General features: G+C 64.7%; 52 protein-coding genes and 1 other RNA gene (1 of these 53 only partly in view). 30 read left to right on the top strand and 23 right to left on the bottom strand.

Annotation, left to right across the window (positions count from 1 at the left end; genetic code table 11):
* The 5 genes from ISX93_RS08625 to ISX93_RS08605 all read left to right on the top strand — a co-directional run.
* Window positions 1–1,041, top strand: the 3' portion of a protein-coding gene (locus tag ISX93_RS08625; RefSeq protein WP_195778309.1) for a heme biosynthesis HemY N-terminal domain-containing protein. The gene continues 195 nt to the left of window position 1, outside the view; only the last 1,041 of its 1,236 coding nucleotides appear in the window; its start codon lies off the left edge, out of view; it ends in the stop codon at window positions 1,039–1,041.
* Between the two features lie 120 nt (window positions 1,042–1,161).
* Window positions 1,162–1,653 carry a disulfide bond formation protein B gene (locus tag ISX93_RS08620; protein WP_195778308.1) on the top strand — a complete coding sequence of 164 codons (492 nt, stop codon included), beginning with the start codon at window positions 1,162–1,164 and terminating at the stop codon, window positions 1,651–1,653.
* A 40-nt stretch (window positions 1,654–1,693) separates the two neighbouring features.
* Entirely contained in the window at window positions 1,694–2,236 is a 543-nt protein-coding gene (locus ISX93_RS08615) for a DUF3833 domain-containing protein (RefSeq protein ID WP_195778307.1), read from the top strand.
* A gap of 182 nt (window positions 2,237–2,418) precedes the next feature.
* The gene (gene rsd, locus ISX93_RS08610; protein WP_195778306.1) at window positions 2,419–2,892 is read left to right on the top strand and encodes a sigma D regulator; all 474 of its coding nucleotides are present in this window, start codon (window positions 2,419–2,421) and stop codon (window positions 2,890–2,892) included.
* A gap of 259 nt (window positions 2,893–3,151) precedes the next feature.
* Complete coding sequence (locus tag ISX93_RS08605; protein ID WP_195778305.1) at window positions 3,152–3,901, top strand: AlgP family protein; 750 nt, start codon at window positions 3,152–3,154, stop codon at window positions 3,899–3,901.
* On the opposite strand, the gene ISX93_RS08600 is transcribed toward ISX93_RS08605, so the two are convergent.
* On the bottom strand, window positions 3,898–4,353 hold the full coding sequence (locus ISX93_RS08600; protein ID WP_195778304.1) for a TIGR02444 family protein: 456 nt from the start codon (window positions 4,351–4,353) through the stop codon (window positions 3,898–3,900). The genes ISX93_RS08605 and ISX93_RS08600 overlap by 4 nt on opposite strands.
* 139 nt (window positions 4,354–4,492) lie before the next feature.
* Between ISX93_RS08600 and ISX93_RS08595 the strand changes: the two genes are divergently transcribed.
* The 4 genes from ISX93_RS08595 to ISX93_RS08580 all read left to right on the top strand — a co-directional run bounded on the left by ISX93_RS08595 (window position 4,493) and on the right by ISX93_RS08580 (window position 8,407).
* Entirely contained in the window at window positions 4,493–6,403 is a 1,911-nt protein-coding gene (locus ISX93_RS08595; protein WP_195778303.1) for an ATP-binding cassette domain-containing protein, read from the top strand.
* A 36-nt stretch (window positions 6,404–6,439) separates the two neighbouring features.
* The gene (locus ISX93_RS08590; RefSeq protein ID WP_195778302.1) at window positions 6,440–7,192 is read left to right on the top strand and encodes a TerC family protein; all 753 of its coding nucleotides are present in this window, start codon (window positions 6,440–6,442) and stop codon (window positions 7,190–7,192) included.
* A gap of 101 nt (window positions 7,193–7,293) precedes the next feature.
* Window positions 7,294–7,770 carry a DUF4124 domain-containing protein gene (locus ISX93_RS08585; protein ID WP_195778301.1) on the top strand — a complete coding sequence of 159 codons (477 nt, stop codon included), beginning with the start codon at window positions 7,294–7,296 and terminating at the stop codon, window positions 7,768–7,770.
* Window positions 7,771–7,777: 7 nt separating this feature from the next.
* Window positions 7,778–8,407 carry a LysE family transporter gene (locus tag ISX93_RS08580; RefSeq protein WP_195778300.1) on the top strand — a complete coding sequence of 210 codons (630 nt, stop codon included), beginning with the start codon at window positions 7,778–7,780 and terminating at the stop codon, window positions 8,405–8,407.
* Here ISX93_RS08580 and ISX93_RS08575 read toward each other — a convergent pair whose 3' ends face one another.
* Entirely contained in the window at window positions 8,408–9,184 is a 777-nt protein-coding gene (locus ISX93_RS08575) for an SDR family NAD(P)-dependent oxidoreductase (RefSeq protein WP_195778299.1), read from the bottom strand.
* A 174-nt stretch (window positions 9,185–9,358) separates the two neighbouring features.
* Here ISX93_RS08575 and ISX93_RS08570 point away from each other — a divergent pair, with 174 nt between their 5' ends.
* Both ISX93_RS08570 and ISX93_RS08565 read left to right on the top strand, forming a co-directional pair.
* On the top strand, window positions 9,359–11,257 hold the full coding sequence (locus ISX93_RS08570) for a cytochrome c/FTR1 family iron permease (protein ID WP_195778298.1): 1,899 nt from the start codon (window positions 9,359–9,361) through the stop codon (window positions 11,255–11,257).
* Window positions 11,258–11,274: 17 nt separating this feature from the next.
* Window positions 11,275–11,733: a YaiI/YqxD family protein gene (locus ISX93_RS08565; protein ID WP_195778331.1), complete on the top strand. Its 459-nt coding sequence runs from the start codon at window positions 11,275–11,277 to the stop codon at window positions 11,731–11,733.
* A 153-nt stretch (window positions 11,734–11,886) separates the two neighbouring features.
* Here the strand turns inward: ISX93_RS08565 and ISX93_RS08560 are convergent, their stop codons facing one another.
* The 3 genes from ISX93_RS08560 to ISX93_RS08550 form a co-directional block, all read right to left on the bottom strand.
* A complete protein-coding gene (locus ISX93_RS08560) occupies window positions 11,887–12,357 on the bottom strand; it encodes a thioesterase family protein (RefSeq protein WP_195778297.1) in 471 nt (156 codons plus the stop codon).
* Window positions 12,358–12,456: 99 nt separating this feature from the next.
* Window positions 12,457–13,113 carry an isoprenoid biosynthesis glyoxalase ElbB gene (elbB, locus tag ISX93_RS08555; RefSeq protein ID WP_195778296.1) on the bottom strand — a complete coding sequence of 219 codons (657 nt, stop codon included), beginning with the start codon at window positions 13,111–13,113 and terminating at the stop codon, window positions 12,457–12,459.
* 13 nt (window positions 13,114–13,126) lie between these two features.
* Window positions 13,127–13,966 (bottom strand): dienelactone hydrolase family protein, encoded by an 840-nt coding sequence (locus tag ISX93_RS08550; RefSeq protein ID WP_195778295.1) that lies wholly within the window; start codon window positions 13,964–13,966, stop codon window positions 13,127–13,129.
* Between the two features lie 140 nt (window positions 13,967–14,106).
* On the opposite strand from ISX93_RS08550, the gene ISX93_RS08545 reads away from it, so the two are divergent.
* On the top strand, window positions 14,107–15,339 hold the full coding sequence (locus ISX93_RS08545) for a sterol desaturase family protein (RefSeq protein WP_195778294.1): 1,233 nt from the start codon (window positions 14,107–14,109) through the stop codon (window positions 15,337–15,339).
* Here the strand turns inward: ISX93_RS08545 and ISX93_RS08540 are convergent, their stop codons facing one another.
* Complete coding sequence (locus tag ISX93_RS08540) at window positions 15,340–15,897, bottom strand: DedA family protein (protein WP_195778293.1); 558 nt, start codon at window positions 15,895–15,897, stop codon at window positions 15,340–15,342.
* A 192-nt stretch (window positions 15,898–16,089) separates the two neighbouring features.
* On the opposite strand from ISX93_RS08540, the gene hemB reads away from it, so the two are divergent.
* Window positions 16,090–17,100 (top strand): porphobilinogen synthase, encoded by a 1,011-nt coding sequence (gene hemB / locus ISX93_RS08535; protein ID WP_195778292.1) that lies wholly within the window; start codon window positions 16,090–16,092, stop codon window positions 17,098–17,100.
* Window positions 17,101–17,119: 19 nt separating this feature from the next.
* Window positions 17,120–19,330, top strand: a complete 2,211-nt coding sequence (ppk1, locus tag ISX93_RS08530; RefSeq protein ID WP_195778291.1) for a polyphosphate kinase 1 — start codon at window positions 17,120–17,122, stop codon at window positions 19,328–19,330.
* Between the two features lie 108 nt (window positions 19,331–19,438).
* On the opposite strand, the gene ppx is transcribed toward ppk1, so the two are convergent.
* A complete protein-coding gene (ppx, locus tag ISX93_RS08525) occupies window positions 19,439–20,941 on the bottom strand; it encodes an exopolyphosphatase (RefSeq protein ID WP_195778290.1) in 1,503 nt (500 codons plus the stop codon).
* 204 nt (window positions 20,942–21,145) lie between these two features.
* Between ppx and trxA the strand changes: the two genes are divergently transcribed.
* From trxA to ISX93_RS08505, 4 genes are all read left to right on the top strand, one after another.
* Entirely contained in the window at window positions 21,146–21,472 is a 327-nt protein-coding gene (trxA, locus tag ISX93_RS08520; RefSeq protein ID WP_195778289.1) for a thioredoxin TrxA, read from the top strand.
* 228 nt (window positions 21,473–21,700) lie between these two features.
* Entirely contained in the window at window positions 21,701–22,963 is a 1,263-nt protein-coding gene (rho, locus tag ISX93_RS08515; RefSeq protein ID WP_195778288.1) for a transcription termination factor Rho, read from the top strand.
* 138 nt (window positions 22,964–23,101) lie between these two features.
* Window positions 23,102–24,568, top strand: coding sequence for a 4-hydroxy-3-polyprenylbenzoate decarboxylase (ubiD, locus tag ISX93_RS08510; RefSeq protein WP_195778287.1), 1,467 nt, complete (start codon window positions 23,102–23,104; stop codon window positions 24,566–24,568).
* Window positions 24,568–25,536, top strand: a complete 969-nt coding sequence (locus tag ISX93_RS08505) for a CDP-6-deoxy-delta-3,4-glucoseen reductase (RefSeq protein ID WP_195778286.1) — start codon at window positions 24,568–24,570, stop codon at window positions 25,534–25,536. Before ubiD ends, ISX93_RS08505 begins: the two co-directional genes overlap by 1 nt.
* Window positions 25,537–25,560: 24 nt before the next feature.
* On the opposite strand, the gene ISX93_RS08500 is transcribed toward ISX93_RS08505, so the two are convergent.
* The 5 genes from ISX93_RS08500 to ISX93_RS08480 all read right to left on the bottom strand — a co-directional run bounded on the left by ISX93_RS08500 (window position 25,561) and on the right by ISX93_RS08480 (window position 32,268).
* Window positions 25,561–26,685 carry an ABC transporter permease gene (locus ISX93_RS08500; protein WP_195778285.1) on the bottom strand — a complete coding sequence of 375 codons (1,125 nt, stop codon included), beginning with the start codon at window positions 26,683–26,685 and terminating at the stop codon, window positions 25,561–25,563.
* 1 nt (window position 26,686) lies between these two features.
* Window positions 26,687–29,422: a ribosome-associated ATPase/putative transporter RbbA gene (gene rbbA / locus ISX93_RS08495; protein ID WP_195778284.1), complete on the bottom strand. Its 2,736-nt coding sequence runs from the start codon at window positions 29,420–29,422 to the stop codon at window positions 26,687–26,689.
* Window positions 29,419–30,492, bottom strand: coding sequence for an HlyD family secretion protein (locus ISX93_RS08490; RefSeq protein WP_195778283.1), 1,074 nt, complete (start codon window positions 30,490–30,492; stop codon window positions 29,419–29,421). The genes rbbA and ISX93_RS08490 overlap by 4 nt, the downstream gene beginning before the upstream one ends.
* 222 nt (window positions 30,493–30,714) lie before the next feature.
* Window positions 30,715–31,692: an NADPH:quinone oxidoreductase family protein gene (locus tag ISX93_RS08485; RefSeq protein ID WP_195778282.1), complete on the bottom strand. Its 978-nt coding sequence runs from the start codon at window positions 31,690–31,692 to the stop codon at window positions 30,715–30,717.
* A gap of 108 nt (window positions 31,693–31,800) precedes the next feature.
* Window positions 31,801–32,268: an EVE domain-containing protein gene (locus ISX93_RS08480; RefSeq protein ID WP_195778281.1), complete on the bottom strand. Its 468-nt coding sequence runs from the start codon at window positions 32,266–32,268 to the stop codon at window positions 31,801–31,803.
* A 189-nt stretch (window positions 32,269–32,457) separates the two neighbouring features.
* On the opposite strand from ISX93_RS08480, the gene ISX93_RS17230 reads away from it, so the two are divergent.
* Window positions 32,458–32,589 (top strand): hypothetical protein, encoded by a 132-nt coding sequence (locus ISX93_RS17230; RefSeq protein ID WP_258166960.1) that lies wholly within the window; start codon window positions 32,458–32,460, stop codon window positions 32,587–32,589.
* Here the strand turns inward: ISX93_RS17230 and ISX93_RS08475 are convergent.
* From ISX93_RS08475 to ISX93_RS08460, 4 genes are all read right to left on the bottom strand, one after another.
* Window positions 32,583–33,200, bottom strand: a complete 618-nt coding sequence (locus ISX93_RS08475; protein WP_195778330.1) for a 5-formyltetrahydrofolate cyclo-ligase — start codon at window positions 33,198–33,200, stop codon at window positions 32,583–32,585. The genes ISX93_RS17230 and ISX93_RS08475 overlap by 7 nt on opposite strands.
* Before the next feature lie 6 nt (window positions 33,201–33,206).
* Window positions 33,207–33,386, bottom strand: a non-coding RNA gene (ssrS, locus tag ISX93_RS08470) — 6S RNA.
* A gap of 78 nt (window positions 33,387–33,464) precedes the next feature.
* On the bottom strand, window positions 33,465–33,794 hold the full coding sequence (locus ISX93_RS08465; RefSeq protein ID WP_195778280.1) for a cell division protein ZapA: 330 nt from the start codon (window positions 33,792–33,794) through the stop codon (window positions 33,465–33,467).
* Entirely contained in the window at window positions 33,791–34,000 is a 210-nt protein-coding gene (locus ISX93_RS08460) for a TIGR02449 family protein (protein ID WP_195778279.1), read from the bottom strand. Before ISX93_RS08460 ends, ISX93_RS08465 begins: the two co-directional genes overlap by 4 nt.
* 158 nt (window positions 34,001–34,158) lie before the next feature.
* Between ISX93_RS08460 and ISX93_RS08455 the strand changes: the two genes are divergently transcribed.
* The 5 genes from ISX93_RS08455 to ISX93_RS08435 all read left to right on the top strand — a co-directional run bounded on the left by ISX93_RS08455 (window position 34,159) and on the right by ISX93_RS08435 (window position 39,574).
* On the top strand, window positions 34,159–34,713 hold the full coding sequence (locus ISX93_RS08455; RefSeq protein ID WP_195778278.1) for a YecA/YgfB family protein: 555 nt from the start codon (window positions 34,159–34,161) through the stop codon (window positions 34,711–34,713).
* A gap of 12 nt (window positions 34,714–34,725) precedes the next feature.
* Complete coding sequence (gene pepP / locus ISX93_RS08450) at window positions 34,726–36,072, top strand: Xaa-Pro aminopeptidase (protein ID WP_195778277.1); 1,347 nt, start codon at window positions 34,726–34,728, stop codon at window positions 36,070–36,072.
* Window positions 36,069–37,253, top strand: coding sequence for a 2-octaprenyl-6-methoxyphenyl hydroxylase (ubiH, locus tag ISX93_RS08445; RefSeq protein ID WP_195778276.1), 1,185 nt, complete (start codon window positions 36,069–36,071; stop codon window positions 37,251–37,253). Before pepP ends, ubiH begins: the two co-directional genes overlap by 4 nt.
* Window positions 37,254–37,261: 8 nt before the next feature.
* Window positions 37,262–38,479, top strand: coding sequence for a 2-octaprenyl-3-methyl-6-methoxy-1,4-benzoquinol hydroxylase (locus tag ISX93_RS08440; protein WP_195778275.1), 1,218 nt, complete (start codon window positions 37,262–37,264; stop codon window positions 38,477–38,479).
* A gap of 93 nt (window positions 38,480–38,572) precedes the next feature.
* Window positions 38,573–39,574, top strand: a complete 1,002-nt coding sequence (locus ISX93_RS08435) for an extracellular solute-binding protein (protein ID WP_195778274.1) — start codon at window positions 38,573–38,575, stop codon at window positions 39,572–39,574.
* A 10-nt stretch (window positions 39,575–39,584) separates the two neighbouring features.
* On the opposite strand, the gene ISX93_RS08430 is transcribed toward ISX93_RS08435, so the two are convergent.
* Both ISX93_RS08430 and ISX93_RS08425 read right to left on the bottom strand, forming a co-directional pair.
* Window positions 39,585–40,673 (bottom strand): glutathione S-transferase family protein, encoded by a 1,089-nt coding sequence (locus ISX93_RS08430; protein ID WP_195778273.1) that lies wholly within the window; start codon window positions 40,671–40,673, stop codon window positions 39,585–39,587.
* Window positions 40,670–41,923: a hypothetical protein gene (locus tag ISX93_RS08425; protein ID WP_195778272.1), complete on the bottom strand. Its 1,254-nt coding sequence runs from the start codon at window positions 41,921–41,923 to the stop codon at window positions 40,670–40,672. The genes ISX93_RS08430 and ISX93_RS08425 overlap by 4 nt, the downstream gene beginning before the upstream one ends.
* Window positions 41,924–42,071: 148 nt before the next feature.
* On the opposite strand from ISX93_RS08425, the gene ISX93_RS08420 reads away from it, so the two are divergent.
* The 4 genes from ISX93_RS08420 to gcvP all read left to right on the top strand — a co-directional run bounded on the left by ISX93_RS08420 (window position 42,072) and on the right by gcvP (window position 48,475).
* Entirely contained in the window at window positions 42,072–43,721 is a 1,650-nt protein-coding gene (locus ISX93_RS08420) for an ABC transporter permease (protein ID WP_195778271.1), read from the top strand.
* A 124-nt stretch (window positions 43,722–43,845) separates the two neighbouring features.
* Window positions 43,846–44,928 carry a glycine cleavage system aminomethyltransferase GcvT gene (gene gcvT / locus ISX93_RS08415; protein ID WP_195778270.1) on the top strand — a complete coding sequence of 361 codons (1,083 nt, stop codon included), beginning with the start codon at window positions 43,846–43,848 and terminating at the stop codon, window positions 44,926–44,928.
* Between the two features lie 134 nt (window positions 44,929–45,062).
* On the top strand, window positions 45,063–45,446 hold the full coding sequence (gene gcvH, locus ISX93_RS08410) for a glycine cleavage system protein GcvH (RefSeq protein ID WP_195778269.1): 384 nt from the start codon (window positions 45,063–45,065) through the stop codon (window positions 45,444–45,446).
* A 155-nt stretch (window positions 45,447–45,601) separates the two neighbouring features.
* On the top strand, window positions 45,602–48,475 hold the full coding sequence (gene gcvP, locus ISX93_RS08405; RefSeq protein ID WP_195778268.1) for an aminomethyl-transferring glycine dehydrogenase: 2,874 nt from the start codon (window positions 45,602–45,604) through the stop codon (window positions 48,473–48,475).
* A gap of 286 nt (window positions 48,476–48,761) precedes the next feature.
* On the opposite strand, the gene ISX93_RS08400 is transcribed toward gcvP, so the two are convergent.
* The 5 genes from ISX93_RS08400 to ISX93_RS08385 all read right to left on the bottom strand — a co-directional run bounded on the left by ISX93_RS08400 (window position 48,762) and on the right by ISX93_RS08385 (window position 53,177).
* Entirely contained in the window at window positions 48,762–49,721 is a 960-nt protein-coding gene (locus ISX93_RS08400) for a hypothetical protein (protein ID WP_195778267.1), read from the bottom strand.
* A gap of 42 nt (window positions 49,722–49,763) precedes the next feature.
* Complete coding sequence (locus ISX93_RS08395; RefSeq protein WP_195778266.1) at window positions 49,764–50,747, bottom strand: aKG-HExxH-type peptide beta-hydroxylase; 984 nt, start codon at window positions 50,745–50,747, stop codon at window positions 49,764–49,766.
* Between the two features lie 137 nt (window positions 50,748–50,884).
* Window positions 50,885–51,013 carry a hypothetical protein gene (locus tag ISX93_RS17225; RefSeq protein WP_258166958.1) on the bottom strand — a complete coding sequence of 43 codons (129 nt, stop codon included), beginning with the start codon at window positions 51,011–51,013 and terminating at the stop codon, window positions 50,885–50,887.
* A gap of 373 nt (window positions 51,014–51,386) precedes the next feature.
* Window positions 51,387–52,133, bottom strand: a complete 747-nt coding sequence (locus tag ISX93_RS08390) for an alpha/beta hydrolase (RefSeq protein WP_195778265.1) — start codon at window positions 52,131–52,133, stop codon at window positions 51,387–51,389.
* Between the two features lie 102 nt (window positions 52,134–52,235).
* The gene (locus ISX93_RS08385) at window positions 52,236–53,177 is read right to left on the bottom strand and encodes a LysR family transcriptional regulator (RefSeq protein ID WP_195778264.1); all 942 of its coding nucleotides are present in this window, start codon (window positions 53,175–53,177) and stop codon (window positions 52,236–52,238) included.
* Window positions 53,178–53,280: 103 nt separating this feature from the next.
* Here ISX93_RS08385 and ISX93_RS08380 point away from each other — a divergent pair, with 103 nt between their 5' ends.
* Both ISX93_RS08380 and ISX93_RS08375 read left to right on the top strand, forming a co-directional pair.
* A complete protein-coding gene (locus ISX93_RS08380) occupies window positions 53,281–53,829 on the top strand; it encodes a cupin domain-containing protein (RefSeq protein WP_195778263.1) in 549 nt (182 codons plus the stop codon).
* Between the two features lie 410 nt (window positions 53,830–54,239).
* A complete protein-coding gene (locus ISX93_RS08375) occupies window positions 54,240–55,262 on the top strand; it encodes a DUF2860 family protein (protein ID WP_195778262.1) in 1,023 nt (340 codons plus the stop codon).
* Window positions 55,263–55,549 lie beyond the last annotated feature (287 nt).

The following is a 55,549-nucleotide window of genomic DNA, read 5'->3' as shown; positions in this document are numbered from 1 at the left end:
CTGCTCGGTTCGATCGGTCTGGTCAATCCATGGTCGGGGCGCAACCGGAGCCGCCGTGCCCGCTTGTCCGCCGAGCAGGGTTTCATGGACCTGCAGGAAGGCCGCTGGGTGCGCGCGCAGCGCCATCTGTTGCGGGCCGCCGAGGGTTCCGAGCAGCCGCTGATGTATTACCTCGGCGCGGCGCGGGCGGCGCAGCAGCTGGGCAAGTCCGCGGAGGCCGATGCGCTGCTGGAGCGGGCGCTCAACCGCCAGCCCAGGGCGGAGCTGGCCGTGGCCCTGGCGCATGCTGAACTGCAGGTGACGCGCGGTGATCGCGCGGCGGCCCGCGAAACCCTGCAGGCCATGCAACAGCGTTACCCGGAGCATCACCAGGTCTTGCGCGAACTGGCCTGGCTGTATCGCGACAGCCGTGATTTTTCTGCGTTGCTCGGCCTGCTGCCGCAACTGCGCAAGAGCAAGGCACTGAGTACGCAAGAGCTGTCGACGCTGGAGTTGCAGACCTGGCAGGGCCGCCTGGACGAGGTCGCGCAGGAGGGCGGCGATACGCTGCAGGCGCTCAACGCCGCCTGGCAGCAGGTATCGGCGAGCCTGCGCCAGCAGCCGGAATTGCTCCTCGGCTATGCCGGGCAGCTGCACCGGCTGGGCGCCGATGCCGAAGCCGAACAACTGCTGCGCAAGGCCATCAGACTCAACTATGACGCGCGTCTGGTGCGTCTTTACGGCCTGCTGCGCGGCAGCGATGCGTTGCAGCAGCTGCACACGGCCGAAGGCTGGCTGCCGCAGCAGCCCAAGGATCCGCTGTTGCTGCTCAGCCTGGGTCGCCTGTGTCTGAGTGCCGGCCTGTGGGGCAAGGCACGGGACTACTTCGAGGCCAGCCTGGTCTTGCAGCCGGCGGCGGAAAGCTGCACGGAACTGGCGCGCCTGCTCGGTCGCCTGGGCGAGGTCGAACGCAGCCATCAGCTGTACCAGCAGGGCCTGGAGCTGCTCGGCCAGGCATTGCCGGCGCTGCCGTTGCCGCCGCTCGGCAAGCTGGCGGGCTGAACCGCTTGCGGCCTTTGATCGGCTGCCTGGCCGGTTTGATCCGCCGGCCGGTCCTTCAGCCTTGAAAGCCTGGCGGGCTTTCCTTACCGTAGCGGTCTTCCTGCCCTTTCCGGAGCCACCATGCCCTTTGTCAGTTCGCGTGCCCTGTTTCTGCTGGCCTTCATCGGCTGCCTGCTGGTCATGCTCGGTGCGCTCTACCTCGAGCATGTGGTCGGCCTGGAGCCCTGTCCGCTGTGCGTGGTGCAGCGCATCTGCGTGATCCTGTTCGGCCTGGTGTGCCTGCTGGCCGCCCTGCAGGGTCCGGGCCTGCTCGGCCAGCGCCTGTACGCCCTGCTGCTGTTGCTGTTGGCTGCCGCCGGTGGCGGTACCGCGGCGCGCCAGGTCTACCTGCAGACAGTGCCGGCCGACCAGTTGCCCGCCTGCATCCCGCCGCTGGATTACCTGATGGACGCCCTGCCGTTCCAGGAAATCGTCCGCGTGGTGCTGCATGGCAGCGCCGACTGTGCCGAGGTCAGCTGGACGCTGTTTACCCTGAGCCTGCCCGAATGGAGTCTGCTGGCCTTTGCCGGCATGCTGCTCTTCGGCCTGGTGCAGTTGCTGCGCCGGGCCTGACGCTGGCCGGCCATGCGCCGCTTTATCGAGGTCATCCACCATGTGTCGCCTTGTCGTGGTCTTTGTCTTTTGCCTGCTTGCCGGCTGCAGCAACCATTCGATTGAGCGTTATGCGCAGCAACAGCCCGCGCTGCAGCTGGATGAGTATTTCAACGGCGAACTGGAAGCCTGGGGCATGTTCCAGAACCGCTCGGGCGAGGTGGTCAAGCGCTTCCATGTGGCCCTGACCGGCAGTTGGCAAGGCGATGTCGGGACTCTGGACGAGCGCTTCACCTACAGCGATGGCACCACCGAGCGGCGCGTCTGGACGCTGCGCCGGCAAGCCGACGGGAGTTGGCGCGGCACGGCTGCCGATGTGCTCGGCGAAGCCATTGGCGAGCTCTCCGGCAATGCTTTGCACTGGCGTTACCAGCTATTGCTGAAGGTCGACGGGGACACCTATGTGGTCGACTTTGACGACTGGATGTTTCTGCTCGATCAGCGCGTGATGCTGAACCGCGCGCGGATGTCCAAGTGGGGGGTTGACCTGGGCGAGGTGACCCTCAGTTTCACCAGGCCGCTGCCGCGATCTGCCCGGGATTAAACAGCCGTATGAAACTTTCCGCAGGGCCCGGGTTGTAGGCGTGCGCCGTGCGGAATACTCTGTTTTCCCGCGCTGTTTGCCAGCGCTGCGCCGATCACGCCTTCCCAGGCGATCTTGCCTGAGGCATCTTGAGCCCTGAGGATCGGCAATAAAATCAAGACACCAAGGGAAGCGAAAGCATCATGTTAGAGAGCTGCCAAAATGCCCAGGAACGCTGGGGTGGGTTGCACCTGATGATTGATCGCTGGCTACAAGAGCGCCGTCAGCTGGTTAGCACCTACAAAGAGCTGAATGTCGACCAACATGCCCCGGCGGCCAATGCCGTTGACCTGCAAGGCTTCTGTGAAGTGCTGGTCGACTATGTCTCGGCCGGCCACTTCGAAATCTACGAGCAGCTGCTGCAGGAAGCGCGCGCCTTTGACGATCAGCGCGGCCTCGAGCTGGCCCGGCAGATATACCCGCGGATCGAGGCAATTACCCAGGCTGCACTGGCATTCAATGATCACTGCGACAACGGCGACTGTCGTGAGAGCAAATCACTGCACGACGAGCTCGAGCAGCTGGGCCGCTTGCTGCAGGAGCGTTTCGAGCTGGAAGACTGCCTGATCGAGGTGCTGCACAACGCGCACCAGCAGAAGGCCGTACAGCCAGCCTGATGGCTGGCGGCCGTACGCGGTCGTCGAGCATTTCAGCAGGCCAGCCGGCGGCATGCCGGGGGTTTTTGCTGCGCGGCTACCGGTGTGCCGGCAAGCCCCGGGCTTGGCCGGTTTTACGGCCTGTAGCAGCCCGGCCAGCCGCGAAGATGACAGTCTCGTGAAGATGCACCCGGGATGGCCGAGAATTACGCCGGCTGTTCTGGTCTGGCCGACACTCCGGGGCTACTATGAAAAAAACCAACGCGCCAGGAGGCGAGTCATGCCGGCAAAGAAAAAAGCTCTTCCAACCCCCCTGCACCTGCTGCAGGATCTTTCCACCAGCCTTGTTGCCCATCTGGAAAACGCCTGCGCGAAAGCCATGGCCGATGCCGAGTCGATCCTCGGCAAGCTGGAAAAGGAACGTGGCAAGGCCCAGGAAAAGCTGCACAAGAATCGGCTGAAGCTGCAGGATGCCGCCGCCGCCGGCAAGGCCAAGGCCCAGGCCAAGGCGCGCAAGAGTGTTGCCGAGCTGGAAGACATGCTGGACTCGCTGAAGGATCGGCAGGCGCAAACCCTGCAGTACATTGCCGATCTCAAGCGCGATGCCCAGGAAAGCATGACCCTGGCACAGGGCGTGAGCAAGGTCCGCGAGGCCGTCGGCAAGGCGCTGAACCTGCGTGAAGCCAAGCCTGCTGCAGCCAAGGCGCCGGCAGCCAAGGCCGCACCGGTAAAGGCTGCAGCCAAACCCGCCGCCAAGGCAGCGGCCAAGCCGGTTGCCCGTGCCGCAGCAAAACCAGCGCCAGCCGCTACCGCCAAGCCGGCGACCAAACCCGCCGCCAAGGCACCGGCGAAGGCTCCGGCCAGGCCGCGCACACCCGCTGCCGCCAAGCCAGCAGCGGCCGCCGCCAAACCGGCTGCCGCCAAGCCCGCCGTGGCCCGCAAGCCCGCCGTGCGCAAGCCTGCCGCCAAACCCGCCGCCGCTCCCGCGGCTGCGACACCCGCTGCTACGCCAGCAAAGCCGGCCGTTTAAGCGGCACTGGCCGCGATGCGCAGTTCCTCCAGCGCATCGCGGTTATCCCTTCCGGCAATCCCGGCGAGGCTGCCCAGCCAGTCGCCGGCCTCTTCTGCGGGCCAGTCCCGGCTGAATTGTTCAAGCTGCAGCAGCAGCGAGCGCTCGGCTTGCAGTTCGAGTGACTTTACCTGTTCGCGCAACTGCGCCAGTTGCTGATCCTGCTGCGCCGCATGCCGCCAGTTCAGGCGCAATTGCCGCAACGGCTTGACCACCTCGTGCTGCCAGGGGCGGGCCAGGGCCTGCAGGGCCGCGCAGCGTTCCTCGGTGCACGTCGCCTGGCGCCGTTCCAGCCAGAGTCCGGTCAGTAGCAGGCAGACATCGGCGCCACTGGCCTGCAGGCGCAGGCAGGCCCTTTCCGTGGCGGGATGGGCGTACACCGTTTGGGCAAAGCCCCACAGATCAATCGACATGGCGTACTCCGGACGGTATGGCTCTGAAAGCTGATAAACTCCGCCGCCGCGACGGCCTGTAGAGTGTTATCTGCAGCGGCTGTTGAACCCTTTTAGCGTTCGGCACACCGCGCCGACAGCACCTCCCGGACTGGATCAGATGATTCGACTGCAAAATCTTGTTCTCCAGCGCGGCCCGCAGCGTTTGCTTGATGGCGCTGAGCTTACCCTGCATCCGGGGCAGAAGGCGGGTTTGATTGGGGCCAATGGGGCCGGCAAGTCGAGTTTGTTCGCCCTGTTGCGCGGCGAACTGAGCGCCGACGGCGGCGATTGCCTGATGCCGCCGGACTGGCGCATCGCCCACATGCAGCAGGAAGTCAGCGATCTCGAGCGCCAGGCGGCGGACTATGTGCTGGATGGCGACCAGCACCTGCGTGCGATCCAGCGCGAGCTGGCCAGCGCCGAAGCGGCGCATGACGGTGCGGCGATCGCCCGCCTGCATGTCGATCTGGACAGCGCCGACGGCTACAGCGCCGACGCGCGGGCGCGCAAGCTGCTGGCCGGACTGGGTTTCAGCAACGAGCAGATGGAGCGCCCGGTCGGCGACTTTTCCGGTGGCTGGCGCATGCGCCTGAACCTGGCGCAGGCACTGATGTGTCCGTCGGACCTGTTGCTGCTGGATGAGCCGACCAACCACCTAGATCTGGATGCCATTCTCTGGCTGGAAGACTGGCTGAAAAGCTATCCCGGCACCTTGCTGCTGATTTCCCACGACCGCGACTTCCTCGATGCGGTGGTCGACCACATCGTGCATCTGGAACAGCAAAAGCTGACCCTCTATCGCGGTGGCTATTCGGCCTTCGAGCGCACCCGTGCCGAGCGCCTGGCCCAGCAGCAGCAGGCCTTCGAGAAGCAGCAGGCGCAGCGTGCGCACATGGAAAAATACATCGCCCGCTTCAAGGCACAGGCGACCAAGGCCCGCCAGGCGCAGAGCCGCATCAAGGCGCTGGAGCGCCTGGAAGAGCTGGCGCCGGCGCATGTCGATTCGCCGTTCGACTTCACTTTTCGCGAGTCGCAGAAGATTTCCAGCCCGTTGCTCGACCTCGCCGAAGGCCGCCTCGGGTATGGCGACAAGGCCGTGCTGGACAAGGTCAAGCTGCAGCTGGCGCCCGGCGCGCGGATAGGCCTGCTGGGCCCCAACGGTGCCGGCAAGTCGACCCTGATCAAGACCCTCGCTGGCGAGTTGCAGCCGCTGGGTGGCCGGTTGCAGCGTGGCGAGAATCTGTCCATCGGCTACTTTGCCCAGCATCAGCTGGACTCGCTGGATGACCAGGCCAGTCCGCTGCTGCACCTGCAGCGGATTGCCGCGAGCGAGCGCGAGCAGACCCTGCGCGACTTTCTCGGTGGCTTCGATTTTCGCGGGCCGCGCTGTGACGAGGCGGTGGTGAATTTCTCTGGTGGCGAGAAAGCCCGGCTGGCGCTGGCGCTGATCGCCTGGCAGCGGCCGAACCTGCTGCTGCTGGATGAGCCGACCAACCACCTTGATCTGGAAATGCGCCTGGCTCTGACCATGGCGCTGCAGGACTTTGCCGGCGCGGTGCTGGTGGTCTCGCACGACCGTCATCTGCTGAAAAGCACTACTGACGAGTTCCTGCTGGTGGCCAATGGTCGCGTCGAGGTCTTTGATGGCGACCTTGATGACTATGCGCGCTGGCTGGTCGACTACCGCGCGCAACAGGCGCCTGCCGTCAGTGGCGAAGCGGCTGCCGACAAGACCGACAAACGCGCCCAGCGCCAGGCCGCGGCGGCCCTGCGCCAGCAGCTGGCACCGCACCGGCGCGAGGCGGAGAAGCTGGAAAAGTCCCTGGGGCAGCTGCATGAGCAGCTGGCCAGCGTGGAAGCCCAGCTGGGCGATGCAGCTATCTATGAAGCGGCGCGCAAGGATGAGTTGCGCGATCTGCTGGCCGAACAGGCGCGCCTGAAAAGCCGCGAGGCGCAGCTGGAAGACTCCTGGATGAGCGCGCTGGAACTACTCGAAACACTGGAACAACAACTGGCTCAGGCCGACTAGACTCGATCAATTACTTTATATGTGAGGCATACACCCATGGATTTGCTGATGACCCCGGAACTCTGGGTCGCGTTTCTGACCCTGACTGCACTGGAAATCGTCCTCGGGATCGACAACATCATCTTCATCTCGATCCTGGTCAGCCGCCTGCCGAAAGAGCAGCAGGCGCGCGGGCGGATCTTCGGCCTGGGCCTGGCGATGTTCACCCGGATCGCGCTGCTGCTGTCGATCACCTGGGTGATGCGCCTGACCAATGACCTGTTCGAGGTGTTCGGCCAGGGCATCTCGGGACGCGACCTGATCCTGTTCTTCGGCGGCCTGTTCCTGCTGTTCAAGAGCACCATGGAGATCTACCACAGCATGGAAGTGGCCGAGGAAACCGAACAGAACGTCGGCAAGGCCTACGGCTTCATCGGCATCATCGTGCAGATCGCCATCATCGACATCATCTTCTCGCTGGACTCGGTGATCACCGCCGTCGGCCTGGTGCAGAACGTGCCGGTGATGATCGCCGCCATCGTGATTTCGGTGTTCGTGATGATGCTGGCCTCCGGCACCATCAGCGAGTTCATCGACAAGCATCCGTCACTCAAGGTGCTGGCGCTGTCCTTCCTGATCGTGGTGGGTACCGTGCTGGTGGCCGAAGCCTTTGAGGTGCATGTGCCGAAGGGTTATGTGTATTTCGCCATGGCCTTCTCGCTGGCGGTGGAAGCCATCAACATTCGCCTGCGTGCGGCGATGGGCAAGAAGTCCAGTCCGGTGCAGTTGCACAAGGGCTCGCCGGACTGAGGTGTGCCGGCTGGCTGGTGGTTGCGTTGAGCCGTTGCAGGCGGCGGAGGTATACCTCTAGGCAGGTTGCCGCCGCTCTATGCTGTGTCGGGGAGGATGTGATGCTTACTCGGTTGCCCAGATTGCTGGTCCTGTTGCCATTCGGTTGCGCCGGCTTGTTCATGTTCCTGCAACCGGCTGTAGCGGCGCCGGTTTATCAGTGGAAGGATGCGTCCGGCCAGACCGTTTTCTCCGATCAGCCACCGCCGGCCGGGGTTGCGGCAGAACAGCTGACGATGCCGGCACCGCCCTCTGCGGCTGATGTCGAGGCCTCACAGCAACGCACCAAAGCCATGCAGCAGCAAGCGGATCAGCTCAGTGCAGAGCGCCGCCAGCGTGAGCAGCGTGCCGCAGAGGCGGCAAAACAGGCGGCGGCACAGCAGCCCGAAGAGCCCGAAGAGCCCGAGCAAAATACCTACTACGACCCGCAAGCCTACTACCCGGACCGGCAGCCGATCTCCCGGCCACGGCCGCCACGCGGGGATCTCCCGGTACGGCCAGCGCAGCCCATCGTCATCCCGGGAGGAGCACGCAGGTGACTAGCAGATGACTCTGGAAACCTGGCTGGCGTTCTTCGTTGCCTGCTGGATCATCAGCCTGTCGCCCGGCGCCGGGGCGGTGGCGTCGATGGCGTCCGGCCTGCAGTTCGGCTTTCGTCATGGCTACTGGAATGCCATCGGCCTGCAGCTGGCGTTGTTGCTGCAGATCGCCATTGTCGCGGCCGGCGTTGGCGCCCTGCTGGCCACTTCCGAACTGGCGTTCAGCCTGATCAAGGGTTTTGGCGTGGCCTATCTGGTTTATCTGGGCTGGAAGCAGTGGCGGGCCGAGCCGGCACCGGTGTCGGAGGCGAGCATGCCGCACCCTTCCGGAAAGCGTGGTGCGCTGGTGCTGAGTGGCTTTCTGGTGAATGCCAGCAACCCCAAGGCAATCATCTTTATCCTGGCGGTGTTGCCGCAGTTTCTGGATCCGCAGCAGCCGCAACTGGGCCAATACCTGCTGATGGCCCTGACCATGGTGGCGGTCGATCTGCTGGTGATGGCCGGTTACACCGGGCTGGCCGCACGCGTACTGCGGGTATTGCGTTCACCCGAGCAGCAGCGCCTGCTCAACCGCACCTTTGGCGGCTTGTTCATGGTGGCTGCCGGGCTGCTGGCGATGGTCAGCCGGGCCGGTTGATTACCACTCGATCGGCTGACCATCCCAGCTCCAGAAGCTGCCGCTGTCGGCCGGCGTCTTGCCGGCCAGCACGAGCAACAACTGGCTGGCGGCAAAGGCGGGGCTGAACAGCTTGTCCGCCGCGACATTGGCCTGAAATGGCCGCGACAGGGCGGTGTCAGTGGTGCCCGGATGCAGGCTGAGCACGCAGGACTGCGGATTCAGCCGGGCCAGTTCAATGCTGGCACAGCGCAGCAGTTGATTGAGCGCCGCCTTGGATGCGCGATAGCTGTACCAGCCACCCAGGCGGTTATCGCCGATCGAGCCGACCCGTGCGCTGAGCATGGCTATCTGGCACGGATGATTGCCACGCAGCAACGGCAGGCAGTGCTTGAGCAACAGCAGCGGGGCAAAGGCATTGTGCTGAAAACTCGCGTGCAGGCTTTCCAGGCTTACCTGACTGAGGGATTTCTCGGCCCGTGCGCCTTCGCCCTGCAGCAGGCCGATACAGCTCACCAGCAGGGACAGCTTGATGCCACGGGCCTGCAATTCGCCACTGAATACCGCCAGAGCAGCTTCGTCCAGCGCATCCAGGCTGATCGTCTGCAAGCGTCCGGCATGCTGTCGGCCTAGTTCAGCCAGTTCCGGCGTGTCTGAGTGGCGCGCCAGAGCCCAGAGCTGGCCGACCTCCTTGCGTGCCAGCAACTGCGCGCAGAGCGCCAGGCCGATACCGCGACTGGCGCCGGCCACCAGCACATGGATGGGCGGCGTGCTGTTCTGGGCAAGGCTGGTGGGCATGGACTACTCCGGGTATCGAGCGGGTGGTTCCAGTGTGCCTGCAATTGTCTGCCAGAGACTGACCGCCTGGCGCTTGCGGCAATTCGACGCGAGCCGGTGCGCTGATGGCTCTTTTCCACAAGGAGTATAGGGGCGTAGAATCAGACGATATTAATTCTCGTTTGTGATTGAAATATGCGTGCATCCCTCCGCTTCTCCGCCCGTTTGCTGTCCGTCTTCCTGCTATGCATTTCTTTCTCGTTGCAGGCCGCAGTGCCGGATGGCAGCGCGCGGGCACTGCATCTGCTCGGCTATATCGGTGCGGATTATCCGCGCACCGTGATGGCCGGCGAGGTGATCGACGCGGCTGAATACCAGGAACAACTGGAATTTCTCGGTGTCCTGCAGAACTTGCTGGCCGGCTTGCCCGACCAGCCCGGTAAGGAAAAACTGCAACTGGGCCTGCAACAACTGCATGCAGCCGTCAGTCAGCGTCAGGACGGCCCGCGGGTCGCCAGTCAGGCGCGCCAGCTGGCAGCCGCGCTGGTCGAGCTGTATCAGGTACAGCAGGTTCCGGCCATCACCCCGGACCCGGCCCGTGGTGCGCCGCTGTATGCCGAGCATTGCAGTGTCTGCCATGGCACCAGCGGCGCGGGTGATGGCCCGGCCGGTATCGGTCTGCAACCGCCACCGTCCAATCTGCGCGATGCCGCGCGGCTGGATCAGTTGAGCCTGTATGACCTTTACAACACCATCGGACTGGGTGTGGATGGCACGGATATGGTGGCCTTTGCCGATCAGCTGGATCAGCGCCAGCGCTGGGATCTGGCCAGCACGGTAGCGGGCTTCAGTGCGCAACCGACGCCCCCCGGAGAACCGTTCAGCGCGCTCATGCTGGCCGGTCAGACTCCCGCCGAAATAGCCCTCAGTCAGGGTGCGGATGCCGCCGCGCGCTTTCGCGCCCAACGTGCCAAGCCGCCGTTGCAACCCCGCAGCCCGCAGCAATTCATCGAGCACACCCGCAGTACGCTGGCGGCGAGTCTGGCCGCCTATCGGGCGGGCCAGGCGACCCAGGCTTACGAGCTCTCGGTGGCGGCTTATCTGGAAGGTTTCGAGCTGGTCGAAGGGGCGTTGAACAATATTGATGCGCAGCAGCGCAAGGCTACTGAGAAGGCCCTGATGGCCTATCGGCAGGCACTGCAAGATCGGGCGCCGGTAGAGCAGGCTGAGCAGGCGCTGGCCAGCGCCGAACAGCAGTTGCAGGCCTCCGCCGGTTTGCTGGCCAGGGGCGGCATGTCAGCCTCGCTGAGTTTCATTTCCAGCTTGTTGATTCTGTTGCGTGAAGGTCTGGAAGCCATACTGGTGCTGGCCGCGATTCTGGCGTTTCTCAACAAGACCGGCCAGCAGCACGCGCTGCGCAGCGTGCATCTGGGTTGGGGACTGGCGGTACTGGCGGGCGTTGCGACATGGGCCGTCGCCGCCTGGCTGCTGGATATCAGCGGTGCCCAGCGTGAAGTGCTGGAAGGTGCCAGCGCGCTGTTTGCCAGCCTGATGCTGTTGTGGCTCGGCGTGTGGATGCATGGCCGCCGGCAGGCAGATGCCTGGCAAGCCTATCTGCGCGATTCCATGCTCGGTTCCGGCGGGCGCATGGGCTTTGCCGTGCTGGCGTTCATTGCGGTGTATCGCGAACTGTTTGAAGTGATCCTGTTTTACGAGACCCTCTGGTTCCAGGCCGGCAGCTCGGGCCATCCGTGGGTGTTGCTGGGCGCGCTGGCGGCGCTGGTGCTGCTGTTCGGTCTGGCCTGGATCATTTTGCGCGGCTCGGCGCGACTGCCGCTGCAGGCCTTCTTCAGCGCCAATGCATTGCTGATGTGTGCGCTGGCGGTGGTCTTTGCCGGACATGGCGTAGCGGCTCTGCAGGAAGCCGGACGCTTGCCGCTGGAGCCGGTCGCGTTCTTCGAGTTCAGCTGGCTGGGTATACACCCGGATGCCCTGGGGCTTGCAGCCCAGGCGCTGGTATTGCTGCTGATTGCGCTGTTTTATGGGCGGGACTGGTGGCGTGCCCGGCAACGCGCGGCGCTGGTCGACCAATGAACCAGACGCCGCAGACTTTGCGCGTGTGGATCGACGCCGATGCCTGCCCGCGCGGGGCGCGTGATCAGGTAGTCAAGTTCGCCCTCAAGCGCGGTTTGCAGGTGGTGCTGGTGGCGGGCCAGGCGCAGAGCAAACCGGCGTTTGCCTGTGTGCGGCTGATCGTCGTGCCCAGCGGCCCGGATGCGGCGGACGACTATCTGGTTGAGCACGCCGTGCCTGGCGAGCTGGTGATCTGCTCGGATGTGCCGTTGGCCGACCGCCTGGTCAAGAATGGTGTGGCCGCGCTGGATCCACGCGGTCGCGAGTTTGATGCCAACAACATGGGCGAGCGTCTGGCGGTGCGCAACCTATTCACTGATCTGCGCGAGCAGGGCCAGGCAGGTGGCGGGCAGGGCGCCTATGGTGATCGCGAGCGACAGGCGTTTGCCAATGCCCTCGATCGCATTCTGACCAGGCTGGCCCGCTCAAGCTACTGATTCGAGCGGCACCCGCGCCGCGATGGGGCCGGCTCTCCGCTCGGCCGGAGCAAAGCAAACGCTCGCGCCGGGGGCGATGTTCCTGCAGCCAGCACGGCTGGTCTGCAAGCGCCGCACATACACACTATTCAACGGCCGGATCAGTAGCCGGACTCAGCCGCACAGGTAGGTGCCGGTGCCCACGGCAATCAGGGTGCCATCGTCGGCATGCAGTTCCGAGCGCACCACCGCGACCTTGTTGCCCGAGCGCAGCAGCACGGCGGAGGCGTTGAAAGCCGCGCCCCGGCCCGGGCGCAGGTAGTCGATGCGCATGTCGATGGTGCCGAGCTTGGCCAGCTTGGCCATGCGCTCGGCGGCCGGCAGGTGCTGGTGACGGGCGAAGGCGCCGACCATCGCCATGGCGCCACCGACCACGTCAAGCACGCTGGCGATCACTCCGCCATGCAGGATGCCCTGGGAGAAGTTGCCGATCAGTTCGTTCTTCATCGGCAGGTGCATGATTGCCCGTTCACTGGTCAGCTCGGCCAGTTGCATGCCCAGCAGCTGATTGAACGGGATGCGCTTGAAGTAGCTGGCAATGCCGTCGTGCAGCTCGGGTTCGATCTCAAGTTTGATGTTGGACATGCACACCTCGGCGGTCTGGATGCAGTCACGCTGCCGCATTTGCGCCGCCCTGGCCAGAGGGGCGGCGCGAATGTCCTGCGCAATGGCGCAATCGCTGGCTCAGCCAACCATCTCCAGCACCCGGTCGACCAGCTTGTTGATGCCGCTCGCGGCTTCGCTGATCGAGCCGGCGAGCATGTAGGCCGGAGTGGTTACCAGCTTGTGCTGTTCATCGACGACGATGTCTTCCACGGTGCTTTCGATATGCAGCGCGCCCATCTGTTGCAGGGTGCTGGCGGTTTCGTGGTCGCTGCCGATGGTGCAGTTGACCCCCGGGCCGAAGATTTTTGCCGCCAGTGCCGGGGCGATGCACATCAGGCCGATGGGCTTGCCGGCCCTGGCGAAGGCCTGGCAGGCGTTGAGCACGTCGGGCTGCACGCTGCACAACGCGCCGCTGATGGCGAAGTCGGAAAGGTTCTTTGCCGCGCCAAAGCCGCCGGGCAGGATCAGTGCGTCGAAGTCGCCGACGTGCAGTTCACGCACATCCTTGATCTTGCCGCGGGCGATGCGCGCGGACTCGACCAGCACATTGCGCGTTTCGTCCATTTCATCGCCGCTGTAGTGGTCGACCACGTGCAGTTGTGGGATGTTCGGCGCAAAGCACTGCACCTGGGCCCCGCGCTGGTCGAGGCGCAGCAGGGTCAGCACGCTCTCGTGGATTTCCGCGCCGTCATAGACGCCGCAACCGGAAAGGATGACTGCGATCTTCTTCTGCATGGTGTTCTCCTGATTACTGGGCTGGCTGCAGGTGCTTGCGCAGGAAAGCCAGGGTCTGCCGGTGGGCGTCTGCCGCCAGCGCGGGTTGATAGGTGTGCATCGGGCTGGGCTGGTCGAACACGTGATCGGCCGCCTGGTACTGCACCAGCTGGATCTGCGCCAGGCCCAGTGCATCCAGGCTGTCCAGGCATTGCCGGTGGCTGGTCACGCTGTCCTGGCCGGCCAGCAGCATCAGCAGCGGGATCTCCGGCGGCGCCTGGCTGTCCAGCCGCAGGTGGGCCGGGTAGCCGCAATAGGGGTAATAGGTGACGGCGGCCTTGATCAGTTGCAGGGTCTGCGGACCCGGTCTGGCGAAGCCGTGCCCGGCTTCGCCGCCATAGGCCAGCGCGTCGAGAATCGCCCAGCCGCCGTGGGAAAAGCCCATCACGGCGAGGCGCTGGCGATCCACCTGGGGCATCGCGGCGGCCAGGTCGAGGGCGGCATACACGTCCTGTGCGCGCTCGTTGCCCCAGAACAGCTTGCCGTCACACACCGGCTGCCAGTCGGTGATCCCGCGCGCAGCAAAGCTGTCGACATAGAGCACGGCAAAGCCGGCGGGGAGCAGCCAGCTGTCGAGGTTTTCGCGCATCGACTGGCGTTGTCCGCCACAGCCATGAAAGGCCAGCACGGTGGGGAAGGGGCCTGTGGCGTTCGGCGGGGTGACCAGGGTCAGGTGCGCCGCCAGGCGCTGCTTGAGTTGCTCGGGTTGTCCGGCGGCTGGCAGCAGCGCGGCACGGTAGGGATAGAGCCCGAGCAGCAATGCGCAGCTGAGCAGGGTCAGGATGGCCAGGGTGTAGCGCAGGAATGTCCGCATTTTGTCGCCAATGGTGATGCAAATTGTCGTTTGTGGCCGCATGTCCGCAGGCCGTGTTGCGCTAGGATGCGAATATGTCTGAACGTCTGTGCGTGAAAGCCATCCTAGCCGCTGGGTGATGGTAACTCTATGGGTGAAGCATGAACTACGTCCTCTATGCGATTCCGTTTTTCTTCCTGCTGATCGGTCTGGAGCTGCTCGCCGATCGCTGGCGCGGGATCAGTACCTATCGCTGGTCGGACAGTATCAACAGCCTGAGTGCCGGCGTGCTGTCGCAGGCCAGTGGTTTGCTGGTCAAGGGATTGGGGCTGATTGTCTATCTGTTGATCTGGGAACACATTGCGCTGTTCGAGCTGTCCACCGACGCACTCTGGGTCTGGGTCTTCGCCTTCTTCTTCTATGACTTCTGCTATTACTGGGCGCACCGCCTGGGCCATGAGCGCAATGTGCTGTGGGCCGCGCATGTGGTGCATCACCAGAGCGAGGACTACAACCTCACCACCGCACTGCGGCAGACCAGTACCGGCTTTATTTTCGGTTGGATCTTCTACCTGCCGATGGCGCTGGTGGGGATACCACCGGTCGTGCTGATTACCGTGGGTGCGCTGAACCTGCTTTATCAATTCTGGGTGCACACCCGCCATGTACCCAAGCTTGGCTGGCTGGAGTGGATCTTCATTACGCCGTCCAATCACCGTGTGCACCATGCCCAGAATCCGATCTACATGGACCGCAACTACGGCGGGGTGTTCATCATCTGGGATCGTCTGCTCGGCACTTTTCAGGAAGAGCTGGATGAGGAACCGGTGGTGTTCGGGGTGACCACGCCGCTGGCCAGCTGGAACCCGCTGTGGGCCAACCTGCACTTTTATGTGCAGCTCTGGCGCGACGCAGTGCACGCGTCGTCCTGGTGGGACAAGTTGCGCATCTGGTTCATGCCTACCGGCTGGCGTCCGGCAGATGTGGCGGCGCGTTATCCAATGGTCAAGCCGGAGCTCAGCCAGTTCGTCAAATTCGACGTGCCGCTGAGTGCCGGGCAGAAGCGCTATGCGTTGCTGCAGTTCGCCGGTTATGTGCTGGGCACCACCTGGCTGCTGATAGTGGCCGCAGAGCATGGCTTCAGTGATGTGCTGATTGGCTGGTGCTGGGCGGCATTCGGGCTGTACGCGATTGGCGTGTGGCTGGAAAACCGCCCGTGGGCGTTCGGTCTGGAAGTGGCGCGCCTGCTGCTGAACGTACCGGCCCTGTGGCTGATGCAGCAGGCCGGGTTACTGCCGGCGGGCGAAACGGCCTGGCTGGTGTTGCTGGCTTACAGCCTGCTCAGCGGCATTTTTCTCTGGTTGCCGCGCCGGCGTGAAGCGCAGCTGGCCTGATCAGGTGCTGTGCCGGTTGCGGTAGCGGCGCCACAGCCAGAGCAGGCTGCCGGCGCTGATCAGGGCGCCGATCACCCAGATTTCGTAACGCTTGATGTTGTCCAGCAGCAGCTCCAACGCTGCGCCCAGATGAAAGGCCGCAGCGCCGAGGACCACGGCCCAGATAACTGCGCTGACCGCGTTAAGCAGCAGAAAGCGCAGCGGCGGGTAGCCGGAAATGCCGATGGCCACCGGCATCACCGTGCGCAGGCCGTAGACGAAGCGAAAGCCCAGCACCCAGATGTCCGGGTAGCGCTGCAGGTGCTCCAGCGCCCTGGCGCCCAGGGCTTCCCAGTTCGGCTTGCGCGCCAGGATCTGCCGGCCCTTTCGGCGGCCGAGAAAGTACCAGAGCTGGTCGCCTGTGTAGCCGCCACTGGCAGCCGTCAGCATCACCCAGTAGATATCCAGGTAGCCGCGCGAGGCGAGAAAGCCGGCCAGCACCAGGATGGTTTCCCCTTCGAAGAAGGTGCCGATGAACAGCGCCAGATAGCCGTAGTCTTGCAGAAATGCTTGCAGCATGGCGGACCCGCGGTTGGGGAGATGGCGCAGCCTACGCTCTGGCGCTTGCCCTGGGAAGCGCTGGTCGGCGACCCGCGCGGCCGGGAAAATGCAGATTTGTCCGGGGAGCTGCCGACAACTTGGTCATGCATTGGTCATAATGCACAGCTATAACTGTCACGCTGTGTCCGCCGCGCGGATTCTGGAGCCACTGTGAGCATTACCCCCGCCAATCGCCTGTTCCCCGGTACCCGTCTGCGCCGCAACCGGCGCGACGAATTTTCCCGCCGGCTGGTCCGGGAAAACCGCCTGAGCGTGGATGACCTGATCCTCCCGGTGTTCGTGCTGGATGGCGAGAATCGGCGCGAAGCCATCGCGTCGATGCCGGGCATCGAGCGCCTGTCGATCGACCTGCTGCTGGAGGAGGCCGAGCAACTGGTGGCACTGGGCATTCCGGCGCTGGCGCTGTTCCCGGTGACGCCGCTGGAGCAGAAGTCCCTGGACGGCAGCGAGGCGTGGAACCCGCAAGGGCTGGCGCAGCGGGCCACCCGCGCCTTGCGTGCGCGTTTCCCGGAGCTGGGGATCATCTGCGATGTGGCGCTCGATCCGTTTACCACCCACGGCCAGGACGGCATCATCGACGACAGCGGCTACGTGCAGAACGACCTCACCGTCGCTGCGCTGGTCAGGCAGGCGCTCTCGCATGCCGCCGCCGGCGCCCAGGTGGTGGCGCCCTCGGACATGATGGACGGCCGCGTGCAGGCGATCCGTGCGGCACTCGAGCAGGGCGGTTATCCGAACGTGCGCATCATGGCCTACTCGGCCAAGTACGCCAGCGCCTATTACGGACCGTTCCGCGATGCCGTCGGTTCGGCCGGCAATCTCGGCAAGGGCAACAAGCTGTCCTACCAGATGGACCCGGCCAACGGCGACGAGGCCCTGCACGAGGTGGCGGCCGACCTGTCCGAGGGCGCCGACATGGTCATGGTCAAGCCGGGTATGCCCTACCTGGACATTCTCTGGCGGGTCAAGGAGGAATTCCGCGTGCCGACCTTTGTCTATCAGGTCAGTGGCGAGTATGCCATGCACATGGCGGCGATCCAGAATGGCTGGCTCGGCGAGGCGGTGATCCTCGAATCGCTGACCGCCTTCAAGCGCGCCGGTGCCGATGGCATCCTGACGTATTTCGCGAAACGGGCTGCCGAGCTCATGCAAGCGGGCTAGAAGCCCCCCAGGACTGGCAATGAACACGCAAGAGAACGTACCTGTTGAAGTGCTCGAAACAACCCCGCCGGCAGTGCCGCCGGCCGCCGTGGAAGCGCCCGCGCCGCTGGTGATTCCGGGGGTGGATGACAGCTGCATGTACCTGCATCGCGAACTGTCGCAGCTGAAGTTCAATATCCGCGTGCTCGAGCAGGCACTGGACGAATCCTACCCGTTGCTCGAGCGGCTGAAGTTCCTGCTGATTTTTTCCAGCAATCTCGACGAGTTCTTCGAAATCCGCGTCGCGGCGTTGAAGAAGCAGATCACCTTTGCCCGCGAGCAAGCGGGGGCGGACGGCCTGCAGCCGCACCAGGTGCTGGCGCGGATTGGCGAGCTGGTGCATCAGCAGGTGGATCGCCAGTACGCCATTCTCAATGATGTGCTGTTGCCGAAACTGGCGGAGAAGCAGGTCAACTTCATTCGCCGGCGCCACTGGTCGGCCAAGATCAAGGCCTGGGTTGGCCGCTATTTCCGCGACCAGATCGCGCCGATCATCACCCCGATCGGCCTCGACCCGACCCACCCGTTTCCGTTGCTGGTGAACAAGAGCCTGAATTTCATCGTCGAGCTGGAGGGCGTGGATGCCTTCGGCCGCGATTCCGGCCTGGCGATCATTCCGGCGCCCCGGCTGCTACCGCGGGTGATCAAGCTGCCGCCGGAAATCGGCGGCCCGGGGGATAACTTCGTGTTCCTCTCGTCGATGATCCATGCCCATGCCGACGACCTGTTCAACGGCATGTCGGTCAAGGGCTGCTACCAGTTCCGCCTGACCCGTAATGCCGACCTGTCGGTGGATGCCGAGGATGTCGAGGATCTGGCCCGCGCCCTGCGCGGCGAACTGTTTTCGCGGCGCTACGGCGATGCGGTGCGCCTGGAAGTGGTGGACAGCTGCCCGGACAACCTTGCCGACTACCTGCTCAAGCAGTTCGGCCTGGCGCCAGGCGAACTGTACCGCGTCAATGGCCCGGTGAACCTGACCCGGCTGTTCAGCGTCACCGGGCTGGAAAGCCATCCGGAGTTGCAGTACGAACCCTTTACCGCGTCCATCCCGAAAGTCCTGCAGGACAGCGACAACCTGTTTCAGGCCGTGGCCAAGCAGGACATCCTGCTGCTGCATCCGTTCGAGTCCTTTACCCCGGTGGTCGACCTGCTGCGCCAGGCGGCGAAGGATCCGCAGGTGCTGGCGGTGAAGCAGACGCTGTACCGTTCCGGAGCCAACTCGGAGATCGTCGACGCGCTGGTGGATGCCGCGCGCAATGGCAAGGAAGTCACCGTGGTGATCGAGCTGCGCGCGCGCTTCGACGAGGAGTCCAACCTGCAGCTGGCCAGCCGCCTGCAACAGGCCGGCGCGGTAGTGATCTACGGGGTGGTCGGCTACAAGACCCACGCCAAGATGATGCTGATCCTGCGCCGCGAGAATGGCGAACTGCGCCGTTATGCCCACCTGGGCACCGGCAATTACCACGCCGGCAATGCCCGCCTGTATACCGACTACAGCCTGCTGACCGCCGATGTGGCGTTGTGCGAGGACCTGCACAAGCTGTTCAACCAACTGATCGGCATGGGCAAGACGCTGCGCATGAAGAAGCTGCTGCACGCGCCTTTCACCCTGAAGAAGACCCTGCTCGACATGATCGCCCGCGAAACGGCCTTCGCCGCGGCGGGCAAGCCGGCGCACATCATGGCCAAGGTCAATGCGCTGACCGATCCGAAGATCATCCGCGCGTTCTACAAGGCCAGCCAGGCCGGGGTGAGGGTCGATCTGGTGGTGCGTGGCATGTGCTGCCTGCGTCCCGGTGTGCCGGGGGTCTCGCATAACATCCAGGTGCGTTCGGTGATCGGTCGCTTCCTCGAGCACAGCCGCATCTACTACTTCTGCAACGGCGGCGAAGAGGTGCTGTACCTCTCCAGTGCCGACCTGATGGAGCGCAACCTGGACCGGCGGGTGGAGACCTGCTTCCCGATCGAGGGCAAGAAACTGATCCTGCGGGTGAAGAAGGAGCTCGAGGCCTATCTGGCGGACAACACGCACGCCTGGATTCTGCTCAGCGATGGCACCTATGTACGCCAGCAGCCTACCGGCAACCAGCACGCGCGCAGTGCCCAGGCCATGTTGCTGGAGGCCCTGAGCAAGCCGCTGGCGCGCTATCGCAGTGGCAGCCCGGTTCGCCTGCGCACCTTGCCGAGCTGATGCTGCCGGTTGCGTGAGGCCGGGCGGCGTCCCGGCGGGTCCCGCGGCGTTTGCGCGAGCAAGGCGCGCGGCAATGGACAGGCGCAACCTGCGTCGGCTGGCGCGGGCTCAACTGACCTGCAGGCGAAATCCGGCCTTGGCCAGCCACTCGGCTTCCTGGGCGAAGTCGGCCATCGTCAGCGGGTGGTTTTCCAGCCAGCCATCCGGGAAGCGGATGCTCAGGTGCTGGGCTCCGGCCTGCAATCGCACGGTCGGCATGTCGTGGCTGCCGCGAATGTGATGAAACAGGATGGCAAAGCGCAGCAGCACGCACAGGCGCAGCAGCTTTTCACCTTCCGCCCCCAGCTCGGCGAAGCGTTCCCGTGGAATGCTGCGGCGGTGCCCGCGCACCAGCAGGGCGAGCATCTGCTGGTCCTGGCGGGAAAAGCCGGCCAGCTCGGAGTGCTCGATCAGGTAGGCGCCATGCTTGTGATACTGGTAGTGCGCAATGTCCAGGCCGATTTCATGCACGCGCGCCGCCCAGACCAGCAGGTCGTAGTGCCATTCATCCTGAATGCCCCAGTCGGCCGCGACCTGGCGCAGCGCCGAAATGGCCTTGGCTTCGACCCGGGCAGCCTGTTCTAGGTCGACGTGGTAGCGCTCCATCAGCGCCGAAAGGGTGCGCTCGCGCACGTCTTCATGCTGGTGGCGGCCGATCAGGTCATAGAGCACGCCTTCGCGCAGGGCCCCTTCGGAGTGGACCATCTGCGCCAGGCTGAAGGCGTCGAAGATGGCCTCGAGAATGGCCAGTCCGGCGGGAAAAATCGCCCGCCGATCATTCTTGATGCCATCCATGTCGATTTTTTCCACATCCCCGAGCTTGAGCAGCTTGCGCTTGAGCCAGCCGAGTCCGTCCGGATTGATTTCGCCGTTGCCCAGGCCGGCGGACTTGATCGCCAGGCCGATGGCGCGCACGGTGCCGGAGGCGCCCACGGCTTCCAGCCAGCCATGCCGCTGCAGGCCATATTCGATGCCCATCAGCTCCAGGCGCGCCGCGGTATAGGCCTGGGCATAGCGGCCGGGGGTGATTTTGCCGTCGCGGAAGAAGCGCTGGGTGAAGCTCACGCAGCCCATCTGCAGGCTTTCCAGGATCAGAGGCTCGAAGCGCTGGCCGACGATGAACTCGGTACTGCCGCCGCCGATATCGACCACCAGGCGATTGCCCTGGGAGGCCGGCATGCTGTGCGAGACCCCGAGATAGATCAGGCGTGCTTCCTCGCGGCCGGAGATGACCTCGACCGGATGGCCGAGCAGGGCTTCGGCGCGCTGGATGAAGGTATTGCGATTGACCGCCTCGCGCAGCGCATTGGTGCCGACGATGCGCACCGCGCCCTGCGGCAGGCCGTTGATCAGTTGGGCGAAGCGCCCCAGGCACTCCAGGCCGCGGAGCATGGCCTCTTCGCTGAGCTCGCGCTGCTCGTTCAGGCCGGCCGCCAGTTGCACCTTGTCACCCAGCCGCTCAAGCGCGCGGAGCTCACCCTGATCGGTCTTGGCCAGAATCATGTGGAAACTGTTTGAACCAAGATCAATGGCGGCGATCAGGGGAAAATTCTCGGCGGGCGTGTAAGGCATGCGTTGGCTTCCGGTGAATAGGCTGGTCATCCTGCCACGATAGGCAACCCGAGCCAACGCGCAGCGTACGATTTTATGCCTGTCCGGCGCGTCATTGGCGTTCTCGTGGCGGGCCATAGGCAAGCTCAATCGCCAGCCGCTTTCGATCAGGACGCCAGAGGGCTATGATGGCGAACACTTTTAGCTTCGGTAACGGAGAGTTTTATGAGCGATTTCATCACGAATGTCAGCGATGCCAGCTTCGAGCAGGATGTGCTCAAGGCCGATGGCGCTGTTCTGGTCGATTACTGGGCTGAATGGTGCGGTCCGTGCAAGATGATTGCACCGGTACTTGATGAGATAGCCCAGACCTACCAGGGCAAGCTCAAGGTCTGCAAGCTGAACATCGACGAGAACCAGGACACCCCGCCGAAGTTTGGCGTGCGCGGGATCCCGACGCTGATGCTGTTCAAGAACGGCAATGTCGAGGCGACCAAGGTTGGTGCGCTGTCGAAATCCCAGCTGGCGGCGTTCATCGACGCCAATCTCTAAGCTGTTTTGGCAAAAACCCCGCATTAAAGCGGGGTTTTTGCTTTGTGGGCTGGACGCCTCCCGCCGCCGGTGCTAAATTCCGGCTCGCAACCCGTACTGCGGTTGCTTCCCGCAAGCCGTCGCCGACGCATCCCTGATTCGATCACGCACAGCGACCCAGTCGCCTTTCGCGCGCCGCGGCTTCCCAAGCTCAATGCTTCCCTCCTCATTCAAAACTAACGTCAATCTATGAATCTGACCGAACTCAAGCAAAAACCGATCATTGAACTGCTGGAAATGGCCGAGCAGATGGGCCTGGAAAACATGGCCCGTTCGCGCAAGCAGGACGTGATCTTTGCCCTGCTGAAAAAGCACGCGAAAAGTGGCGAAGAGATTTCCGGCGATGGTGTGCTGGAGATTCTCCAGGATGGCTTCGGCTTCCTGCGCTCCGCCGATTCGTCCTACCTGGCCGGCCCCGACGATATCTACGTCTCGCCCAGCCAGATCCGCCGCTTCAACCTGCGTACCGGCGACACCATCATCGGTAAGATCCGTCCGCCAAAAGAAGGCGAGCGTTACTTCGCCCTGCTCAAGGTCGACACGATCAATTTCGACCGTCCGGAAAACGCCAAGAACAAGATCCTGTTCGAGAACCTGACGCCGCTGTTCCCCACCGTGCGCATGAAGATGGAAGCCGGCAACGGCTCCACCGAGGATCTCACCGGCCGCGTGATCGACCTCTGCGCGCCGATCGGCAAGGGCCAGCGCGGCCTGATCGTGGCGCCGCCGAAGGCCGGCAAGACCATCATGCTGCAGAACATCGCGGCGAATATCTCGCGCAACAACCCCGAGTGTCACCTGATCGTCCTGCTGATCGACGAGCGCCCGGAAGAAGTGACCGAGATGCAGCGCACCGTGCGCGGCGAAGTGGTGGCGTCGACTTTCGACGAACCGCCGACCCGCCACGTGCAGGTGGCCGAGATGGTCATCGAGAAGGCCAAGCGCCTGGTCGAGCACAAGAAGGACGTGGTCATCCTGCTCGACTCCATCACCCGTCTGGCGCGGGCCTACAACACGGTGATCCCGAGCTCCGGCAAGGTCCTCACCGGCGGTGTCGATGCCCACGCCCTAGAGAAGCCGAAACGCTTCTTCGGCGCCGCGCGCAACATCGAGGAAGGCGGTTCGCTGACCATCATCGCCACCGCGCTGGTGGAAACCGGCTCGAAGATGGACGAAGTGATCTACGAAGAGTTCAAGGGCACCGGCAACATGGAATTGCCGCTGGAGCGGAGGATTGCCGAGAAGCGGGTGTTCCCGGCGATCAACATCAACCGCGCCGGCACCCGTCGCGAAGAGTTGCTGACCGATCCGGACGAGCTGCAGCGCATGTGGATCCTGCGCAAGCTGCTGCATCCGATGGACGAGATCGCTGCCATCGAGTTCCTGCTCGACAAGCTCAAAGACACCAAGACCAACGATGAGTTCTTCATGTCGATGAAGCGCAGCAAGTAAAACCTGCGGGTTTTAACGTGCAGCAATGAAGGCCGGGGCAACCCGGCCTTCTGCTTTCCGGCTTTTGCTTTCTGAATAGCCGAGTTCAGCGCTAAACTTTGCCACCTTCAACCTGCACCGCCGAGACGAGGCAACTGCATGCAGTATCGCGATTTGCGCGAATTCATTCGTGGGCTGGAACAGCGCGGCGAGCTCAAACGGATTCACACAGCGGTTTCCCCGGTGCTGGAGATGACCGAGATCTGTGACCGGACTCTGCGCAAGGGCGGGCCGGCGCTGCTGTTCGAGAACCCCGCCGGTTTCGATATGCCGGTGCTTGGCAATCTGTTCGGCACGCCCAAGCGGGTAGCGCTGGGCATGGGCGCAGAGGCGGTCAGCGAGCTGCGTGAAATCGGCAAGCTGCTGGCCATGCTCAAGGAGCCGGAGCCGCCAAAAGGCTTCAAGGACGCCTGGTCGAAGCTGCCGATGTACCGCAAGGTACTGGCCATGGCGCCCAAGGTACTGAAAGACGCGCCCTGTCAGGAAGTGATCGAAGAGGGCGATGCTGTCGATCTGGGCAAGTTGCCGGTGCAGACCTGCTGGCCGGGCGATGTCGCGCCGCTGATTACCTGGGGCCTGACCATTACCCGCGGGCCGAACAAGGAACGGCAGAACCTCGGCATCTACCGCCAGCAGGTGATCGGCCGCAACAAGGTGATCATGCGCTGGCTCAGTCACCGTGGCGGTGCGCTGGATTTCCGCGAGTGGTGCGAGAAATTCCCCGGCAAGCCCTACCCGGTATGTGTGGCGCTGGGAGCGGATCCGGCAACCATTCTCGGCGCCGTGACGCCGGTGCCGGACAGCTTGTCCGAGTACGCCTTCGCCGGCTTGTTGCGCGGGCACAAGACCGAACTGGTCAAAGCGATTGGCAGCGACCTGCAGGTGCCGGCCAGTGCCGAGATCGTCCTGGAGGGGCATATTTACCCCGGCGAGATGGCTGACGAAGGGCCCTATGGCGATCACACCGGCTACTACAACGAGGTTGACCGTTTTCCGGTGTTTACCGTCGAGCGCATCACTCGCCGGCAGCAGCCGATCTACCACAGCACCTACACTGGTCGGCCGCCGGATGAGCCGGCGATTCTCGGTGTGGCGCTGAACGAAGTGTTCGTGCCGATCCTGCAGAAGCAATACCCCGAGATCACCGACTTCTACCTGCCGCCCGAGGGCTGCTCGTACCGCCTGGCGGTGGTGACCATCAAGAAGCAGTATCCCGGCCATGCCAAGCGCGTGATGCTCGGCGTGTGGAGCTTCCTGCGCCAGTTCATGTACACCAAGTTCGTCATCGTCACCGACGATGATGTCAACGCGCGCGACTGGAACGACGTGATCTGGGCCATCACCACGCGCATGGACCCCAAGCGCGACACGGTGCTGATCGACAACACGCCGATCGACTACCTCGATTTTGCTTCGCCGGTCTCCGGCCTGGGCAGCAAAATGGGCCTGGATGCCACCCACAAGTGGCCGGGCGAAACCAGCCGCGAATGGGGCCGGGTGATCGTCCGGGACGAGGCGGTCAAGCAGCGCGTCGATGCGTTGTGGGCCGAGCTGGGGATCGATTGATGCGGATCACCCTGCAACCCTCCGGTGCGGTCCTCGAGCTGCAGCCCGGTGAACGCTTCCTCGATGGCGCGCGGCGCCTCGGCTACGACTGCCCGCAGAGCTGCCGCAACGGCAATTGCCATATCTGCTCGGCCTTGCTGCTGCAGGGGCGTGCGCGCCAGGCCGGGGTCGAGCTCGAGCATGGCGAGCTGCAGACCTGCCTGGCCGAACCGCTGAGCGACAGCGTGCTGCAATGGTATGGCGTGCTGGCGCCCGGAGAACTGCCGCGCCGGCGCCTGGCTTGCCAGCTGATCGACTGTTGCGCGGTGGGTGGCGATGTCTGGCGCGTGCGCCTGCGGGCGCCGGCCGGCAAGCTGCCGCGCTACCATGCCGGGCAGTACCTGCTGCTCGAGCGTGCGGATGGCGAGCTGTCGGCATTCTCCCTGGCTTCGGCGCCACACACTGGCCGCGAACTGGAGCTGCACATCCTGGCCCGCGAGCCGGGCACCCAGGTGTTGCTCGAACAACTGCAGCGCGAGCAGGTGGCGCGGGTGCAGCTGCCGTTCGGCGACACGCACCTCGCCGAGCTGCCGGATGGCCCGCTGCTGCTGCTGGCCGCCGGTACCGGCATGGCGCAGATGCACAGCCTGCTCGAGCATTGCCGCGCCAGCGGCTTCCGCCATCCGGTACACCTGTACTGGGGTGCCCGCCGGCCGGAGGATTTCTACCAGCTGGCGCACTGGGCCGACTGGGAGCAGATGGCCAACGTGCACCTGCACCGGGTGGTCAGCGACCAGTGTGGCTGGGGCGGGCGCTGCGGCCTGCTGCACCAGGCGGTGCGTGAGGATTTTGCCGATCTGGCAGGCCTGCACGTGTATGCCAGCGGTTCGCCGGCGATGATCTATGCCACCCTCGATGCGCTGGTCGAGGCCGGCATGGATCCCAGCCAGATGCGCGCCGACGTGTTTGCCTACGCACCCCGCAGCTGACGCGCCGGCTTGTTTCGCGCCGGCTCAGGCCATTTGCGCCAGGGTCTTGCGGAAGCGGGTCATCGCGCCGAGGAAAAACAGCGAGCCGATTCCGGCAATCGCCAGCAGTTGCGGCCAGACGATCGACAGCCCGGCGCCGCGGTAGAGGATGGCCTGGGCCAGGTCGACAAAGTGGGTGGTGGGTGCCACCAGCATGAGGTGCTGGATCAGTTTCGGCATGCTCTCGCGTGGCGTGGTGCCGCCGGAAAGGATCTCCAGCGGGATCAGCACGATGATCACCAGCAGGCCCAGCTGTGGCATCGAGCGCGCCAGTGTGCCGAAGAAGATGCCCATCGAGGTGGTCGCAAACAGGTGCAGCGCGGCGCCGCCGAGAAACAGCGCCAGCGAGCCGCTGAGCGGTACCTGCAGCCAGCCCTGGACCACCAGCAGCAGTGACAGGCTGGTTGCCAGCAGAACCACCAGGCCCATCGACCAGACCTTGGCCAGCATGATTTCCAGCGGCGTCACCGGCATCACCAGCAGGTGCTCGATGGTGCCGTGCTCGCGCTCGCGGATCAGGGCGGCACCGGTGAGGATGATCGACAGCATGGTGATCTGGTTGATCACCTCCATCACCGAGCCGAACCAGGTGCGGGTCAGGTTCGGGTTGAATGCCACGCGCACCTCCAGTTCGGCCTGTTGCGGCAGGTCGCCGCGGTAGCGGCGGACGAACTCGGCGACCTCGCTGATGCCGATGTTCTGGATATAGCCGGAACCGGTGAAGGCCTGGCTGACCTGGGTGGCATCCACATTCAGCTGGATCGCCGGGCTGCGTCCGGCCAGCACGTCGCGCTGGAAGTCTGGCGGAATGTTCAGGGTGAAGGTATAGCGCCCGGCATCCATGCCGCGGTCCATCTCGCCCAGGCCGATGCGCTGCGGGGTACGGAAGTAGGGTGGCTGGAAGGCGTTGATCAGGCGTTCCGAGAGCTGCGAGCGGTCTTCGTCGACCACCGCGATGGAGGCATGGTGCAAGCTTTCCGGGATGCTGGTCGCCGCCGAGTAGATGCCCAGGCTGAAGGCCCAGACGATCAGGATCACCAGGGCGATGTCGCGCTGCAGGCTGCGCAGTTCCTTGAGGCCGAGATGGAAGATGTTCGCCAGGCGCTCCATCTCAGGCCTCCTGCTTCTTCAGGAAAGCCACGCACAGCGCCAGCAGCAGCGGAATGGTGATCAGCAACGGGACGAAGTATGCCGACAGATCGGCGAAACCGAGCGCCTTGGAGAACACGCCGCGGGAGATCACCAGGAAATGCGAGGTCGGATAGAGCTGGCCGATGAGGGCGCCGATGCCTTCCAGTGAAGACACCGGATAGATCAGTCCGGAGAACTGGATGGCTGGCAGCAGGGTGGCAATGGCGGTGCCGAACACGGCGGCGATCTGGCTCCTGGTGAAGGTCGACATGAGCAGGCCGAGTGCCGTGGAGCAGCCCAGGTAGAGCAGGCCGCCGACCAGCAGGGTCAGCGGGTTGCCCTTCAGCGGGACGCCGAACACGCTGATCGCCAGCAGCACCAGCAGGGCGAAGTTGAGCATGCCCAGGCCGATGTAGGGCAGCTGCTTGCCGAGCAGGAATTCCAGACGGGTCACCGGGGTCACGTAGAGGTTGATGATCGAGCCCAGTTCCTTCTCGCGCACCACGCCGAGGGCGGTAAGCATGGCCGGGATCAGCATCAGCAGCAGCGGGATCATGGCCGGCACCATGGCCTGGCGGCTCTCCACGTCCGGGTTGTAGCGGTAGCGGATTTCCAGCGTGGCCGGGCTGGCGGCCTGCGGCTGGGCAGAGCGCCGTGCCAGTGCCTGCAGGTAGTCCTGGTGCATGCCCAGCACGTAGCCCTTGATGGTTTCCGCGCGGGTCGGCATGGCGCCGTCAATCCACATGCCGATCTGCGGGCTGTCGCCGCGCTTGAGGTCGCGGCCATAGTGCGGCGGGATTTCCACCGCCAGGCTGATCTCGCCGCTGCGCATGCGCCGCTCCAGTTCGGCGTAATCATGCAGCGGCGGCTGTTCGACGAAGTAGCGCGAGCCAGCCAGGTTCAGGTGGTACTCCTGGCTGGTGGTGGTCTGGTCGCGGTCGAGCACGGCGAAGGTCAGGTCTTCCACGTCCAGGCTGACGCCGAAACCGATGATGAACAGCAGCAGCACGGTGCCGAGCAGGGCCATGCCGCCACGGATCGGGTCGCGGCGCAGCTCGAGGGACTCGCGGCGGGTGTAGCTGAACAGCCGGCGCAGGCTGAAGCGCTGGGGTTGCGCCGGGCGCGGTTCGGCCCGCCGCGGCGCTGCCGGGGGGCTGTCGGTGCTGGCTGCCGGATCCTGGGCGACGGCATCCTGGAGATAGGCGATGAAGGTGGCTTCCAGGGTCGGCAGGCCGCGCCCGGCCATCAGCCCGCGCGGGGTGTCGCTGGCGAGAACCTTGCCGGCGTGCATCAGCGAGATGCGGTCGCAGCGCTCGGCCTCGTTCATGAAGTGGGTGGAGATGAAGATGGTCACCCCGTCCTGGCGCGACAGGTCGAGCATCAGCTGCCAGAAGCCGTCGCGCGCTACCGGGTCGACCCCGGAGGTGGGCTCGTCGAGGATCAGCAGTTCCGGCTGGTGGATCACCGCCACGGCCAGCGACAGGCGCTGGCGCAGGCCCAGCGGCAGGCGCTCGGGGAGCATCTCCATGACCGCGCCGAGATCGAAGCGCGCGGCCATCCTGGCCACCCGTGCCGCGATCTGCGCGCTTGGCACATGGAACAGCTGGGCGTGCAGCACCAGGTTCTGCCGCACCGTCAGCTCGCCATACAGGGAGAACGATTGCGACATGTAGCCGACCCGCCTGCGCGTCGCCATGTCCTTCGGCTGCACTTCCTGGCCGAACAGCAGGGCTTGGCCCTCGCTGGCCGGCAGCAGGCCGGTGAGCATCTTCATGGTGGTCGACTTGCCGCAGCCGTTGGAGCCGAGAAAGCCGAAGATCTCGCCGCGCTCGATGCGGAAGTCCACCCGCTCGACCGCGACGAAATCGCCGAAGCGCATGCTCAGGCCGCGCGCCTCGATGGCGATGTCCTGCTGCCCCGGCGCGCGCGGAGGGATCTGCAGGGCGAGATGGCCCTTGCGCCTGGCTTCCGGCAGCAGGGCGATAAAGGCCTCCTCGAGGCTGCTGCAGGCAGTGCGCTCGCGCAGCTGCTGCGGGCTGCCGGTGGCGAGAATACGCCCGCCATCCATGGCCAGCAGGTGGTCGAAACGCTCGGCCTCCTCCATGTAGGCGGTGGCCACCAGCACGCTCATCTGCGGGCGCTGGGCGCGGATGCGGCCGATCAGTTCCCAGAACTGGTTGCGCGATAGCGGGTCGACCCCGGTGGTCGGCTCGTCGAGGATCAGCAGATCGGGGTCGTGGATCAGTGCGCAGCACAGCCCGAGCTTCTGCTTCATGCCGCCGGACAGCTTGCCCGCCGGGCGTTGGCGAAACGGCGCCAGGCCGGTGCTGTGCAGCAGCTGGTCGATGCGTTGCGCGCGCTCGGTCGCGTCCTGGCCGAACAGGCGACCGAAGAAGTCGAGGTTCTCGAATACCGACAGCGTCGGGTAGAGGTTCTTGCCCAGGCCCTGGGGCATGTAGGCGATATGCGGGCAGGTGCGCCGGCGATGACTGCTGCTGGCCATGTCGCCGCCGAGCACCTCGATCTGGCCCTGCTGGATCCTGCGCGCACCGGCGAGCAGGGCCAGCAGGCTGGACTTGCCGACACCGTCCGGGCCGATCAGGCCGACCATGCACTGTGCCGGGATCTCCAGGCTGACCGCATCCAGCGCGCAGGTCTTGCCATAGCGCAGGCTGACCCCGGTCACTCGCGCCACCGGCACCGCCACTGCGCTCATTGCGGAACCTTGATCGCCAGCTGTTCAGGCCATGCCAGCGCCGGGTCGAGGCGCAGGTAGGCCATGCCCGGTACGCCGGTCTTGACCTGTGCCAGGTGGCGCTGCAGCAGTTCGGGATCGATGCGCGCCTTGATGCGAAACATCAGCTTCTCGCGCTCGTTGGCGGTTTCCACTGTCTTCGGGGTGAACTGGGCGACGCTGGCCACATAGCTGACCCTGGCCGGAATCACATACTGCGGCGCGGCGTCGATCACCAGGCGCACCTCGCTGCCGAGAGCGACCCGGCCGGCCTGGCGTTCAGGCAGGAAGAAGGTCATGTAGACATCGCCGAGGTCGACCAGGTTGAGCACCTTGCCGCCGGCGCCGAGCACCTCGCCCGGCTGGGCCACCCGGTACTGCACGCGGCCGGCGCGCGGCGCCTTGAGCAAACTGTCGTCGATGTCGACCTGCAGGCGGGCGACGCTGGCCTTGGCCGCTTCCATCGCCGATTGCGCTTCGATCACCTGCGACTGCGCGGCGACGATGCCGGCGGCCGCCGAGTTGACCTGCGAGCGCGCCGCGGCCAGGGCCGCCTCGGCGCTCTGCAAGTGCGCCAAGTCGTCATCCAGTTGCTGGCGGGCCATGGCGTCGCGCTTGACCAGTATGGCGGTGCGCGCATGGCGCTTTTGCGCAGCGGAAACCTCCGCCTCGCGCTGGCGTACCACCGCTTCGGCGGTGACTTTTTCGCTTTCGCGCAGGCTGACCACCGCGCTGGCGGTCAGCTGGCTGTTCTGCGCCTGGCGCAGCTGGGCCTGGGCCTGGGCCAGCTGCGCTTCGAGCGCCTGGGTGTCCATCCGCGCGACTATCTGCTGCGGCTGCACGAAGTCGCCCTCATCGACCGCGATGCTGGCGATGCGTCCGCCGAGTTTGCTGGCGACGTCGACTTCAGTGGCCTCGATGCGTCCGTTGCCGCTGGCGAAACCTTCGCCCGGGCCGCGCGGGTGCAGTTCATACCAGAGCAGGCCGGCAGCCCCGGCAAGCAGCAGCGTGGCCAGGCCGAGGCGGGTGATCCAGATATTGCGCGTAGCCATGAAAGTCCTTCTGCGCGATGGGAGTGGGGGAAAGGCCGGGAACCCGCTTTATTGTGCGGAGCTGGCAGGTGTTGGCGGTTGATGCAGGTCAAGCCAGCATCCGCCTTGCAGCTTAGTCGTTATCCGTGGCCGGTCGGCAACCGCAGCAGCTCTGGCGGCCAGCAAAAAGCCGCCCGGGCAGAGTCTGCCGGGGCGGCTTTTTGGGGGCGGTGGGGTGCTGCTCTAGCGCACTTCCACCACGACCTTGCCGACCGCCTTGCGCTGGCCCAGGGCGTTGATCGCCGCGGCTGCCTGTGCCAGCGGGAAGGTCTGCGAGACCAGTGGTTTCAGCTTGCCTTCGGCATACCAGACGAACAGCTGCTGGAAGTTCGCCAGGTTGTCCTGCGGCTGGCGCTGGGCGAAGGAACCCCAGAACACCCCGACCACCGCCGCGCCCTTGAGCAGGGTGAGGTTGACCGGCAGCTCGGGAATCCGCCCGCTGGCAAAGCCGACCACCAGCAGGCGGCCATTCCAGGCGATCGAGCGAATGGCCTGATCGAACAGGTCGCCGCCGACCGGGTCGTAGATCACGTCGGCGCCCTGGCCGCCGGTCAGTGCCTTGATGCGCTCCTTGAGGCTTTCCTCGCTGTAGTTGATCAGCTCGTCGGCGCCGGCCGCCTTGGCCACGGCGAGTTTTTCCGCGCTGCTGGCGGCAGCGATCACCCGCGCGCCGAGGGCCTTGCCGATCTCCACCGCCGCCAGGCCAACCCCGCCGGAAGCGCCGAGCACCAGCAGGGTTTCCCCCGGCTGCAGGTGGCCGCGGTCTTTCAGTGCGTGCATCGAGGTGCCGTAGGTCATGCCGAAGGCTGCGGCCGTGTTGAAATCCATGCCCTTGGGAATCTGCATGACGTTGTAGGCCGGCACCGCCACCTGCTCGGCGAAGCTGCCCCAGCCGGTAAGCGCCATGACCCGGTCACCCGGTTGGACATGGGTGACCTTCTCGCCAACGGCGGCCACCACGCCGGCCGCTTCTCCGCCCGGCGAGAAGGGAAAGGGTGGCTTGAACTGGTACTTGCCTTCGATGATCAGCGTGTCGGGGAAGTTGACGCCGGCGGCATGCACCTCCAGCAGGATTTCATTCTTCTTCGGTTCCGGGCTGGCGATTTCTTCCAGCACCAGGTTCTCGGCAGGGCCGAAGTTCTTGCAGAGTACGGCTTTCATCGACAGGGCTTCCTTTGGGCGGATGGGCCGCAGCAGTGTAGGGCAGCGGCCGCGAGGGTCAATCAGCATGGGCTGGCCTGATGAGCCGGCATAAGGCCGGATGCAGGCTCAGCGCTGTGGCGCCGGTGCGGCCAGGGCCAGCACCGCCTGCCATTGCGCGGCGCTGACCGGCATCACCGACAGCCGCGTGCCTTTTTGCACCAGCGGCAGTTCGCTCAGCGCCGGGCAGGCTTTCAGGCTGGCCAGGCGGATCACGGCGGGGAAGGCTTCGACGAATTCGACGTCGCGCGCGCTCCACGGGTTGTTGGCGGCGCTGGCCCTGGCATCGAAGTAGTGGCTGTGCGGGTCGAGGGCGGTCGGGTCGGGGTAGGCCTCGCCCAGGATCCGCGCAATGCCGGCAATGCCCGGCTCCGGGCAGCTGGAGTGGTAGAAGAAGAACAGTTCACCCGCCTGCATGCTGCGGACAAAGTTGCGTGCCTGGTAGTTGCGCACGCCGTCCCAACGCGCCCGGCCGAGGCGCTGCAGGTCGTGAATCGACAGTTCGGCGGGTTCCGATTTCATCAGCCAGTGGGGCATTGATGCGGCCTCTCCGTTCGGGGTAGGATTGCGGGCCAATATTCTGGCGCCAATTGTGCGGCTACTCACGTTGCCAGTTGTTCTTGATCTGTATGCTCTAACGTAACGCAAGGCAATTAAAACAATAAACTCCGCGCCCGCCTGTGCTGAGCCTCTCTGGGGGGCCGCGGAACTGCTTTGGATGCATCGATGAAACGCAAGCCTGATCTACTGTGGGTGCTGGTTGTTCTGTTCGGCCTGGGGGTGGTCACCACCGGCTATACGCAGACGTTCTGGGAACGTCAGGCCAGCGAGCCGGCCAGCCACACCAGAGCCTACTGAGCCGCGGCGCTGGCCTGGTACCAGCGCCGGTCGGTCACGCACGCCGCGAGCGGCACATCCAGCGGACCCAGCAGCAGGCGGTCGACTTTCTGGCACTCATGGGCCAGGCCGAGCAGTACCGGCGTGCGCCAGTCCTGGCGCCGCGTCAGGCATTCCAGGCTGCGGTCATAGAAGCCACCGCCCATCCCCAGGCGTCCGCCAAACTCGTCGAAGCCCACCAGCGGCAGCAGGATCAGGTCGAGTGACCAGCAGCGGCGCTGCCGCGCGGTTCTCGGCGCCGGCTCGGGAATGCGGAAGCGGTTGCGCTGCAAGGCCTCGCCGGGCTTGATCTGCTGGAACACCATGTGGGTTGCCGGCCAGCGCCGCAGCAGCGGCAGGTACACGCGCTTGCCGCGTTGCCAGGCTTCCTCGAGCAAAGGACGGGGATCGATTTCGCCGTCACTCGGCAGGTACAGGGCAATGCTGCGGGCGCGACGGAACAGCGGATGCTGCGCCAGTTGCCGGTACAGCGCGCGGGCGGCATTTTTCTGTTCGGTGGCGGAAAGGTTGCGCCGGGCCTGGCGCAGTTGCCGACGCAGTGCCGGGCGGGAAAGGCTGCCGGCGCAGATCATCAAGTAAGACTCCCCGGAGGTGCCGCTGTCGGTTTAGCCCTTGAACCCGAAAGTTCAAGGTGGAGGTTGCAGGAGGCGTTAAGGCTTTCCGTCAGGCGGACATGCACACCGGCCCCAACGTGCAACCCCCGTGGTTGTGCGTATCGGCTCAGGGACATCACCAACTGGCAAACACACCAGGGAGCTGTGGCGAGTATACGCCCAATCCGGCGTCCGGCAATTGCCGCCAGGCGCAGCGCAGTGTCCACTCTGTAACCGGATTGGTCAGCTGCTGTGCGGCGAAAACAGGTCCGGACCGCTGTCGGTGGCCAGCGCATCGTTGACCCGGTCCAGCAGGTTGCGCACCTGGTCGCGGGCGACACTGACCTGTTTTTCCTGGCGTTCCTGCTTGTGCAGCAGCTCGTGGGTGATGTTCAGGCCGGCCATCACGGCGATCCGGTCGGAGCCGATGACTTTGCCGCTGGAACGGATCTCGCGCATCTTGCCGTCCAGGTAGCGCGCCGCGTTTTCCAGGTTGTCGCGTTCGTCGTCCGGACAGGCGATGCAGTATTCCTTGTCGAGAATATGCACGGTGACAGTCTTGGTCTGGGTCATGTGTCCTGCTCCAGGGCTTTCAGGCGAAGGATCATCGATTCCACCTTCTGCCGGGCCAGTTCGTTTTTCTCGATCAGGTGTCCGCGCTCTTCGCGCCAGGCCTTGTCGTTGGCCAGCAACTGCCGGTTGTGCGCCTTCAGCTGCTCGATGCGCTGGATCAACTGCTCGAACTTGGCTGTGAGTTTTTGCAGGTCGGCGTCTTCCATGGGCTCTCTTATCTGGCCGTTGCGTGTTCGCGATATATAGGCTGCTTGCGGGGCTGGGTCAAACCTGGCGGCGGCCTTGGATAGTCTTGGCGCGCCTGCCGGTGCTAGGATACCAGCCCTTCATTCTAGACAGTGCGCCTCGTTGCGCCTAGCCGCCCATGCCTATCAGCCGTTCGCCCTACACTGCCTTCGCCACCCTGCTCGCCACCAGCGGTCAGCCCGTTTCGCCCGCCGAACTGCACGGCCTGCTGCTCGGCCGCAGCTGTGCCGGGGCCGGCTTCGAGCCGGAGCCCTGGATCGCCGATGCCGCCGAACTGCTCGGCGAGAGCCTCCCGGAAAACCTGCGCCAGGCGCTGATCGGCCTGCAGGAGATGGTCCGCGGCGAACTGACCGGCGCCGACATGGCGGTGGTGGTGCTGCTGCCAGCGGATGACGTGCCGCTGGCGGAACGCGCGCTGGCGCTGGGGCAGTGGTGCCAGGGCTTTCTCGACGGCTTCGGCATGACCATCGGCGACGAGGCCCTGAGTGCCGAAGCCATCGAAGTGCTGCAGGACCTCGCCTCGATCGCCCAGGTGCAGGGTGCCCTGGAAGAGTCGGAAGACGGCGAGAGCGATTACATGGAGGTGATGGAGTACCTGCGGGTTGCTCCCTTGTTGTTGTTCACCGAGTGCGGCAAGACCGCTCCGGCGCAGTCCAAGCCCTCCCTACACTGACGGCGGTCTCCCATGTCGCGCATCCCCAGGACCGAATATGCCCGTCGGCGCAAGGCGCTGATGGCGCAGATGGAACCCAACAGCATCGCCATCCTGCCGGCGGCGCCGGTGCATATCCGCAACCGCGATGTGGAACATGTCTACCGCCAGGACAGCGACTTCCAGTACCTCTCCGGCTTTCCCGAGCCGGAAGCGGTGCTGGCCCTGATTCCCGGGCGGGCGCATGGCGAATATGTGCTGTTCTGCCGCGAGCGCGACCCGCAGCGCGAACTGTGGGACGGCCTGCGCGCCGGCCAGGATGGCGCGATCAGCACTTACGGCGCGGATGACGCCTTTCCGATCGGTGACATCGACGACATCCTGCCGGGCCTGATCGAGGGGCGCGAGCGGGTGTACTACGCCCTCGGCGCCAACCCCGAGTTCGACCGCCACCTGATGGAATGGATCAACGTGATCCGCTCCAAGGCGCGCCAGGGCGCGCAGCCACCGAACGAGTTCGTCGCCCTTGACCACCTGCTGCACGACATGCGCCTGTACAAGAGCGCTGCGGAAGTGAAGGTGATGAAGGAAGCGGCTGCGATCAGTTCCCGCGCCCATGTGCGTGCCATGCAGACCAGCCGCGCCGGGCTCTTCGAGTACCATCTGGAAGCCGAACTGGATTACGAGTTCCGCAAGGGCGGGGCGAAGATGCCGGCCTATGGCTCGATCGTCGCAGGCGGCCGCAATGCCTGCATCCTGCACTACCGCGAGAACGACGCCGTGCTCAAGGACGGTGACCTGGTGCTGATTGACGCCGGCTGCGAGATCGACTGCTACGCCAGCGACATTACCCGCACCTTTCCGGTCAACGGCAAGTTCTCCCCGGAGCAGAAGGCCATCTACGAGCTGGTGCTCAAGGCCAACCAGGAGGCATTCAGGCACATCGCCCCGGGCAAGCACTGGAACGAGGCCCACGAGGCCACGGTGCGGGTGATCACCGCCGGCCTGGTCGAGCTGGGCCTGCTCGAGGGCGAGGTCGACGAGCTGATCGCCGGCGAGGCCTACAAGCCGTTCTATATGCACCGTGCCGGCCACTGGCTGGGCATGGACGTGCACGACGTCGGCGAATACAAGGTCGGCGGTGAGTGGCGGGTACTCGAAGCGGGCATGGTGATGACTGTCGAGCCGGGCATCTATATCGCCGTCGACAACCACGATGTGGCCCGCAAGTGGCGCGGCATCGGCGTGCGCATCGAGGACGACGTGGTGGTGACCAGGACCGGCTGCGAGATTCTCACCGACGGCGTGCCCAAGAGCGTGGCCGCCATCGAGGCGCTGATGGCGCCGCCGGCACCCGCGCCCGCGGTGCTTGGCGCATGAGCCGGGTGCAGCTGGCGATCATCGGTGGCGGCCTGGTCGGCGCCAGCCTGGCGCTGGCGTTGCAGGACGGCGCCCGCACCCGCGGCTGGCGCATCGTGCTGATCGAGCCGTTTGCCCCCGGCAGCAGCTATCAGCCCAGCTATGACGCGCGCTCCTCGGCGCTGTCGTACGGCACCCAGCAGATCTATCAGCGCCTGGGCGTGTGGGCGGAACTCAGCCAGCACGTGGCAGCCATTGCGCAGATTCACGTGTCCGAGCGCGGCCGCTTTGGCGCTACCCGCCTGAGTGCCGCGGAAGAGGGCGTGCCGGCGCTGGGCTACGTGGTGGAGAACGCCTGGCTCGGCCAGTGCCTGTGGCGCGCCCTGGACCCGGCAGTGGTCGAGTGGCGCTGCCCGGCGGAAGTGACGGCGTTGCAGGCGCTGGATGACGGCTATCGGTTGAGCCTCAACGATGGTTCGCAGCTGGATTGCGAGCTGGCCGTGCTGGCGGATGGCGGGCGCTCCGGCCTGCGCGAGCAACTGGGCATCGAGGTGCAGTCAACGCCCTACCGGCAGACCGCGCTGATCGCCAATATCACTCCGGCCGAGCCGCACGCCGGGCAGGCCTTCGAGCGCTTCACCGAAGAAGGCCCGCTGGCCCTGCTGCCGCTGCCGGACAACCGCTGCGCGCTGGTCTGGACCCGGCCGGGCAAGGATGCCGAGCGTTTGCTCAAGCTCGGCGACCGCGCGTTTCTCGCTGAATTGCAGGACGTGTTCGGCTATCGGCTGGGTGCGCTCACGCAAGTGGGCAGTCGCCATCTGTATCCGCTGCAATTGATCGAGGCCTGCGAACAGGTGCGCCCGCACCTGGTCCTGCTCGGCAACGCCGCGCACAGCCTGCATCCGATAGCGGGACAGGGTTACAACCTGTCGCTGCGCGATGCCATGAGCCTGGCCGAGACCCTGCTGGGCAGTTCCGCGCCGCTCGGCGACTTCACCACCCTGCAGGCCTACCTGCGCCGGCAGGCGCTGGACCAGGACCTGACCGTGGGCTTTTCCGACCGGGTCACCCGGCTGTTTTCCAATGACCAGCCGCTGCTGGCGGCCGGGCGCAATCTGGGCCTGCTCGGCCTCGACCTGTTTCCGCCAGCCAAGCGCTGGTTTGCCCGTCAGGCCATGGGCCTGGGCATCCGTCCCGAATAGGAGCTTCGATGCAAGCCGATCTGATCATTGTGGGTGCCGGCATGGTCGGCAGCGCACTGGCGCTGGCGCTCAAGGACAGCGGGCTGAACATCCTGCTGCTCGACAGCGGCACGCTGACGCTCAAGCCCTTCGATCCGCAGTCGGCGTTCGAGCCGCGCGTCAGTGCCCTGTCGATGGCCAGCCAGCGCATTCTGGAGCGTCTGGGTGCCTGGGACGGCATCCTGGCCAGACGCTCAAGCCCGTATGCAGAAATGCAGGTGTGGGACGGTAGCGGTACCGGCAATATCCACTTTGCCGCGAGCAGCGTGCATGCCGAGCTGCTCGGGCATATTGTCGAGAACCGGGTGATCCAGGACGCCCTGCTGGAGGCCCTGCTGGCCAGCCGCGTGCAGCTTCTGCCCGGCGCCAGCCTGGAAGCATTGCAGCGCACCGCCAGCGGCTGGCAGTTGCGCCTGGCTGATGGCCGCGAGCTGCACACGCCGTTGCTGGTTGCCGCCGACGGGGCCAATTCGGCGGTGCGCCGGCTGGCCGGTTGCGCCACGCGCGAATGGGATTACCTGCACCATGCGATCGTCACCAGCGTGCGCTGTGCCCAGCCGCACCAGCGCACCGCCTGGCAGCGCTTCACCGATGACGGCCCGCTGGCCTTCCTGCCGCTGGCCCGCGATGGCGACCAGCACTGGTGCTCGATCGTCTGGTCCTGCGTGCCGCAGCAGGCCGAGCACCTGATGGCGCTGGATGCCGCGGGGTTTGCCGACGAACTGGGCAAGGCCTTCGAACAGCGCCTGGGCGCGGTGCTGGAAGTCGATCCGCGCCTGTGCATCCCGCTGCGCCAACGGCACGCCAAGCGCTATGTCGAGGCCGGCCTGGCGCTGATCGGCGACGCCGCGCACACCATCCACCCGCTGGCCGGGCAGGGCGTCAACCTCGGCTTCCTCGATGCTGGGGTGCTCGCCGAAGTGCTGTTGCATGCGCAGCAGCGTGGCGAACGCTTGGCCGCTGAGCGCGTGCTCAGCCGCTTCGAGCGCCGGCGCATGCCGCACAACCTGGCCATGATGGCGGCGATGGAGAGCTTCGAACGGCTGTTCCAGGCCACTCCGCCGCCGCTGCGCTGGCTGCGCAACGCCGGGTTGAGCCTGGTCAACGGCCTGCCCGAGGCCAAAGCGCTGTTCGTGCGCCAGGCGCTGGGCCTGAGTGGCGATCTGCCGGCGCTGGCGCGCGTCTGAAGGCCTCCGGCGCGACAGGGCGTCACAGGGCCTTTTTCGGGTAAATGATATTTGCTATCATTCGCAAACAAATTATTCACCGAGGTATTCCGCATGTCGCTGCGCAACCGTTTGCTTGCCGTCCTGTCCGTCAGCCTGTTCAGTGCACCGGCGTTTGCCGCCGAGGAAATCGTCGTCTATTCGGCGCGTATCGACGAGCTGATCAAGCCGGTGTTCGATGCCTATACCGCCAAGACCGGCGTGCCGGTCAAGTTCATCACCGACAAGGAGGCGCCGCTGCTGGCGCGCCTGCAGGCCGAGGGCGCGAACACCCCGGCCGACCTGCTGATCACCGTGGATGCCGGCAACCTCTGGCAGGCCGAGCAGCAGGGTGTGCTCAAGCCGCTGCAGTCGCCGGTCATCGAAGCCAACATCCCGCCGCAGTACCGCTCGCCCACCGGCGCCTGGACCGGCCTGTCGCTGCGCGCGCGGACCATTGCCTACTCCACCGAGCGGGTCAAGCCGGCAGAGCTGTCCACCTACGAGGCGCTGGCCGACGCCCAGTGGGAAGGCCGCCTGTGCCTGCGCAGCAGCAAGAAGGTCTACAACCAGTCGCTGACCGCCACCCTGATCGAAGCGCATGGTGCGGCCAGGACCGAAGAGATCATCAAGGGCTGGGTCGGCAACCTGGCCACTGACGTGTTTGCCGACGACACCGCGCTGCTGCAGGCGATCGACGCCGGCCAGTGCGATGTGGGGTTGGTCAACACCTACTACTTCGGCCGCCTGCAGAAGCAGGACCCCGACCTGAAGGTCAAGCTGTTCTGGCCGAACCAGAATGACCGCGGCGTGCACGTCAACCTGTCCGGCGCCGGCGTGACCAAATACGCGCCGCATCCCGCCGCGGCACAGGCGTTGCTGGAGTGGATGAGCAGCACGGAAGCGCAGGGCCTGTTCGCCAGCCTCAATCAGGAATACCCGGCCAATCCGGCAGTCAAGCCCTCTGCCGAGGTAGCGGCCTGGGGCGAGTTCAAGGCCGACAGCATCCCGCTGGAAGTCGCCGGCAAGCGCCAGGCCGAGGCCACCATGCTGATGGATCGTGCCGGCTGGAATTGACCGCCCGCGTCTAGCGCCAGCGCTGATCAAGCACCTTGCGGCTGATCGGCGCTTTGCTGCAGGCATCGGGCGCTGCTCGTTGCAGCATGGCGCTGACCGCCGGGTCGTCCAGCCAGGCGCAAACCTGTTGCTGTTGCGGCGGCTGCAAAGCCTGGAAGCGTGCGCGTAAGCGCTGCCAGCAATGGCGTTGATACGGGCTGCTGGGGGTAGTGAAGCCGACGCCCTGTGCTTGCCAGTGCACGTGCTTTTCGCCGCGCTCGACGGCCTGCTCATTGGCTTGCAGGTAGGGCAGGTAGTCGCGGCAGAGTGTTTCCCGCAGACTCTCCAGCCCTTCTGGTATGCGGGTTAGCGCTGGCTGATCGGTGAATTGCTCTGGTGTCAGGTGCCATAGTCGTTCGACCCAGGCGCACACCTGCGGGGCGCGTTCGCGCATGATGCGTGCGCCGGTCGGGTCGCTATAGAAGTGGCGGAACATCGAACCGAAAAAGCCCATGTCGGCCTGGCTCGGGCGCAGGCCCAGCAGAAAGGGCCGGTCGGCCAATGCGCTTTGCAGTGCAGCGAGGATTTGCGGATACAGCGCCTCGACCAGCGGAGCGGTGTGCCGGGTGATGCCATCGCCCTTGAGAAACAAGCGGCGCTGACGGCGCTTGATCCACCCGCGCCGGAGCACCAGCGGCAGCGGCACATCGCGCAGCAGGCCGCGCGCCAGACCCTCGCTGAGCTGCCGCGCATCTTCGGCGAAGGCCCAGCGGTAGTACATGGCCGGCCGCCATAGCCATTCATCGCCGAAGTCTTCCAGCAGATCAGCGATGAAGCACAGGACCGGATCACTTGGATAGATTGCGGGTTCGCTGAACTCGCGCTCGAACTGCTCGATGATCGCCGTGCTGTCGGTCAGCCAGCGACCATCAGGTAACTCGAGTTGCGGCATCTGCGCGACACCGGTGATCCGTGCACAACGCCTGAACGCGCGGGTGCCCATTTCGACCAACTCGTAGGCCAGCCCCTTGGCGCGCAGATAGCCTTCGAGCTTGCCGGTGAAATAGGACAGATCGAGCCCGTGGACCCTGAGCAATCCTCGCTGATCTGGCGCGTTCATTGGACAAACACGCGCGCCAGCCGGCCCATGGATGACCAGTACAGATCGCGGTTCCAGCCGCTGCTGGGGAACACCACGCCCTGGGTCGGACCGCCGCTGCGCACCCGCGCCAGTTCGGCACCGGTTTCGATATTCAGTACCACCACTTCTTCGCCACGCCGGCGGTAGTCATTGACCACTAGTTCGCCGCTGTCGGGGTAGCTGATCATATGGCTGGCGCAGCCGAAGCCATGCTTCTCCCACAGCGCGGTCAGTTCATGGGATTGCGCATTGAAACGCCAGGCCCGCAGATAGCTGTTCGCCGAGTCGTAAGCCACGACGATCTGGCGCTGGCGGTCATACAGCGGCGGGTTGGTGACACTGCCGCCGGCCAGCCCGCTGATCGGCAGGATCTGCTGCTTGCGCGAATCATCCAGTGCGACCCGGATCAGCCGGTTGGCGGTCGGGCTGACCCCGGCGCCGATCATGCGGGTGCGGTAGCGATGCTTGCCGTTGTCCATAAACCAGGCGTGCCCGCCATCCAGCACCACGTCCCAGCCGTAGGTCTGGGTGCTGTCGCCGATGTAGTCGAAGTGCCAGTCAGGATCGCGCAGCAGCGTGTGCCGGGTTGCATCCCAGTGGTAACGCATGATCGAGCGCACGCCGACCACATACAGGGTGTTGCCGCTGCTGCTCAGGCGGGCAATCGAGGGTTCGGCGCATTCAATGTCGGCACACACCGGCTTGAGTGTCTGCGGGTCAAGTACGCTGATACGGGCCTTTACGCTGTCCGAGAGGTTTTTCGTAACCAGCAGGCCGTTGTCCAGAATGACAAACGAGTTGTACGGCAGATCGACCGGCAAGCGCTGCATGGCCAGCGGTTCGCAGGCGCGGTTCAGGCGATGGGCGTGGCGGCCGTAGACCACGTAAATATCACCATTAGCGTGAATCGCCATGCCGCCCGGCCACATCGGCCCGCCTTTCAAGCGCGGGGATTTGCAGCGGGTCTGCAAGGTCAGCGGGTCGATCAGTTCCACACAGGCGCTGGTCGGCAGGCCGAGGTTGGCGCGCAGTGCCGAGTGGGTCAGCAGGTATACCTCGCCGGGCGCGCCGAGCACGGTCATGGTCGACAGCAGCGTGTTGCGGGTCACGCAGCCGAGCGTCTCGCCGGGCTGCAGGGCCAGTCCGCTGCCGCTGCGGGGGCGCTGCAGGCGCTGCGGGCCGCCGTCTTCGCCGGGCCATGGGCTGTTCAGGTAGGCCGAGTGGGTCATGCTGGGTGCTCCGGGCTGGGGTGCGAGCCTCAGGGTAATCCATCGCCGCGGCACGCGCGGCCTTGAATACGGCGGCATCAGTGCGCTTGATCTTGCCGGGGGAGACCCTGGCGGCGAGCAGTCGTTATACTGCCCGCGCGTCCAGCGAATGCCTGCGGCGCTGTCTCGTCAAGGAGCCTGTGTGTCCCATTCCATCCAGCGCCGCTGGTATCTGCCGGCGTCTGCCATTGCCGCCCTGGTGGTGTTGCCGCTGAGCGTGCTGCTGCTCAGCTGGCAGCAGGTGGACACGGTGATCTGGGCACACCTGTGGCAGACCCAGTTGCCGCGCCTGCTCGGCAATACCCTGCAGCTGGTGCTGGGGGTTGGCTGCGGCGTAGTGCTGCTGGGGGTCAGTCTGGCCTGGCTCACCGCGCTCTGCGAGTTTCCCGGGCGGCGCTGGCTGGACTGGGCGCTGATGCTGCCCTTCGCCATTCCGGCCTATGTGCTGGCGTTCGTCTTCATCGGCCTGCTGGACTTCGCCGGGCCGCTGCAGACCCTGCTGCGCGAATGGTTCGGCAGCGGCCTGCGCCTGCCGCGGGTGCGCTCCAGCGGTGGGGTGACCGTGGTGCTGGTGCTGGTGTTCTACCCCTATGTCTACCTGCTCGCGCGGGCCGCCTTCATGGCCCAGGGCAAGGGCTTGATGGAAGCGGCGCGGGTGCTTGGCCTGTCGCCGTGGCAGGCGTTCTGGCGGGTAGCCCTGCCGATGGCGCGGCCAGCGATCGGTGCCGGCCTGGCGCTGGCAACCATGGAAACCCTGGCCGATTTCGGCGCGGTGGCGGCCTTCAACTTCGACACCTTTACCACGGCCATCTACAAGACCTGGTACAGCCTGTTCAGCCTCAGCAGCGCCGCCCAGCTGGCCAGCCTGCTGCTGCTGTTCGTCATCCTGGTGATCTATGGCGAGCGCGCCGCGCGCGGGGCACAAAGGCCGGCGCAGGAGCGCGCGCGCAGCCGCGCGCTGTACCAGCTCAAGGGCTGGCGGGCGCTGGCTGCCAGCGGCTGGTGCGGCCTGGTGTTCGCCTGTGCCTTCGTCATTCCGTTGTTGCAATTGCTGGTGTGGTTCTGGCAGCGCGCCCGTTTCGATCTGGACGAGCGCTACGTCGACCTGATCCTGCATAGCGTCTATCTCGGCGCGCTGGCCGCCCTGCTGACGGTAAGCCTGGCGCTGCTGCTGGCGTTCGCCCGGCGCCTGGTGCCCGGGGGGCGCATGGGCGTGCTGGTCGGCATCGGCAACCTCGGCTACGCCTTTCCGGGCTCGATCCTGGCGGTGGCGATCATGCTGTCCTTCAGCTACCTGGACAATCAGCTGGTGATTCCGCTGCTGCAGGCGTTCGGCGCGGTCGGCAAGCCGTTGCTCACCGGCAGCCTGCTGGCCGTGCTGCTGGCCTACCTGGTGCGCTTCATGGCGGTGGCCTACAGCCCGCTGGAAAACAGCCTGGCGCGGATCCGCCCGTCGCTGCCGGAAGCCGCGCGCAGCCTCGGCGTGAGCGGCCGCCAGCTACTGCACCGGGTGTATCTGCCGCTGCTGCTGCCGGGCACCCTGAGCGCGGTGCTGCTGGTGTTCGTCGATGTGCTCAAGGAAATGCCGGCTACCCTGCTGCTGCGTCCGTTTGGCTGGGATACCCTGTCGGTGCGGGTGTTCGAGCTGACCAGTGAAGGCGAGTGGGCGCGGGCTGCGCTACCGGCCCTGACCCTGGTGCTGGTCGGCCTGTTGCCGATGATCCTGCTGATCCGGCGCTCGGCCAGAAGGCCGGGTTAGTCCATTCCGCCGACGGAAGGTGCTGCTGTGCCGTGCCTGGCCGTGAATGCCGGGATGACCGCCGGCGCCCTTGCCGCTACAATGCGCGCCTCTCGAAACATGCCAGCGCATTGCGGAGCCATTCATGGGACAACGCACCCCTCTCTACGACCAGCACCTTGCCCTGGGTGCCAAGATGGTCGACTTCGGCGGCTGGGACATGCCGCTGCACTATGGCTCGCAGGTTGAGGAGCACCATCAGGTGCGCCGTGACTGCGGCGTCTTCGATGTGTCGCACATGACCGTGGTCGATGTCAGCGGCAGCCAGGCCAAGGCCTACCTGCAGCACCTGCTGGCCAACGACGTCGAGCGCCTGAAGACACCGGGCAAGGCACTGTACAGCGGCATGCTCAATCAGGACGGCGGGGTGATCGACGACCTGATCGTCTACCTGACCGATTTCGGTTACCGCGTGGTGGTGAATGCCTCCACCCGCGACAAGGACCTGGCCTGGATGCGGCAGCAGGCTGCCGGCTTCGCCGTCAGCCTCGACGAGCGCGCCGACCTGGCGATGCTCGCAGTGCAGGGCCCGCATGCCCGGGCCAAGACTGCCGAGCTGGTGACCCCGGCGCGCGCCGCACTGATCAACCAGCTCAAGCCATTCCAGGGCTTGCCCGAGGGCGACTGGTTTATTGCACGCACCGGCTACACCGGTGAAGACGGCCTGGAAATCATGTTGCCGGCCGAGCAGGCCCCGGCTTTCCTCAGTGAGCTGGTCGGTGCCGGCATCGCCCCGATCGGTCTGGGCGCCCGCGATACCCTGCGCCTGGAGGCCGGCATGAACCTCTATGGCCAGGACATGGACGAGAGTGTCTCGCCGCTGGCCGCCAACATGGGCTGGACCCTGGCCTGGGAGCCGGCCGCGCGTAACTTCATCGGCCGCAGCGCCCTGCAGCGGCAGCAGGCAGCCGGCAACCTGCCCAAGCTGGTCGGGCTGGTGCTGGAAGAGCGTGGTGTATTGCGCGCCCATCAGGTCGTGCGGGTCGAGGGCGTCGGCGACGGTGAAATCACCAGCGGCAGCTTCTCGCCGAGCCTCGGCAAGTCGATCGCGCTGGCCCGCGTACCGGCTTCGACCGGCGACCGCGCGCAGGTGGAAATCCGCGGCAAGTGGTTCCCGGTGCGCGTGGTGCAGCCGAATTTCGTGCGTCACGGCAAGGCCCTGATTTAGTAGCGCAGGTGGCCAACCGCACAGCGTTGTCCACCGGATATCCCGGTCAATGGGTGGACTAGCTGCGCGTTGTCTACCCTACAGGTTAAAGTTTCCGGCAGTCCCCGCTGCCAATCACGTTTGAGGAATGACACATGAGCAATGTACCCGCTGATCTGCGTTATGCCGCCAGTCATGAATGGGCCCGCCTGGAAGCCGATGGCAGCGTTACCGTAGGCATTTCCGACCATGCCCAGGAAGCCCTGGGCGATGTGGTCTTCGTCGAGCTGCCGGAAGTCGGTGCCAGCCTGGCTGCCGGCCAGGAAGCCGGAGTGGTCGAGTCGGTCAAGGCCGCTTCGGATATCTACGCACCGATTGCCGGTGAAGTGATTGCGGTCAACGAAGCGCTGACCGACAGCCCCGAGCTGGTCAATGCCGACCCCTACGCCAACTGGTTCTTCAAGCTCAAGCCGGTTGCCGCATCCGATCTGGACCAGCTGCTCGACGCGGCTGCCTATCAGGCGGCTGCTGACGCCTAAGCGAACCTCCCTCTCCCGCTGGCGGGAGAGGGGCAGGGGAGAGGGTGGCGCATTGCCCCCTCTCCCTAGCCCTCTCCCCGCTGGGGCGAGGGAACTAAATCAAAAGCTCCGCCAGCCCCTGGCCTGATGGGGCTTTGTCATTTTTGAGGTTTCCCATGTCGCAGAACCCTTCGCTCGCCCAGTTGCAGCAACCCGACGCCTTTCTTGAGCGCCACCTCGGCCCGGATGCCGCTGAACAGCAAGCCATGCTGGCGACCCTGGGTGTCGCCACGCGTGCCGAGCTGATCGCTCAGACCGTGCCGCCGGCGATCCGTCTGGATGGCCCGCTGGGTCTGCCGGCAGCGCTGGATGAGCAGGGTGCGTTGGACAAGCTCAAGGGCTACGCCATGCAGAACGAGCTGTGCACCAGCCTGATCGGCATGGGCTACCACGGCACGCTGACGCCGACCGTGATTCTGCGCAACGTGCTGGAGAATCCGGGCTGGTACACCGCCTACACGCCTTACCAGCCGGAAATCGCTCAGGGTCGTCTGGAAGCGCTGCTGAACTTCCAGCAGCTGACCATCGACCTGACCGGTCTGGATCTGGCCAGTGCCTCGCTGCTCGATGAAGCCACGGCTGCTGCCGAAGCCATGGCCATGGCCAAGCGCGTGGCCAAGAGCAAGAGCAACCTGTTCTTCGTCGACCAGAACTGCCACCCGCAGACCATCTCGGTGGTGCAGACCCGTGCCGACGCTTTTGGCTTCGAACTGGTCATCGATGCGGTGGAAAACCTCGGCAACCATCAGGTCTTCGGTGGCCTGCTGCAGTACCCGGATACCTATGGCGAAATCCGTGACCTCAAGCCGCTGATCGACCAGCTGCACGCCCAGCAGGCGCTGGCCTGCGTGGCGGCCGATATCCTCAGCCTGATCCTGCTGACCCCGCCCGGTGAACTGGGTGCCGACGTGGTGTTTGGCTCGGCACAGCGCTTCGGCGTGCCGATGGGCTACGGCGGCCCGCATGCGGCCTACTTCGCCTGCCGCGACGAGTACAAGCGCGCCATGCCCGGCCGTATCATCGGTGTGTCCAAGGATGCCCGTGGCAACAGCGCCCTGCGTCTGGCCCTGCAGACCCGCGAGCAGCATATCCGCCGCGAGAAGGCCAACTCGAACATCTGTACCGCGCAGGTGCTGCTGGCCAATATCGCCAGTTTCTACGCGGTCTACCACGGACCGAAAGGCCTCAAGCGCATCGCCCAGCGCGTACAGCGGCTGACCGTGGTTCTGGCTGCGGGTCTTGCGCAGAAGGGCTTCAAGCGCCTCAACCAGCACTTCTTCGACACCCTGACTGTACAGGTCGGCAGCCAGCAGGCCGAGATCCTCGCCCGTGCCCACCTGCAGGGCATCAACCTGCGGGTGATCGGCAGCGAGCAGATTGGCGTAAGCCTCGATGAAACCTGCAACGCCGACACCGTGGCCAGTGTGTTCGACCTGTTCTTCGGTGAAGACCATGGTCTGGACGTGGCGGCGCTGGACGCCGGCAGCGTGGCCAGTGGCATCCCGGCAGGCCTAGAGCGCAGCTCGGCCTACCTGACCCACCCGGTGTTCAACACCCACCACAGCGAAACCGAGATGCTGCGTTACCTCAAGCAGCTGGAGAACAAGGATCTGGCGCTCAACGCGGCGATGATCCCGCTCGGTTCCTGCACCATGAAGCTCAACGCCACCAGCGAGATGATCCCGATCACCTGGCCGGAATTTGCCAACCTGCACCCCTTCGCCCCTCGCGAGCAGGCTGAAGGCTACCGCCTGATGATCGAGGAGCTGGAAAGCTGGCTGTGCACCATCACCGGTTTTGATGCCATCTGCATGCAGCCCAACTCCGGCGCGCAGGGCGAATACGCCGGCCTGCTGGCGATCCGCAAGTACCACGAGAGCCGCGGCGATGCGCACCGCAACATCTGCCTGATTCCGTCCTCGGCGCACGGCACCAACCCGGCCTCGGCGCAGATGGCGAGCATGCGTGTGGTGATCGTCGAGTGTGACGAGCAGGGTAACGTCGACCTCGACGATCTGAAGAAGAAAGCCGCCGAAGCTGGTGAACAGTTGTCCTGTCTGATGGCCACCTACCCGTCGACCCACGGCGTGTACGAGGAAGGCATCCGCGAGATCTGCGAAGTCATCCACGCTCAGGGTGGACAGGTCTATATGGATGGCGCCAACCTCAACGCGCAGGTTGGCCTGACCCGGCCGGCCGACATCGGCGCTGACGTGTCGCACATGAACCTGCACAAGACCTTCTGCATCCCCCACGGTGGTGGCGGCCCGGGCATGGGTCCGATCGGCGTCAGGGCACATCTGGCGCCCTTCGTTGCCAACCACCCGGTAGTGCCGCTGGACGGCCCGAACCCGCAGAACGGTGCGGTCAGCGCCGCACCCTGGGGCAGCGCGAGCATCCTGCCGATCAGCTGGATGTACATCGCCATGATGGGCCCGCAGCTGGCGGATGCCACCGAAGTCGCCATCCTCAACGCCAACTACCTGGCCAAGGCCCTTGGCGAGGCGTTCCCGGTGCTCTACTCGGGTCGTAACGGCCGGGTGGCGCATGAGTGCATCCTCGATTTGCGTCCGCTCAAGGCGGCTACCGGGATCAGCGAGGAAGATGTGGCCAAGCGCCTGATGGACTATGGCTTCCACGCCCCGACCATGAGCTTCCCGGTACCCGGCACGCTGATGATCGAGCCGACCGAGAGCGAGTCCAAACACGAGCTGGACCGCTTTATCGAAGCCATGCTGAGCATCCGTGCGGAGATCGCCAAGGTCGCCGCCGGTGAGTGGCCGGCCGAGGACAACCCGCTCAAGCGCGCGCCGCACTCGCTGGCCGATGTGATCGGCGTGTGGGAGCGGCCGTACAGCATCGAACAGGCCGTCAGCCCGACCGCGCACACCCGCCTGCACAAGTACTGGCCGACGGTGAACCGGGTGGACAACGTCTACGGCGACCGCAACCTGTTCTGCGCCTGTGTGCCGCTGGATGACTATCGCTGAGTGCTTCTGCAGTAAAAGCCAAGGCCGCCCAATGGGCGGCCTTGACGTTTATGGCCCGGCGGGTGGTTTGCGTAAGCATTTCTGGCGCAGTGCAATGCCTTCTGCAGTGCCTTCGATGACCTCTGCCGGGGCATGCAGCTGTGAGATCGCTGCCTGGGCGACTCCGGCACCTGTTACCAGCAGGTGCGGCCAATGACTCAGCCACCAAGACTGCGGGCGCCACATTGCGTTTGCTGCGCGAGGCCGCTGGCGGAGGCCGGCCGGAGAAAGCCGGCGCGACGCTACCTCAAGGCAGCCAGAGATAGCCCGGGAACAGTGTGTACCTGCGGCCTTTCTTCCTCAGGAGGTGCGGCGGTGCAATCCGGATTTTCGGGCCGCTGGAGATGGTGTCGAGGTCGTGGAAACCGGCATGCAGCGCTTCCACGCAGATGCGCAATGCTTCGGCGCGATCGGCAAACTGGTGTGATCCGGCAGCGTGCATCATGGGATTGGTATTGATCTCGTAGATCTCCGGGCGTCCGTCAACCACGCCGAAATCAGCACGTCCATAATCGATGGCCGCGATTTCGAATGCACGGCGCAGCGTTTCTTCATGGGGGTTGGTTCGCACCGTGACGAGGTCTTCGGCGTAACCCTCGACGCCGGCAACGCCGTCCTCGCCCATCTTGGCGGACCATTTTCTTTCGTGCACGCTGGGCGCGGCCACATAGCGGTTGCCCAACCGGTAGACCGAGTATTTGCGGAAAACGCCGTTCCCCACAGGCTCCGCTCGGTACTCGACGATGATCAGGTCGTTGACGGGATAGCCGGCAGCGACAAGGCGGCGCAGCTCCGCATGCACTGCCTGAGCGTCACCCAGGAGGTCGGTGAGATTGCCGCGATGCGCCGACTTCGTGCGGATAAACACCGGAAAACGCTCGACCGCTTCCGGTTCGTCCGCCGGCCAGGCAGAGAAGCTGTTGATGCCGGCCCGGCGCAGTCGGCGAAGCAGTGGCAGTCGCTGCAGGGCCGCCGCCGGATCATTGAGTACGCGGCAGCCGGCCGCCTGCAACTGTCGATAGACGTGCGCTGCGTATTCCAGCTGCCAGAAGTTCAGACGATCGAAGTCACTGAAGATATAGGTTGCCCTGGGCAGGCTGCGCCTGGCGAACAGGAGCGGATAGACCGCCTGGCGGACGAACGGCAATGCCTTCGAGATTGCGTGGTGCGTGTCGCGATGGCTGCAGGTGGTCACGAAAATGATCATGTCGCCTCGAGATGCGGATATGGCTTCATTGCGGTTTGGCGGTCAGCGGACCGAGTCCATGTATGCCTTGGCTGATGCCATGAGGCTGCGCCCCAGGTCGCTCAGGATGGCGTGTTCTGCCACTACGCCATAGCCGGCGTCGAAATTCCTGGCATCGGCTTCGGCGGCGGCATGGGCACGCGCCTTCTGCCGGGCGTCGAGCGCATCGCTGTGGGTCAGTTGCGACATGGTCCAGTGCATGCGCGCCGATACATAGGTGGCGTGATAGATCCCGTCCATGGGGCGTTGGTCGACCCTCAGTGGCGAGCTGAAAAGTTCCTCGTCGGCGTTGCGGACCAGTGGTTCATGGGTACAGAAGCCGAAAAGCAGGCTATGTGCGGACTCGTGTGCCAGCACTTCCGCAACGGCGATCTCGTCAGGGTGGAAGTTTCCGTTGAGGAACAGAGCGCCCCAGAGTTGATAGTGAGAGCCGCCGTCGAACTGAAATTTCGCCGCGGGATCGCTGCCAACGATCACAATCTGATGGACGATCGCCCGAATCTCTCCAGCCAGCGCCGGCAGGGCGGTATCCAGCAATTGCATGCCGCGAGCCAGGCGCTCACGAAAAGCGCTGGCGACCTCCGGGGCTGGCGGCAGGAAGCCCAGATCGATACTCGTATCGGCATTCATCAAGCGGGTGTAGCGCTCTGATTCTTCACCCAGCGCGGGGTCGCCCAGCGTAACCACCTGCAGGGTCTGCGGCATCGGCTTGACCCGGACCAGCTCGTCAAACAGCCGTCGCGCATCGTCAAACCGATCGCCTGTTATGGCTTCGACAAGCTCGTAATAGCGGGCGAACACAGCTGGCGAAACAACGCCGGATCCCGATAACTGCTCGGTCAGCCGGGTCATGCCGATCCGGTCGAATGGTATTGCGTCTTTGCTGGCTTCGCAGACGTGCCTGAGGCTCAGGCCAAGTTCGCGGTGCATTCCGCGATCGAGGGACAGTGCGCGGCTGGCGTCGGGATGGAAATCAAACTGGGTCATATCCCTTCCAGCCTCGGCAGGATGGTTCTGCGGCGTGCACAAAATAAAGCGACGACGAATGACCTTCGGCGTCGCCTGGAATTGATTTGAGCGGATTTATCCAGCAGCGCGGCTATGCAGGGCGCGACCGGCCTGCTTCAGACGGGCTTGACGCCGGCCTTCATGCCGACCTTGACTCCAGCCTTGAGCCCGGTCTTTGCGCCGGCCGAATGCGCACTAGAAATGCGGAAACCCAGTAGCTTGGCGATATCAAATTTGACAGTCATTAGAATTCCCTCAGGTGATGAATTGCAAACAATACACTGCCCGCCTCGAAGTGCAAGTCGAGCCTGCCTGCAGAAGCGGTCAAGCGCTTCCGGCGCTGCAGTGAGTGAAATCCGGCAGAATTGTTGCCATGCCTGCAGGTGCCGTCGCTGACCGGCGCGGCTGTGCGCCGATGGAGCCCGCAAGCAGCTTGCTGGATCAATTCGAGCAAGCAGATAAGGCACTCCAGCTTCTGCAGGGTTGGGGCTCTCTGCCGATCAGCTGGCTGTGCATCACCTGCCGGCTGCGCGCGCGAAGCTTGAGCATGAATGCTGCAGGGCGATCGCCGTGGCGCCGAACGGTCACCACGGTCATGCCCCGTAAATCAGCGGTGATTCAGGATTGCAGCTGATCGGCATGCAGAAACCGGGCAATATCCTGCAGTTGCTCGGTGCCCAGGCGGACATGCCCTCCCGGGTAGACGTGCAGGCGCTTATCGGCAGTGCCCAGCGCATCAAACAGTTCCAGCTGCCCTTCGCGGGAAAACAGTTCGTCGTCCCACTTCTGCTGGAAGAGTACCGGGCAGCTTACCGCGGCCGCATCGCTGACCAGGCGCCTGGAGTTGACGAAGCTGGTGCCCCACATGCCCACTACGGCGCGCGCGATGCGCTTGTCGATAGCCAGCAACGGCAGACCGTAGGCTGTGCCCATCGACAGCCCAAGCCACATGCATGGCACACCGTTCAGGGCTTCCTGAATCTCGTCAAGCAGCGCCTGCCAGCGCTGGACGTACGGCAGCACATGCCCGGGATCCGAGCCCCAGAGTTCAAAGAAACGCGCACGCACCAAGGCGCCATCGCCAGGATCAATGCCCACTGCGCGCGCCCCGTGCACGGGGCCGTCGAGGGCGATCAGGCGCAAGCCTTGGCGGCCGACCAGTTCGGTCGCCACATCCCATATATCCAGCCCGGTCTTGCAGGTGCTGCCGCCATGCTGCATCAGGATTATCGGCGCACGGCTATCTGCGGCTGCTTGCGGGCGGTCAAACAACGCGGCTGACGCCAGGCCACCTTCGGATTGCGGTCGAAAAGTGCGGCAGCGCACCCCGTCGCGCACACTGTCTTCACCTGTCCAGTCAAACATGCTGCATCCCCTGAAAAGAGCAGTGACGGTAGTCATTCTTGTGCGGGACAACCATCAAGTTGGCGCAATGCCGGCATTGCATTCAGCTATAGGCGCACCTGATCAGGTTTCCATCCGGATATCCATGCCGGTTGCCGCGGCACCGGGAATGATGCTGCGCAGGGTGTCGCGCAACCAGACATGCACGGCCTGGCGATGCGTGCGCTCGTGCCAGATCATGTCCGTCTCCAGCGGCGAGACCTGGAACGGCAAGGGCGAGACGGTCAGCGGGAGGAAACTCGCATAGTGCCGGCAGAACCAGGTCGGCATGGTCGCGATGAGGGAGGAGCCGGACACTATGTACGGCGCCAGCAGCGCAGACGATACGTGAACCGTGCGCAAGCGCTCGAAGCCAGCGGCCGCGAGTTCAGTCGTGAGCATTTGCTCGAATGATGAGCGTGGTGAAAACGGAGAGCCGAACACCACATGCTGCCGCTCCAGGTATTCGGAGCGTGAAATCGTGCCATTCGGCGTCCGCTCGCGGGCACTGATGCAGGACAGTGGTTGCTGGAACAGAGGGGCTCGTCGCAGGTCCGGATGCAGATCGGGGAAATACCCCAGGGCTATGTCGCACTCCCCTTCGCTCAACCACTCGCGGATGTGTTCCGGGTCAGGCGCCCGGACATTCAGTGACATGCCAGGCGCGGTTTTGCCGAGGATCTCAGCCAGTGCCGGCACAAAGGCCATCGAGGTGGATTCGGCGGCGGCCAGTGTGATGGTTCCTTTCGCGTTTGCGAGGTTGACCGGCCCCTCGTTGCTGAAGATGTCTTCCATCAGCTGGATGCCGCTGCGCACCTTCTGTGCCAGCGACAGCGCGCGCTCGGTCAGGATGAAACCATTGCCAGAGCGGATCAGTAACGGGTCACCCGTCAATTCGCGAAGCCTGGCCAGGGCATTGCTCATGCCTGGTTGACTCATTTCCAGACGTTCGGCGGCGCGCGTGACGGATTTCTCCGTGAGGAGCATGTCCAGGCAAATGAGCAGATTGATGTTGCTGCGCTTCATAGACGGAATCAGCTTGGGTTATGTAGGTATTGATGGCGGTTGATTGAGCATACGCCAATAGCGGTGCTCAAATAGATTACCTTCAACTTACAGGAGTCTCCTCATGTCAATCGCCATCATCAAACCCAGTACCGCCGAAATGCTTGCCTGCGTTGCGCGTTTCAAAGATCTGAAGCGTTGCGATACGGGGCTGCCGGACATGGTTTTGCCGGAGGGGAAACGCGCTTTTTACAATGTTCTCGGCTTTGAGCAGCCCAGCGAGGGCGGGCAGTTCTCGCCGTTCGGTGATGCAGTCAAGGCACCCATATCCCATCTGAAAGCCGGCTTTGGCATGTCCTTTATCGCGGCTGAGCCGGGTAAGGGAGTACTGATGCACGCCCATGACACGGTCGAGACGTTCATGGCCATCAACGGTACCTGGAAGCTGGAGTGGGAAGGCGAAAAAGGCAATGAGCATGTGCTGCTTGCGCCCCTGGATTTCATCGCGATTCCGGTCGGCGTGCATCGCCGCTTTGAATGCGCGAAGGCGGCGGAAGGTTCCAGCGAGGGGCTGTTGCTGGCCATTATCGTCGGGGATGCGCCAGCCGCTGAAGCTGCCCCTGTCGCAGTCGAGCGCATGATCGAAGCGGGCCTCTGGCAGCGCCCGGCCTAAGCTGGCTAAAAAGGCTGGCGCAGGGCAGCCTTTTTAGCCTGACCATGCACGATTGGTGGGAAGGTTAACGTGGCAGTGATCCTGCGTGAAGCTGCGTTCTGCGCCCGGCAAGCTGTGGTCTGTTGGGTCTCCCGCCGCCCTGCCTTGAGCAGGCTTGTCGAGCCGAAGCGCTTGGTGAGTGAGAAGAAGACCGGGTCGCCGGGCGGGCCTGTCCCCCTGCAGTACAGCGGCAAACCGCCTGGTCTTCTATCCGCGCTTAAATTAAACGGCTGCCCAACGGGCGGCCTTTTTTGTCCCCGGGATTTTTCTTGCTGCAGTTGGTCAGCGGCACGAGGGTCTGTCATCATCAGCCGATCAGCCCGTCCAGGCTGGCGCTGTTCAATCATCTTGAACCCACGGGGAAGAACAATATGAAAAGGTTGCTCAGTATTGCGGTAGGCAGTGCCATGGCCTTTGGCGCGCAAGCCTACGACCGGATTCCACAGACAGCCGGCCTCGCTGGCTACGTCTTTCTGGGGGCCTCCTCCAATTCGATGGAGAGCAACACTCTGGCGACCGTTGGTGGCACCGAGGTCAGCGACGAGCGCATTGACTCGGTGAGTGATTCCCCGGACAGCAAGAGCTACGGTCGCGTTACCCCGGCCTTCAACCTGTCCTACACCCTTGATGGCTCGCGCACCCAGTTCTTCGGCGGTACCGAGCTGGATGACTTCCTCACCCAGGATTCCTCGCTGGGCCTCGGCGTGCGCCAGAGCATCGGCAGCCTCGGCAACCTGCGCGCCAGCCTGCTCGCCTCGACCGAGCGCGAAGTCTACAAGGATCCCTATGTGGTGGGCGTCGATCGCAGCAAGACCGATCAGACCAGCAAAGGCATGCGCCTGGGCTGGGAGCACATCCTCGAGTCGGATTTCGAGCTGACCTATACCCACCGCAAGATCGATATCGACAAGGAACTCAGCGGCAGCACGGCGCCACTCAATGGCGGCCTGGGCCTGACTGCAGAGCAAATCAATGATCTGGACCGCAACGGCGATTTCAACAAGATTGATTTCAGCTATGTGGCCCAACTCAGCCCATACAGTCTTTTCACCTCCACCTACAGCTATGTGGAATACGATCTGGACGGCGATGCCATGTCCATGTCAGGCCCGATGATGCAGCTCGACTACGGCTACACCGGCCTGCAGGACTGGCAGCTGAACGCCAGCGTGGTTCTGGCGACCATGAGCAGCGATGACTACAACCCGGTCTATGGCGAGAAGCAGGATCAGGACAGCTATGGCGTGTCGCTCACGGCGGCCTATCTCGAGCCGTTCGGCCTGAAGGACTGGAAGGCGCTGGGAACGTTTGCCTATGGCCAGCAGGACAACCAGATCGACTTCTACGACACCAGTATTTCCAGCGTCAACCTGGGCATGATGTACAGCTTCTGATTGCTTCGGGAGTACAGCAAGGGCGCATCTCCTGGCGGGCTGCGCCCTTTTTCATGCGAGAACATCACGGCTTGCCGGCATTCCAGTGGCACTCCGAGGCGGCCTGCACCGTCGCCGCCGGCCGGCCGGCACAAGCCTGTCTGCAGCAACAAGCAGCAACAAACAACGCTCAGCAAAGCTGTCCGCTGGTTTGCTCGGGCAGGGTGCGCGCACTATGATCGGCGCGCCGTGCGAGGGGCTGTGTGGCGCCGGTCTGTGGTTCGCGCCGAAACCGGCCGCCGGCACTG

Source organism: Pseudomonas sp. N040 (assembly GCF_015637705.1).
Classification (GTDB): domain Bacteria; phylum Pseudomonadota; class Gammaproteobacteria; order Pseudomonadales; family Pseudomonadaceae; genus Aquipseudomonas.
Note: the sequence above shows the minus strand (reverse complement) of the source record. Positions and strands in the feature narration are given on the sequence as shown.

Bases quoted from the DNA above. Each gene is read 5' to 3' on its own strand.
- ISX93_RS08620 (WP_195778308.1), top strand. From the start codon at position 1,162: ATGCCCTTTGTCAGTTCGCGTGCCCTGTTTCTGCTGGCCTTCATCGGC.
- ISX93_RS08615 (WP_195778307.1), top strand. From the start codon at position 1,694: ATGTGTCGCCTTGTCGTGGTCTTTGTCTTTTGCCTGCTTGCCGGCTGC.
- rsd (WP_195778306.1), top strand. From the start codon at position 2,419: ATGTTAGAGAGCTGCCAAAATGCCCAGGAACGCTGGGGTGGGTTGCAC.
- ISX93_RS08605 (WP_195778305.1), top strand. From the start codon at position 3,152: ATGCCGGCAAAGAAAAAAGCTCTTCCAACCCCCCTGCACCTGCTGCAG.
- ISX93_RS08600 (WP_195778304.1), bottom strand. From the start codon at position 4,353: ATGTCGATTGATCTGTGGGGCTTTGCCCAAACGGTGTACGCCCATCCC.
- ISX93_RS08595 (WP_195778303.1), top strand. From the start codon at position 4,493: ATGATTCGACTGCAAAATCTTGTTCTCCAGCGCGGCCCGCAGCGTTTG.
- ISX93_RS08590 (WP_195778302.1), top strand. From the start codon at position 6,440: ATGGATTTGCTGATGACCCCGGAACTCTGGGTCGCGTTTCTGACCCTG.
- ISX93_RS08585 (WP_195778301.1), top strand. From the start codon at position 7,294: ATGCTTACTCGGTTGCCCAGATTGCTGGTCCTGTTGCCATTCGGTTGC.
- ISX93_RS08580 (WP_195778300.1), top strand. From the start codon at position 7,778: ATGACTCTGGAAACCTGGCTGGCGTTCTTCGTTGCCTGCTGGATCATC.
- ISX93_RS08575 (WP_195778299.1), bottom strand. From the start codon at position 9,184: ATGCCCACCAGCCTTGCCCAGAACAGCACGCCGCCCATCCATGTGCTG.
- ISX93_RS08570 (WP_195778298.1), top strand. From the start codon at position 9,359: ATGCGTGCATCCCTCCGCTTCTCCGCCCGTTTGCTGTCCGTCTTCCTG.
- ISX93_RS08560 (WP_195778297.1), bottom strand. From the start codon at position 12,357: ATGTCCAACATCAAACTTGAGATCGAACCCGAGCTGCACGACGGCATT.
- elbB (WP_195778296.1), bottom strand. From the start codon at position 13,113: ATGCAGAAGAAGATCGCAGTCATCCTTTCCGGTTGCGGCGTCTATGAC.
- ISX93_RS08550 (WP_195778295.1), bottom strand. From the start codon at position 13,966: ATGCGGACATTCCTGCGCTACACCCTGGCCATCCTGACCCTGCTCAGC.
- ISX93_RS08545 (WP_195778294.1), top strand. From the start codon at position 14,107: ATGAACTACGTCCTCTATGCGATTCCGTTTTTCTTCCTGCTGATCGGT.
- ISX93_RS08540 (WP_195778293.1), bottom strand. From the start codon at position 15,897: ATGCTGCAAGCATTTCTGCAAGACTACGGCTATCTGGCGCTGTTCATC.
- ppk1 (WP_195778291.1), top strand. From the start codon at position 17,120: ATGAACACGCAAGAGAACGTACCTGTTGAAGTGCTCGAAACAACCCCG.
- ppx (WP_195778290.1), bottom strand. From the start codon at position 20,941: ATGCCTTACACGCCCGCCGAGAATTTTCCCCTGATCGCCGCCATTGAT.
- trxA (WP_195778289.1), top strand. From the start codon at position 21,146: ATGAGCGATTTCATCACGAATGTCAGCGATGCCAGCTTCGAGCAGGAT.
- rho (WP_195778288.1), top strand. From the start codon at position 21,701: ATGAATCTGACCGAACTCAAGCAAAAACCGATCATTGAACTGCTGGAA.
- ubiD (WP_195778287.1), top strand. From the start codon at position 23,102: ATGCAGTATCGCGATTTGCGCGAATTCATTCGTGGGCTGGAACAGCGC.
- ISX93_RS08505 (WP_195778286.1), top strand. From the start codon at position 24,568: ATGCGGATCACCCTGCAACCCTCCGGTGCGGTCCTCGAGCTGCAGCCC.
- ISX93_RS08500 (WP_195778285.1), bottom strand. From the start codon at position 26,685: ATGGAGCGCCTGGCGAACATCTTCCATCTCGGCCTCAAGGAACTGCGC.
- rbbA (WP_195778284.1), bottom strand. From the start codon at position 29,422: ATGAGCGCAGTGGCGGTGCCGGTGGCGCGAGTGACCGGGGTCAGCCTG.
- ISX93_RS08490 (WP_195778283.1), bottom strand. From the start codon at position 30,492: ATGGCTACGCGCAATATCTGGATCACCCGCCTCGGCCTGGCCACGCTG.
- ISX93_RS08485 (WP_195778282.1), bottom strand. From the start codon at position 31,692: ATGAAAGCCGTACTCTGCAAGAACTTCGGCCCTGCCGAGAACCTGGTG.
- ISX93_RS08480 (WP_195778281.1), bottom strand. From the start codon at position 32,268: ATGCCCCACTGGCTGATGAAATCGGAACCCGCCGAACTGTCGATTCAC.
- ISX93_RS17230 (WP_258166960.1), top strand. From the start codon at position 32,458: ATGAAACGCAAGCCTGATCTACTGTGGGTGCTGGTTGTTCTGTTCGGC.
- ISX93_RS08475 (WP_195778330.1), bottom strand. From the start codon at position 33,200: ATGATCTGCGCCGGCAGCCTTTCCCGCCCGGCACTGCGTCGGCAACTG.
- ISX93_RS08465 (WP_195778280.1), bottom strand. From the start codon at position 33,794: ATGACCCAGACCAAGACTGTCACCGTGCATATTCTCGACAAGGAATAC.
- ISX93_RS08460 (WP_195778279.1), bottom strand. From the start codon at position 34,000: ATGGAAGACGCCGACCTGCAAAAACTCACAGCCAAGTTCGAGCAGTTG.
- ISX93_RS08455 (WP_195778278.1), top strand. From the start codon at position 34,159: ATGCCTATCAGCCGTTCGCCCTACACTGCCTTCGCCACCCTGCTCGCC.
- pepP (WP_195778277.1), top strand. From the start codon at position 34,726: ATGTCGCGCATCCCCAGGACCGAATATGCCCGTCGGCGCAAGGCGCTG.
- ubiH (WP_195778276.1), top strand. From the start codon at position 36,069: ATGAGCCGGGTGCAGCTGGCGATCATCGGTGGCGGCCTGGTCGGCGCC.
- ISX93_RS08440 (WP_195778275.1), top strand. From the start codon at position 37,262: ATGCAAGCCGATCTGATCATTGTGGGTGCCGGCATGGTCGGCAGCGCA.
- ISX93_RS08435 (WP_195778274.1), top strand. From the start codon at position 38,573: ATGTCGCTGCGCAACCGTTTGCTTGCCGTCCTGTCCGTCAGCCTGTTC.
- ISX93_RS08430 (WP_195778273.1), bottom strand. From the start codon at position 40,673: ATGAACGCGCCAGATCAGCGAGGATTGCTCAGGGTCCACGGGCTCGAT.
- ISX93_RS08425 (WP_195778272.1), bottom strand. From the start codon at position 41,923: ATGACCCACTCGGCCTACCTGAACAGCCCATGGCCCGGCGAAGACGGC.
- ISX93_RS08420 (WP_195778271.1), top strand. From the start codon at position 42,072: ATGCCTGCGGCGCTGTCTCGTCAAGGAGCCTGTGTGTCCCATTCCATC.
- gcvT (WP_195778270.1), top strand. From the start codon at position 43,846: ATGGGACAACGCACCCCTCTCTACGACCAGCACCTTGCCCTGGGTGCC.
- gcvH (WP_195778269.1), top strand. From the start codon at position 45,063: ATGAGCAATGTACCCGCTGATCTGCGTTATGCCGCCAGTCATGAATGG.
- gcvP (WP_195778268.1), top strand. From the start codon at position 45,602: ATGTCGCAGAACCCTTCGCTCGCCCAGTTGCAGCAACCCGACGCCTTT.
- ISX93_RS08400 (WP_195778267.1), bottom strand. From the start codon at position 49,721: ATGATCATTTTCGTGACCACCTGCAGCCATCGCGACACGCACCACGCA.
- ISX93_RS08395 (WP_195778266.1), bottom strand. From the start codon at position 50,747: ATGACCCAGTTTGATTTCCATCCCGACGCCAGCCGCGCACTGTCCCTC.
- ISX93_RS17225 (WP_258166958.1), bottom strand. From the start codon at position 51,013: ATGACTGTCAAATTTGATATCGCCAAGCTACTGGGTTTCCGCATTTCT.
- ISX93_RS08390 (WP_195778265.1), bottom strand. From the start codon at position 52,133: ATGTTTGACTGGACAGGTGAAGACAGTGTGCGCGACGGGGTGCGCTGC.
- ISX93_RS08385 (WP_195778264.1), bottom strand. From the start codon at position 53,177: ATGAAGCGCAGCAACATCAATCTGCTCATTTGCCTGGACATGCTCCTC.
- ISX93_RS08380 (WP_195778263.1), top strand. From the start codon at position 53,281: ATGTCAATCGCCATCATCAAACCCAGTACCGCCGAAATGCTTGCCTGC.
- ISX93_RS08375 (WP_195778262.1), top strand. From the start codon at position 54,240: ATGAAAAGGTTGCTCAGTATTGCGGTAGGCAGTGCCATGGCCTTTGGC.